This is a genomic window from Dyella sp. LX-66 (assembly GCF_018599165.1).
In the GTDB taxonomy this organism is placed as follows: Bacteria; Pseudomonadota; Gammaproteobacteria; order Xanthomonadales; family Rhodanobacteraceae; genus Dyella_D; species Dyella_D marensis.
The window spans coordinates 566,562-624,232 of record NZ_JAHFVJ010000002.1 but is presented as its reverse complement, the minus strand read 5'-3'; the positions used below and the strand labels follow the sequence as shown (position 1 = coordinate 624,232).

The 57,671-nt window shown below is 67.2% G+C and carries 48 protein-coding genes and 1 tRNA gene (2 of these 49 cut by a window edge); 17 read left to right on the top strand and 32 right to left on the bottom strand.

Translation table 11 applies throughout. The features are described 5' to 3' along the window. The 3 genes from KK141_RS06540 to KK141_RS06530 form a co-directional block, all read left to right on the top strand. On the top strand, positions 1–592 hold the 3' portion of the coding sequence (locus KK141_RS06540) for a YggN family protein (protein ID WP_214570155.1). It extends 95 nt beyond the left edge of the window; only the last 592 of its 687 coding nucleotides appear in the window; the start codon falls outside the window, past its left edge; the stop codon is at positions 590–592. Positions 593–783: 191 nt separating this feature from the next. Further along, on the top strand, positions 784–2,037 hold the full coding sequence (locus KK141_RS06535; RefSeq protein WP_214570156.1) for a serine hydrolase domain-containing protein: 1,254 nt from the start codon (positions 784–786) through the stop codon (positions 2,035–2,037). A gap of 38 nt (positions 2,038–2,075) precedes the next feature. Continuing rightward, positions 2,076–2,621, top strand: coding sequence for a DUF2884 family protein (locus tag KK141_RS06530; protein WP_214570157.1), 546 nt, complete (start codon positions 2,076–2,078; stop codon positions 2,619–2,621). Between the two features lie 132 nt (positions 2,622–2,753). Here KK141_RS06530 and KK141_RS06525 read toward each other — a convergent pair whose 3' ends face one another. Continuing rightward, positions 2,754–4,151 (bottom strand): class II fumarate hydratase, encoded by a 1,398-nt coding sequence (locus tag KK141_RS06525; protein WP_214570158.1) that lies wholly within the window; start codon positions 4,149–4,151, stop codon positions 2,754–2,756. Between the two features lie 135 nt (positions 4,152–4,286). Here KK141_RS06525 and purB point away from each other — a divergent pair, with 135 nt between their 5' ends. Further along, complete coding sequence (gene purB / locus KK141_RS06520) at positions 4,287–5,654, top strand: adenylosuccinate lyase (protein WP_214570159.1); 1,368 nt, start codon at positions 4,287–4,289, stop codon at positions 5,652–5,654. Positions 5,655–5,715: 61 nt separating this feature from the next. Here the strand turns inward: purB and gstA are convergent, their stop codons facing one another. Beyond that, positions 5,716–6,330: a glutathione transferase GstA gene (gstA, locus tag KK141_RS06515; RefSeq protein ID WP_168649604.1), complete on the bottom strand. Its 615-nt coding sequence runs from the start codon at positions 6,328–6,330 to the stop codon at positions 5,716–5,718. Positions 6,331–6,459: 129 nt separating this feature from the next. On the opposite strand from gstA, the gene KK141_RS06510 reads away from it, so the two are divergent. Further along, positions 6,460–6,825 (top strand): helix-turn-helix domain-containing protein, encoded by a 366-nt coding sequence (locus KK141_RS06510; RefSeq protein ID WP_214570160.1) that lies wholly within the window; start codon positions 6,460–6,462, stop codon positions 6,823–6,825. Between the two features lie 244 nt (positions 6,826–7,069). Here the strand turns inward: KK141_RS06510 and cysK are convergent, their stop codons facing one another. Together cysK and cysG are read right to left on the bottom strand one after the other, a co-directional pair. Then, complete coding sequence (gene cysK / locus KK141_RS06505; RefSeq protein ID WP_214570161.1) at positions 7,070–8,011, bottom strand: cysteine synthase A; 942 nt, start codon at positions 8,009–8,011, stop codon at positions 7,070–7,072. 75 nt (positions 8,012–8,086) lie between these two features. Then, the gene (gene cysG, locus KK141_RS06500) at positions 8,087–9,535 is read right to left on the bottom strand and encodes a siroheme synthase CysG (protein ID WP_214570162.1); all 1,449 of its coding nucleotides are present in this window, start codon (positions 9,533–9,535) and stop codon (positions 8,087–8,089) included. 316 nt (positions 9,536–9,851) lie between these two features. Between cysG and KK141_RS06495 the strand changes: the two genes are divergently transcribed. Then, positions 9,852–10,829, top strand: a complete 978-nt coding sequence (locus KK141_RS06495; RefSeq protein WP_214570163.1) for a LysR substrate-binding domain-containing protein — start codon at positions 9,852–9,854, stop codon at positions 10,827–10,829. 124 nt (positions 10,830–10,953) lie between these two features. Here KK141_RS06495 and KK141_RS06490 read toward each other — a convergent pair whose 3' ends face one another. Genes KK141_RS06490 through KK141_RS06475 form a run of 4 tightly spaced genes read right to left on the bottom strand, consistent with a single transcriptional unit; the run spans position 10,954 to position 16,971 of the window. Next, on the bottom strand, positions 10,954–12,711 hold the full coding sequence (locus KK141_RS06490) for a bifunctional sulfate adenylyltransferase/adenylylsulfate kinase (RefSeq protein ID WP_214570164.1): 1,758 nt from the start codon (positions 12,709–12,711) through the stop codon (positions 10,954–10,956). Between the two features lie 39 nt (positions 12,712–12,750). After that, a complete protein-coding gene (locus tag KK141_RS06485) occupies positions 12,751–13,473 on the bottom strand; it encodes a phosphoadenylyl-sulfate reductase (RefSeq protein WP_214570165.1) in 723 nt (240 codons plus the stop codon). Then, positions 13,470–15,164, bottom strand: a complete 1,695-nt coding sequence (gene cysI / locus KK141_RS06480; protein WP_214570166.1) for an assimilatory sulfite reductase (NADPH) hemoprotein subunit — start codon at positions 15,162–15,164, stop codon at positions 13,470–13,472. The genes KK141_RS06485 and cysI overlap by 4 nt, the downstream gene beginning before the upstream one ends. Before the next feature lies 1 nt (position 15,165). Further along, positions 15,166–16,971 (bottom strand): assimilatory sulfite reductase (NADPH) flavoprotein subunit, encoded by a 1,806-nt coding sequence (locus KK141_RS06475; protein ID WP_214570167.1) that lies wholly within the window; start codon positions 16,969–16,971, stop codon positions 15,166–15,168. A gap of 249 nt (positions 16,972–17,220) precedes the next feature. On the opposite strand from KK141_RS06475, the gene KK141_RS06470 reads away from it, so the two are divergent. The 8 genes from KK141_RS06470 to pilH all read left to right on the top strand — a co-directional run bounded on the left by KK141_RS06470 (position 17,221) and on the right by pilH (position 26,949). Then, entirely contained in the window at positions 17,221–18,408 is a 1,188-nt protein-coding gene (locus KK141_RS06470) for a cupin domain-containing protein (protein ID WP_214570168.1), read from the top strand. A 10-nt stretch (positions 18,409–18,418) separates the two neighbouring features. Then, positions 18,419–18,910: a hypothetical protein gene (locus KK141_RS06465; RefSeq protein WP_214570169.1), complete on the top strand. Its 492-nt coding sequence runs from the start codon at positions 18,419–18,421 to the stop codon at positions 18,908–18,910. A gap of 246 nt (positions 18,911–19,156) precedes the next feature. Then, the gene (locus KK141_RS06460; RefSeq protein WP_214570170.1) at positions 19,157–21,994 is read left to right on the top strand and encodes a 2-oxoglutarate dehydrogenase E1 component; all 2,838 of its coding nucleotides are present in this window, start codon (positions 19,157–19,159) and stop codon (positions 21,992–21,994) included. Positions 21,995–22,000: 6 nt separating this feature from the next. Beyond that, a complete protein-coding gene (gene odhB / locus KK141_RS06455) occupies positions 22,001–23,185 on the top strand; it encodes a 2-oxoglutarate dehydrogenase complex dihydrolipoyllysine-residue succinyltransferase (RefSeq protein WP_214570171.1) in 1,185 nt (394 codons plus the stop codon). Between the two features lie 129 nt (positions 23,186–23,314). Continuing rightward, the gene (gene lpdA / locus KK141_RS06450; protein WP_214570172.1) at positions 23,315–24,739 is read left to right on the top strand and encodes a dihydrolipoyl dehydrogenase; all 1,425 of its coding nucleotides are present in this window, start codon (positions 23,315–23,317) and stop codon (positions 24,737–24,739) included. A 141-nt stretch (positions 24,740–24,880) separates the two neighbouring features. Further along, positions 24,881–25,477, top strand: coding sequence for a TIGR00730 family Rossman fold protein (locus tag KK141_RS06445; RefSeq protein WP_214570173.1), 597 nt, complete (start codon positions 24,881–24,883; stop codon positions 25,475–25,477). Positions 25,478–25,500: 23 nt separating this feature from the next. Then, complete coding sequence (locus KK141_RS06440; RefSeq protein WP_214570174.1) at positions 25,501–26,499, top strand: YhdH/YhfP family quinone oxidoreductase; 999 nt, start codon at positions 25,501–25,503, stop codon at positions 26,497–26,499. Positions 26,500–26,583: 84 nt separating this feature from the next. After that, positions 26,584–26,949, top strand: a complete 366-nt coding sequence (gene pilH / locus KK141_RS06435; RefSeq protein WP_026634409.1) for a twitching motility response regulator PilH — start codon at positions 26,584–26,586, stop codon at positions 26,947–26,949. A gap of 184 nt (positions 26,950–27,133) precedes the next feature. Here pilH and KK141_RS06430 read toward each other — a convergent pair whose 3' ends face one another. Both KK141_RS06430 and KK141_RS06425 read right to left on the bottom strand, forming a co-directional pair. After that, on the bottom strand, positions 27,134–28,030 hold the full coding sequence (locus KK141_RS06430; RefSeq protein ID WP_214570175.1) for a DnaJ C-terminal domain-containing protein: 897 nt from the start codon (positions 28,028–28,030) through the stop codon (positions 27,134–27,136). Between the two features lie 110 nt (positions 28,031–28,140). Continuing rightward, positions 28,141–28,569: an Hsp20/alpha crystallin family protein gene (locus KK141_RS06425; protein WP_214570176.1), complete on the bottom strand. Its 429-nt coding sequence runs from the start codon at positions 28,567–28,569 to the stop codon at positions 28,141–28,143. A 164-nt stretch (positions 28,570–28,733) separates the two neighbouring features. Between KK141_RS06425 and KK141_RS06420 the strand changes: the two genes are divergently transcribed. From KK141_RS06420 to KK141_RS06410, 3 genes are all read left to right on the top strand, one after another. Beyond that, positions 28,734–29,219, top strand: coding sequence for a peroxiredoxin (locus tag KK141_RS06420; protein ID WP_214570177.1), 486 nt, complete (start codon positions 28,734–28,736; stop codon positions 29,217–29,219). Between the two features lie 247 nt (positions 29,220–29,466). Beyond that, entirely contained in the window at positions 29,467–30,672 is a 1,206-nt protein-coding gene (locus KK141_RS06415) for a M23 family metallopeptidase (RefSeq protein WP_214570178.1), read from the top strand. A gap of 76 nt (positions 30,673–30,748) precedes the next feature. Further along, a complete protein-coding gene (locus KK141_RS06410; RefSeq protein WP_214570179.1) occupies positions 30,749–31,051 on the top strand; it encodes a hypothetical protein in 303 nt (100 codons plus the stop codon). A gap of 1,042 nt (positions 31,052–32,093) precedes the next feature. Here KK141_RS06410 and gyrA read toward each other — a convergent pair. The 22 genes from gyrA to nuoG all read right to left on the bottom strand — a co-directional run. Further along, positions 32,094–34,715, bottom strand: a complete 2,622-nt coding sequence (gene gyrA / locus KK141_RS06405) for a DNA gyrase subunit A (protein ID WP_214570180.1) — start codon at positions 34,713–34,715, stop codon at positions 32,094–32,096. Positions 34,716–34,854: 139 nt separating this feature from the next. After that, complete coding sequence (locus KK141_RS06400) at positions 34,855–35,265, bottom strand: GtrA family protein (RefSeq protein ID WP_214570181.1); 411 nt, start codon at positions 35,263–35,265, stop codon at positions 34,855–34,857. 25 nt (positions 35,266–35,290) lie between these two features. Then, positions 35,291–36,325, bottom strand: a complete 1,035-nt coding sequence (mtnA, locus tag KK141_RS06395) for an S-methyl-5-thioribose-1-phosphate isomerase (RefSeq protein ID WP_214570182.1) — start codon at positions 36,323–36,325, stop codon at positions 35,291–35,293. Positions 36,326–36,389: 64 nt separating this feature from the next. After that, the gene (locus KK141_RS06390) at positions 36,390–36,581 is read right to left on the bottom strand and encodes a PspC domain-containing protein (RefSeq protein ID WP_026634417.1); all 192 of its coding nucleotides are present in this window, start codon (positions 36,579–36,581) and stop codon (positions 36,390–36,392) included. 22 nt (positions 36,582–36,603) lie between these two features. Then, on the bottom strand, positions 36,604–37,671 hold the full coding sequence (phaC, locus tag KK141_RS06385) for a class III poly(R)-hydroxyalkanoic acid synthase subunit PhaC (protein ID WP_214570183.1): 1,068 nt from the start codon (positions 37,669–37,671) through the stop codon (positions 36,604–36,606). Between the two features lie 11 nt (positions 37,672–37,682). After that, complete coding sequence (locus KK141_RS06380) at positions 37,683–38,804, bottom strand: poly(R)-hydroxyalkanoic acid synthase subunit PhaE (RefSeq protein ID WP_214570184.1); 1,122 nt, start codon at positions 38,802–38,804, stop codon at positions 37,683–37,685. Between the two features lie 665 nt (positions 38,805–39,469). Continuing rightward, the gene (gene pnp / locus KK141_RS06375) at positions 39,470–41,569 is read right to left on the bottom strand and encodes a polyribonucleotide nucleotidyltransferase (RefSeq protein WP_214570185.1); all 2,100 of its coding nucleotides are present in this window, start codon (positions 41,567–41,569) and stop codon (positions 39,470–39,472) included. Between the two features lie 18 nt (positions 41,570–41,587). After that, complete coding sequence (gene rpsO / locus KK141_RS06370; protein WP_167257614.1) at positions 41,588–41,857, bottom strand: 30S ribosomal protein S15; 270 nt, start codon at positions 41,855–41,857, stop codon at positions 41,588–41,590. Positions 41,858–42,019: 162 nt separating this feature from the next. Further along, on the bottom strand, positions 42,020–42,946 hold the full coding sequence (gene truB, locus KK141_RS06365) for a tRNA pseudouridine(55) synthase TruB (RefSeq protein ID WP_214570186.1): 927 nt from the start codon (positions 42,944–42,946) through the stop codon (positions 42,020–42,022). Further along, positions 42,946–43,341 carry a 30S ribosome-binding factor RbfA gene (rbfA, locus tag KK141_RS06360; RefSeq protein ID WP_167257612.1) on the bottom strand — a complete coding sequence of 132 codons (396 nt, stop codon included), beginning with the start codon at positions 43,339–43,341 and terminating at the stop codon, positions 42,946–42,948. Before rbfA ends, truB begins: the two co-directional genes overlap by 1 nt. A 147-nt stretch (positions 43,342–43,488) precedes the next feature. Continuing rightward, positions 43,489–46,344, bottom strand: coding sequence for a translation initiation factor IF-2 (gene infB, locus KK141_RS06355; protein ID WP_214570187.1), 2,856 nt, complete (start codon positions 46,342–46,344; stop codon positions 43,489–43,491). 127 nt (positions 46,345–46,471) lie between these two features. Further along, on the bottom strand, positions 46,472–47,971 hold the full coding sequence (nusA, locus tag KK141_RS06350; RefSeq protein WP_214570188.1) for a transcription termination factor NusA: 1,500 nt from the start codon (positions 47,969–47,971) through the stop codon (positions 46,472–46,474). Between the two features lie 48 nt (positions 47,972–48,019). Continuing rightward, complete coding sequence (gene rimP / locus KK141_RS06345; protein ID WP_214570189.1) at positions 48,020–48,532, bottom strand: ribosome maturation factor RimP; 513 nt, start codon at positions 48,530–48,532, stop codon at positions 48,020–48,022. Between the two features lie 420 nt (positions 48,533–48,952). After that, positions 48,953–49,029, bottom strand: a tRNA-Met gene (locus KK141_RS06340). A gap of 160 nt (positions 49,030–49,189) precedes the next feature. After that, positions 49,190–50,629: an NADH-quinone oxidoreductase subunit NuoN gene (gene nuoN / locus KK141_RS06335; RefSeq protein WP_214570435.1), complete on the bottom strand. Its 1,440-nt coding sequence runs from the start codon at positions 50,627–50,629 to the stop codon at positions 49,190–49,192. Positions 50,630–50,637: 8 nt separating this feature from the next. Further along, the gene (locus KK141_RS06330) at positions 50,638–52,146 is read right to left on the bottom strand and encodes an NADH-quinone oxidoreductase subunit M (protein WP_167257608.1); all 1,509 of its coding nucleotides are present in this window, start codon (positions 52,144–52,146) and stop codon (positions 50,638–50,640) included. Positions 52,147–52,160: 14 nt separating this feature from the next. Further along, positions 52,161–54,266, bottom strand: coding sequence for an NADH-quinone oxidoreductase subunit L (nuoL, locus tag KK141_RS06325; protein WP_214570190.1), 2,106 nt, complete (start codon positions 54,264–54,266; stop codon positions 52,161–52,163). 4 nt (positions 54,267–54,270) lie between these two features. Next, the gene (gene nuoK / locus KK141_RS06320; protein ID WP_026634431.1) at positions 54,271–54,576 is read right to left on the bottom strand and encodes an NADH-quinone oxidoreductase subunit NuoK; all 306 of its coding nucleotides are present in this window, start codon (positions 54,574–54,576) and stop codon (positions 54,271–54,273) included. Continuing rightward, entirely contained in the window at positions 54,573–55,229 is a 657-nt protein-coding gene (locus KK141_RS06315; RefSeq protein ID WP_167257635.1) for an NADH-quinone oxidoreductase subunit J, read from the bottom strand. Before KK141_RS06315 ends, nuoK begins: the two co-directional genes overlap by 4 nt. Before the next feature lie 14 nt (positions 55,230–55,243). Then, a complete protein-coding gene (gene nuoI / locus KK141_RS06310) occupies positions 55,244–55,735 on the bottom strand; it encodes an NADH-quinone oxidoreductase subunit NuoI (protein ID WP_214570191.1) in 492 nt (163 codons plus the stop codon). Positions 55,736–55,743: 8 nt separating this feature from the next. After that, the gene (nuoH, locus tag KK141_RS06305) at positions 55,744–56,772 is read right to left on the bottom strand and encodes an NADH-quinone oxidoreductase subunit NuoH (protein WP_214570192.1); all 1,029 of its coding nucleotides are present in this window, start codon (positions 56,770–56,772) and stop codon (positions 55,744–55,746) included. A 3-nt stretch (positions 56,773–56,775) separates the two neighbouring features. Beyond that, positions 56,776–57,671 carry the final stretch of an NADH-quinone oxidoreductase subunit NuoG gene (nuoG, locus tag KK141_RS06300; protein ID WP_214570193.1) on the bottom strand. The gene runs 1,429 nt beyond the window's last position, so only the last 896 of its 2,325 coding nucleotides appear in the window; its start codon lies off the right edge, out of view; it ends in the stop codon at positions 56,776–56,778.

Genomic DNA, 57,671 nt, shown 5'->3' with positions numbered 1-57,671 from the left:
CACCGGCGCGTCCAAGGGCGTGGCCGACGCGGCGAAGGAAGTGCAGCAGGCCACCTCGCCCTCGTTCATCGCCGCGCAGGTGCAGAAAGGCATCGACCAGGCCAAGCGCGAGCTGGCCACCAAGGACATCGACGTCGACAGCGTCCATATCGACGGCAACAACAGCCACCACCGCGACACCAGCGGCCTGCCCAAGGCGGTGATCACGCCGCAGGGCGACTTCGTGATCGCCGGCAAGACGGTGACCACCACGCCCGAACAGCACACCCTGGTAGCCGATTACCGCCAGCACATCATCAGCATCGCCGAGGCCGGCATGGATATCGGCGCCAGCGGCGCGAGCCTGGGCACCAGCGCGGCCAAGGAAGCGATCTTCGGCGCGCTCACCGGCAAGAGCGACAAGGAAATCGAGGACCGCATCAAGCCGCAGACCGAACAGATCAAGGCCGCCGCGATCAAGCTGTGCCTGCGCATGCCCGACCTGCTCGCCTCGCAGCAGAAACTCGCCGCGGCGCTGCCGGAGTTCCAGCCCTACGCCACCATGACGCAGAAGGACGTGGACGACTGCGGCAAGGACGACGACAAGAACTGAGCGAGGTAAAGCCCCTCTCCCACTGGGAGAGGGGTTGGGGTGAGGGTTCGGGCGGAGCGCAAGAGTGATGTGTGCCGCTCCGCCCGAACCCTCATCCGGCTGCCGCCACCTTCTCTCCCACGGGGACTACCTTCGGGTCGCCGGAGGGAGAAGGGTTCGCTCTTGGGGACTGAGTCAGTAAGGGGGATTGCATGGGTCGGTCAAGGAAGTCGTCGTTTGCTTCAGCGCTGCTGGCCACCTGCCTGCTAGCTACCACCGCTCACGCCGCCGACGCCAGCCCCACCCGCCTGCGCGGCTCCGCGCTGGACCAGGAAGTCGCCCGCCTGATGCAGGCCGCCCACGTGCCGGGCCTGGCGCTAGCGGTGATCGAGAACGGCAAGGTCGTGCATCTGAAGGCCTACGGCCAGCGCGACCTCGAACAGAAGCTGCCGCTCACCGTCGACACCGTGATGTACGCCGCCTCCATCACCAAGGCTGCGTTTACCTACGCCGAGCTGAGCCTGGTCGACCAGGGCAAGCTCGATCTGGACGCGCCGATCGACAAGCTGCTGCCCAAGCCCCTGCCCGACTACGACAAATACGCGGATCTGGCCGACGACCCGCGCTGGCGCAAGATCACCCCGCGCATGCTGCTCACCCATCGCGCCGGCTTTCCCAATTTCCGCTACTTCCCGCCGGGCGCCACCAGCTACGACCCGAACGGCAAGCTGAAGATCTATGCCGAACCCGGCAGCCGCTACGCCTATTCCGGCGAGGGCATCAACCTGATGCAGTTCGTGCTGGAACACGGCCAGGACATCGACGTCGGCACGCTGATGCAGAAGCAATTGTTCGACCGTTTCGACATGCGCCATACCGCCATGACCTGGCGCGCCGACTTCGCCGGCAACCTCGCCATCGGCTACGACGAGAACGGCAAGCCGCTGGGCCACAAGCAGCGCGGCGGCGTGCGCGCCGCCGGTTCCATGGACACCACTCCGCGCGACTACGCCCAGCTGCTGGCCGGCATGGTGCGCGCCGACGGCCTGGGCGCGAAGGCGCGGGCCGAGTGGCTGAAGCCGGTGCAGCGCATCCAGTCCGTCACCCAGTTCCCCACGCTGGACACCGACACCACGCACGACAACGACGGCATCCGCCTGTCCACCGCGCTGGGCGTCACCGTGTACCAGTCGCCGCGCGGCACCGCCTGGTTCAAGAGCGGCCACGACGACGGCACCAACAATCTCGCCTTCTGCCTGCAGGGCTCGCGCGACTGCGTGCTGATCATGAGCAACAGCTCGAATGCCGAAGGCTTGTATCTGTATCTGCTCGACGCTGCGCTCGGCCCCACCTGCTATCCGTGGTTCTGGGAAAGCGACGTGCCCTACGACCACCCCGAATGGCGCACGCCGGACGCGCGCAAGCAGCCGCACCCGCCGTGCACGCCGGTGCGCCACGCCTCATGAACGACTTCACTCATGCTTGAAGAGCTAAGGAAACCCGCATGCTTAAGCAAGGCCTGATCCCGCTGCTCGCCCTGTGCGCCCTCGCCACGGGCTGCGACAGCGGCAGCTCCATCAACACCAGCCATGGCGATATCAGGGTGCATGGCGGGCTATTGGTGCTCGCCGCGGATGGCGCTCCCAGAGCCACCATCGACGCTGCCGGCGTGCTGAATATCGACGGCAAGACCATCAGCGTCGACGACCGCCAGCGCGACCTGCTGCGCCGCTACTACACCAGCGCCACGGCGGTCCGCCAGCACGGCATCGAGACCGGTAAGGCCGGTGCGGCGATGGCCGGCGAAGCACTCAAGGGCGTGGCCGAAACCGTCGCGGGCGACAAGGACAGTGTGGACAAGCGCGTGGAAGCGCAGACGCAGAAGATCACCGACCAGGTGATGAAGATCTGCGACGACCTGGCGGACATCAAGGTCGTCCAGGACGAACTGGCCACCAGCCTGCCGGCGTTCAAGCCGTATGCGGGGATCATGGACGAGAAGTCGGTGACCGATTGCAGGAATGACGAAAAGACCGAGCGCAAGGACTGACGCGTCGACGCAACGACGTAGGTTGGGGTGAGCCATAGGCGAACCCCAACATCGCCACGTTCAAACGTATCGAGATGTTGGGGTTCGCCTATGGCTCACCCCAACCTACGCCGCACGTATTCGCAGCGGCGCTCAGCCGCCACCACCTCCACCGCCGTGGATGCCACCCTTGGTCAGCGCCATCGGATCGAGCAGCTTCTTCAGCTCTTCCTTCGGCAATCCCGTGGTTTCCAGCGCCACATCCAGAATCGGCCGCTTCTGCTTGTAAGCCTGTTTCGCCGTCGCCGCGCCCTTCTCATACCCGATCACCGGATTGAGCGCGGTCACCAGAATGGGGTTCTTGTCGAGCGCTTCCTTCACCCGCGGCGCATTCACCTTGAACCCGGCGATGGCCTTATCCGCCAGCAGCACGCTCACGTTCGCCAGCAGGCCGATCGACTGCAGCAGGTTGTGCGCGATCAGCGGCAGCATCACGTTGAGCTGGAAATTGCCGGACTGGCCGCCGATGGTGATGGCCGCGTCGTTGCCGATCACCTGCGCCGCCACCATCGCGGTGGCTTCGGGAATCACCGGATTCACCTTGCCCGGCATGATCGACGACCCCGGCTGCAGCGCCGGCAGCTCGATCTCGCCCAGGCCCGCCAGCGGGCCGGAATTCATCCAGCGCAGGTCGTTGGCGATCTTCATCAGCGCCACCGCCAAGGCCTTCAACTGGCCGGAAAGCTCGACCGCGGCATCCTGGCCCGCCATGCCTTCGAAGTAGTTGTCCGCCGCCTCGAAGCGCACGCCGGTGAGCTTCTTCAGCTCGCGCGCCACCGCGGGGCCGAACTTAGGGTCCGCATTGATGCCGGTGCCCACCGCGGTGCCGCCCTGCGGCAGGCGGCGCATGCGCTTGATGCTGTCCTCGATGCGCTCGATCGCGCTGGCGATCTGCGCGGCCCAGCCGGAGAGCTCCTGGCCGAAGGTGACCGGCATGGCGTCCATCAGATGGGTGCGGCCGGTCTTGGGCACGTTGCGCAGTTCGCGCGCGCGGCGCTCGATGGCCTTCTTCAGATGCTTGAGCGCCGGCAGCAGCTGCTCGCTGGCGGTGAGCGTGGCGCTGACGTGGATGGCGGTGGGGATCACGTCGTTGGAGCTCTGCCCGTAGTTGACGTGGTCGTTCGGGTGCACCTTGGCGCCGGCCTTGCCGGCCACGTGGGCGATCACCTCGTTGGCATTCATATTGGTGCTGGTGCCCGAGCCGGTCTGGAACACGTCGATCGGGAACTGGTCGTCGTACTGCCCGTCCGCCACCGCCAGCGCGGCCTTGCGGATGGCCGCGGCCTGGTTCTTTCGCAGATGGCCCAGCCCCAGGTTCGCCTCGGCCGCGGCCGCCTTGATCAGGCCCAGCGCGCGGATGAAGGCGCGCGGCAGGCGCAGGCCGGAGATGGGGAAATTGTCCACGGCGCGCTGGGTCTGCGCGCCGTACAGCGCATCGGCGGGGACCTTCAGCTCCCCCATGCTGTCGTGTTCGATGCGGTACTGGCTCATGCCCTGGTTTCCTTCACACTGGAATGATCGAGCCACTATAGGCCCGCCCCCGTTAGGGCGGTGCCAAGCGGCGCTGGGGGCGGGACAGGCCCGGCCCGTTGTAAAATGCCGTTTTTCCTCTGCCGGATCGCCTCGATGTCTGCCCATGCCCTGACCGCCCTGTCCCCGCTGGACGGCCGCTACGCCAGCAAGGCGCAAGCCCTGCGCCCGATCTTCAGCGAGTACGGCCTGATGCACCGGCGCGTCCACGTCGAGATCGAATGGCTGCTGGCGCTGGCCGCCGACCCCGGCATCGCCGAGCTGCCGGCCTTCTCCGCCGCGCAGATCGCCCAGCTCAAGGAGATTGCCGCCCAGTTCGGCGTCGAGGACGGCGAGCGCGTCAAGGCGATCGAAGCCACCACGAACCATGACGTGAAGGCGATCGAGTACTTCATCAAGGAGCGCATCGGCAACGACGCCGCCCTGGCCCAGGCCAAGGAGTTCGTGCACTTCGCCTGCACCAGCGAAGACATCAACAATCTTTCCTACGCCCTGATGCTGCGCGACGCCCAGCAGCAGGTGCTGCTGCCGGCCTTCGACGCGGTCATCGCCAGGCTGCGCGAACTGGCCCATGCCAATGCCGCGCTGCCGATGCTCTCGCGCACCCACGGCCAGACCGCCTCGCCCAGCACGCTCGGCAAGGAACTGGCCAACGTGGTGGCGCGCCTGGAGCGCCAGCGCGCGCAGCTGGCCGCGGTGGCCATCCCCGGCAAGATCAACGGCGCGGTGGGCAACTACAACGCGCACGCCATCGCCTATCCGGAACTGGACTGGCGCACCTTCTCGCAGCGCTTCGTGCAGGGCCTGGGGCTGGACTACAACGCCTACACCACCCAGATCGAGCCGCACGACGGCGTGGCCGAATACTGCGACGCCGTGCGCCGCGCCAACATCATCCTGATCGACCTGGCGCGCGACGTGTGGGGCTATATCTCGCTGGGCTATTTCAAGCAGGCGCTGAAGGCCGGCGAGGTGGGCTCGTCCACCATGCCGCACAAGGTCAACCCGATCGACTTCGAAAACGCCGAAGGCAATTTCGGCCTGGCCAATGCCCTGCTCGGCCACTTCGCCGAGAAACTGCCGATCAGCCGCTGGCAGCGCGACCTCACCGACTCCACCGTGCTGCGCGCCCTGGGCACCGCCTTCGGCCACACCCTGGTGGCGCTGGAATCGCTGCAGAAGGGCCTGGGCAAGCTCAACGTCAACGCCGACCGCATCGCCTCGGATCTCGACGCCGTCTGGGAAGTGCTGGCCGAAGCCGTGCAGACGGTGATGCGCCGCTACGGCCTGCCGGAGCCGTACGAGCAGCTGAAGGCGCTGACCCGCGGCCAGGGCATCACCAAGGATTCGATGCGCGCATTCATCGCCGGGCTGGACCTGCCGGCGGAAGCGAAGCAGCGTTTGATGGAGCTGACGCCGGGCGGCTATATCGGCCTGGCGGAGCCGCTCGCTCGCGAGATCTGAGCGCGTTCGTTTTCCGCACGAAGAAAAGGGGCGCGTGATCCGCGCCCCTTTTTTAATGGCCTCAGGCTGCCTTCTTCAGGCCTTCGGCTTCCAGCGCCGTCTGCACCGCGGGGCGCTCCGCCACGCGCTTCTGGAAATCCAGCAGCGCCGGGAATTCCGACAGATCCAGCGCCACGTGCTTGGCCCAGTTGGTGACGGTGAACAGATAGGCATCCGCCACGGTGAAGCGGTCGCCCACCAGCCACGGGTGCTGGGCCAGGCGCTCTTCCAGCAGGCGGTAGCGCTTGCGCAGGTATTCCTTGCGCTCCTCGCGCACCACGTCCGGCGTTTCCGGCTTGAACAGCGGCGAGTAGGTCTTGTGCAGCTCGGAATTGATGTAGCCGAGCATTTCCTGCAGGCGGTAGCGCGCGGTGGTGCCGTTGGCCGGGGCCAGGCCGCTTTCCGGCTTGAGGTCCGCCAGGTACTGCACGATGGCCGGGCCTTCGGTGAGCAGCTCGCCGTCATCCAGCGTCAGCGCCGGCACATAGCCCTTGGGGTTGATCAGCCAGTAGTCCTGGTCGCTGGCCGTGCGCTTGGCCTTGGTGTCGACCTTCACCAGCTCGACCGGAATCCCGGCTTCCAGCGCGACGATATGCGGCGACAGCGAACAGGCACCGGCGGCGTAGTAGAGCTTCATGGCGATCCTCCTTGGATGGAACGGGTGGGGTAAGACAGCCATCGTAGCCAGCCATGGTTACTGCTGGATACCACCTAACCGGGTGTAACCCCTAAAATCCGGTATCTCGCCAGTTACCGGTACCGCGCCATGGGCCTGCCCGTCCGCAAGAACAAAGTGATGCCGCCGCCGGCGTGTCCGCTCAGCGAAGTGCTGGGGCTGCTGCGCGGGGCGTGGGCGCCGAATGTGGTGTGGCTGCTGAGCGGGGAGCCGCGGAGGTTCGGGGAGTTGCGGCATGACATGCCGAAGATTTCAGCGCGGGTGTTGAGTGCGCGGTTGCGGGAGTTGGAGTCGCGTGGGTTGGTGATGCGGACGGTGCTGGATACGTCGCCGCCGTCGGCGGAGTATGCGTTGACGCCGTTGGGTAGGGAGTTGTTGCCTGCGATTGATGCGTTGGCGGATGTGGGGAAGAAGCTGATCGCCGAATGGGGCGGGCCCCACCGTAGGTTGGGGTGAGCCAGAGGCGACTGCGAAGGCAGGATGCCGTAGCGAACATCCGCGTAGCGGATGGCCCAAAGGGCGGGCTGCTGATGCAGCCCGTAACCCCAACGTTGCGGCATCGTGCGGGGTTTGTTGGGGTTCGCCTTCGGCTCACCCCAACCTACGACGCTTTCCTGACCCTTCGCTCACCGCTCCGCCCGGCCCCTCACCCCAGCCCTCTCCCCGGAGGGGAGAGGGGGTAGGTTGTCGGGGCGTGGGGTTATTCGACCTCGTCCGACCCTTCATTGACACCCTCGAACAAAAACGTCGACAGATACCGCTCGCCCGTATCCGGCAGCATCGCCAGCAGCACCGAACCTTCCGGCGCATCCTTCGCCACCTGCAGCGCCGCCGCCAGCGTGGCGCCGGAGGAAATACCCACGAAGATGCCTTCCTGCTGCGCCAGCGCGCGCGCGGTATCGCGTGCCACCACGTCGTCCACCGGCAGGATCTGCTGTGCCACCTCGCGGTTGAGCACCTTCGGCACGAAGTCCGGCGTCCAGCCCTGGATCTTGTGCGGCTGCCATTCCTTGCCGCCCAGCAGCGAGGCGCCGGCCGGTTCGCTGGCGATCACCTTCACTTCCGGACGCGCCACTTTCAGCACCTCGCCCACGCCGGTGAGCGTGCCGCCGGTGCCCCAGCCGGTGACGAAGTAATCCAGCCGGCGGCCGGCGAAATCGCGCAGGATTTCCGCGGCCGTGGTGCTGCGGTGATACGCCGGATTGGCGGGGTTCTCGAACTGGCTGGCCAGGAACCAGCCATGCTTGTCCGCCAGCTCCTTGGCCTTGCGCACCATGCCGCTGCCGCGCTCGGCCGCGGGGGTCAGCAGCACCTTGCCGCCGTACGCGCGGATCAGCTTGCGCCGCTCGATCGAGAAGGTCTCGGTCATCACCGCCACGAACGGATAGCCGCGCGCCGCGCACACCGCGGCCAGCGCCACGCCGGTATTGCCGGAGGTGGCCTCGATCACCGTCTGCCCGGGCTTGATGGTGCCGCGCGCCTCGGCGTCCAGGATGATGGCCAGGGCCAGGCGGTCTTTCACCGAACCTGCCGGATTGAACGCTTCCACCTTTACGTAAAGCTCGACGTGCTTCGGCGCCAGCCGGTGCAGTTTCACGACCGGGGTCTTGCCGATGGTGTCGAGGATGCTGTCGTAGATCATGAAAGGCTCCAGGCGAGGATGGAAAGGACGTGGGCGGGTCGGCGCATAGTGCGCCCTGCGCGGTGAAATTTTGCGTCAGGCGCGCCGGGCCAGGGGCAGTTCGGCCACCGATGGTGCATCAATTTCGGAACAGTCGCCGATCGGAGGCGCGCCGAACCAGGCGAGCTGGCCGGCCAGCGCCGCTACTTCGCCCAGGATCAGCAGGGCCGGCGAGCGCACCGCATGCGTCATGGCCAGCTGCTGCAGCTGGGCCAGCGTGCCGGTGACCACGCGCTGCCGCGGGCGCGAGCCGTTCTCCACCAAGGCGAACGGCGTGCTTGCCGCGCGGCCGTGGGAGAGCAGCTGTTCCTGCACGGTACCGAGTTCGCTCACGCCCATGTACACCGCCAGCGTCTGCCGTTCGCGCGCCAGCGCGGGCCAGTCCAGCGTGTCGTGGGAACCGCGGCAATGCGCGGTGAGGAACCGCACCGACTGCGCATGTTCGCGATGCGTCAGCGGCACGCCCGCATAAGCGGCGCAGGCCAGCGCGGCGGTGATGCCGGGCACCACTTCGTAAGGCACGCCGTGGGCGCGCAGATGTTCCAGTTCCTCGCCGCCGCGGCCGAACACGAAGGAGTCGCCACCTTTCAGGCGCACCACGCGGCGGCCTTGCTGCGCGTGTTCGAGCAGCAAGGCGTGGATGCGTTCCTGGGTGACGTGGTGGTTGCCGGCTTCCTTGCCCACTTCGATGCGCTCGGCATCACGGCGCGCCAAGGCCAGCACTTCGGCGGCGACGAGGCGGTCGTAGAGGATCACGTCGGCTTCCTGCAATGCGCGCAGGCCACGCAGCGTCAGCAGGCCCGGATCGCCAGGCCCCGCACCCACCAGCACGACGCTGCCGACGCTTTGCGTCACGGCGCCGGCGAGCGCGCGTTCCGCTTCGGCCTCCGCCTGCTCCGGTTGTGCGCGGCGCAGCAGCTGCAGCACGGGGCCGGCGAACAGCTGCTCGTAGAAGCGGCGGCGCGCGCCGAGATCCGGCAGGCGTGCGCGGATTTTCCCGCGCAGGCGCGCGGCCAGCGCCGCGAGCGGACCCAGCGCGGGATCCAGCAGGCTTTCCAGCCCTTCGCGCAGCAGCCGCGCCAGCACCGGCGCGGTGCCGCCGCTGGAAATCGCGATGGTTACCGGATCGCGGTCGATCACCGCGGGCACGTGGAAGCTGCACAGCTCGGCATCGTCCACCACATTGACGAACAGCCGGCGCTTTTCCGCCAGCGTGGCGATGCGGCGATTGAGCAGGGGTTCGCCAGTGGCCGCGATGACCAGCCAGCACTCATCCAGCCAGGCCTGTTCGAAACCGCCCAGGCGCAGCTCGATCCGGCCCGCCGCCGCCCAGGCCTGCAGGTTTTCGGTCGCCGCCAGCGCACCCACGGTCACCGCCGCGTGCGCTTCGAGCAGCGCCGCCGCCTTGCGCTCGGCCACCGCGCCCCCGCCCACCACCAGCACGCGGCGGCCGGCGAGATCGGCGAACAGCGGGTACAGCTTCATCGGCATCGCACCATCGACAAGGGAACAACGACGCTAGGTGCGGCCGCGCAGCCGGGCAAATGATTTGTCCATAGCCGCTCATGCCGCGGGGTTATGTGACAGCTCCCGTTTCCGGCATAAGACCCCGCCCGCGCATTGACGCCGTCATTAAACGGATGTATAGACGTCTAAATGACGACCGCGAACCACGCCACCGACGCCCTGCCCTCCGGCCTCCCGGCCGTCGCCTGTCCGTGCCGCCCCGCCATCATGCGATGTACCCCTGCAGCGCCCGCAAGCCAGTCCACCCGACCTGCCCGCTCCAGGATGCCCTCGCATGACCCTCACGCAACTGCGCTATCTCGTCGCCATCGCCGACGCCGGCCTCAACATCACGCTGGCCGCCGAGCGCGTGCACGCCACCCAGCCCGGACTCAGCAAGCTGCTCAAGCAGCTTGAGGACGAACTCGGCTTCCAGCTGTTCCATCGCAAGGGCCGCAGCCTCGATTCGATCACCCACGCCGGCAGCCACGTGCTGGAACGCGCGCGCACGATCCTGGCCGAGGCCACCAATATCCGCTCCATCGCCGCCAACCTGCGCAACGAGTCGCGCGGCACGCTGCGCGTAGCCACCACCCACACCCAGGCCCGCTTCGCCCTGCCCGGCGCGGTGGCCGCACTCACCCGCCAATACCCGCAAGTCAGCGTGCATCTGCTGCCGTCCACCGATGCCGACGTGATCGGCCTGCTCGAAGGCGGCCACGTGGACCTGGCCATCGTCAGCAGCTCGGGCGGCGCCCCCTCCGGCAGCGGCATCGCCCTGCCCGCGTATCGCTGGAACCGCGTGGCGATGGTGCCGCACGGGCATGCGCTGGCGAAGCTGGAACGGCCGCCGACGCTGGACGAACTGGCCGCGTATCCGCTGGTGAGCTACGACTCTTCGCTGAGGCCCGGCTCCTCGCTGGCGCGTGCGTTCCACGCGGCCAACCTGCATCCGCAGATCGCCATGACCGCGAGCGACGCGGACCTGATCAAGACCTATGTGCGGGCCGGCGTCGGCATCGGCGTGCTGGCGGAGATGGCGGTGCAGCCGGGCGACCAGGATCTGCGCGCCTTGCCGGCGGACCATCTGTTCGCGCCGTGCACGACGTGGATCGTGCTGCGGAAGGAAAGCGTGTTGCGGGAGTTTGCGCTGGAGTTTATCGGGTTGTTTGCGCCGCAGCTGGAGCGCCGGGCGGTGAGCCGTGCGCTGGCGAGCGGCGGGGCGACGCATTGGCCGGCGGTGCCGCATTGGCGGGAACGCGCGGCGGACTGAAACCGGCGTAGGGCGTAGGTTGGGGTGAGCCAAAGGCGAACCCCAACATCGTCACACTGATACGCATCGCAACGTTGGGGTTCGCCTATGGCTCACCCCAACCTACGCCGTCGTTGCAGCCGCATCAGCTAGCCAACAACCCCCGATCCCTCAACAAGCCCAGAATATGCCCCGCCAGCACCGCCGGCTCGGCGCCGCTTCCATCCACCCGCACCTCCGGCTGCTCCGGCGCCTCGTACGGATCGCTGATCCCGGTGAACTGCGCGATCTTCCCGGCGCGCGCCTGCGCATACAGCCCCTTGCGGTCGCGCGCCTCGCACACTTCCAGGGGCGTCGACACGTGGATCTCGATGAAGTCCCCATGCGCTTCGACCAGCCCGCGCGCCTCGGCGCGCGCATTCGCATACGGCGCAATCGGCGCGCACACCGCCACGCCGCCATGGCGCACGATCTCGCTCGCCACGTAAGCAATGCGCGTGACATTGGCATCGCGGTCCTCGCGCGAGAAGCCCAGGCCGCGCGACAGATGCTTGCGCACCTCGTCGCCGTCCAGCACGGTCACCGCGCGGCTGGTGTGCTCCAGCAACTGCGACACCACCGCCTGCGCGATGGTCGACTTGCCCGCGCCCGACAGCCCGGTAAAGAACAGCGCGAAACCACGCGGCGCCTGCGCCGGATGACGTTCGCGCAGGATCTTCACCACCTCGGGGAAGGTGAACCACGCGGGGATATCCGTGCCCTCGTGCAGATGCCGGCGCAGCTGCGTGCCGGAGATATCGCGCACTTCGTCGTCCGCCGCCACTTCGGTCGCCGGCACATAGGCATCGCGGTTGGCCGCATAGACCATCGCCGGGAACGCCACCACCTGGATGCCCAGTTCGTCCTGGTAGCGCTCCAGTAGATGCTGCGCATCGAACGGCCCGTAGAACGGCTGGCCGTTGGAATCCTTGCCCGGACCGGCATGATCGCGCCCCACGATGAAATGCGTGGCGCCGTAGTTCTTGCGGATGATCGCGTGCCAGATCGCCTCGCGCGGCCCGCCCATGCGCATGGCCAGCGGCAGCAGCGAGAGCTTGGCGCTGTCGGCCGGGTACTGCGGCAGCAGGGCGCGGTAGCAGCGCACGCGGGTGTAGTGGTCGACGTCGCCGGGCTTGGTGCGGCCCACCGAGGGCTGGATCAGCAGCTTGGCGCCGACCTTCTGCGCGGCGCGCAGGGTCAGCTCGCGGTGCGCGCGGTGCATCGGGTTGCGCGTCTGGAAGGCCACCACGCGGCGCCAGCCGTTCGCTTCGAACCAGGCGCGCAAGGTGCGCGGGCTGTCGCGCAGCTCGGTGAAGTCGTAGTGCACCGGCTGCTGGATGCCGCGCAGGCGGCCGCCGAGATACACCGGCCGGGTGCGTTCGAGCAGTTCGGCCACGCCGGGGTGCAGGTGATCCTGCGTGCCGAACACCTGCTGCGCTTCGTGCGCGCGGTCCGGGCGATAGATGTCCTGCAGTTCCAGCACGGCCAGCGGCACGCTCTGCGCATCGCGCAGCACGATCTCGGCCCCAGGCGCGAGCGTGGCGGCAAACTCTTCGCTCACATCCAGCGTGATCGGGATCGGCCACAGCGTGCCGTCGGCCAGCCGCAGCTCGTTCACCACGCCGAGATAATCGCGTTCGGTGAGAAAGCCTTCCAGCGGCGAGAAGGCGCCGTTGAGCAGCAGCTCCAGATCGCACAGCTGCCGCGTGTTGAGGTCCAGGGCCGGTAGCCCGGCGCTGCGCTGTTTCAGCGCCTGCGCCTCGGCATACGGCAGGTAGAGGTCCTTGAGCGTGCCGCCATGCGGCGCGATCAACGGCTCCAGTTCGGTTTCGACGGGAAGTGCAGCGAGTGCGCTCTGGCTCATGATGGCGTTCTTTTGTCAGGTATCGGGGTGGCGGAAGGGTCAGGCGAGGTCGTGCAGGCCGCACTCGCGCTTGAGGCCGAAGAAACGCGTCTCTTCGGGGTCCATGCCCGGCTCCCACGGCCGGGTCGTGTGGGTGTCGCCGATCGACACGTAGCCCTGCTCCCACAGCGGGTGGTAAGGCAGGCCGTGGCGCTGCAGGTAGCGGCCGACGTCACGGTCGCTCCAGTCGGCGATCGGGTGGAATTTCCAGCGGCCCTGGCTCAGCCGCAGAAAGGGAATGCGTTCGCGGCTGCGCGACTGGCCGCGGCGCAGGCCGGCGAACCAGCTGCCGATGCCCAGTTCCTCCAGCGCGCGCCGCATCGGCTCCACTTTGCGCAGCTCGTTGTAGCGCCCCAGCCCTTCCACGCCCTGCTCCCATAGCCGGCCATGGCGCGATTCCATCCAGGCGGTGCCCAGCGGCGAGCGGTAGACGTGCAGGTTCAAGGTGAGGCGTTCGCGCAGTTCGTCGACGAAGCGGTAGGTCTCGGGAAACAGATAGCCGGTATCGACCAGGATGATGGGCAAGTCCGGTTGATGCTGCGTCAGCAGATGCAGCGACACCGCCGCCTGCGCACCGAAGCTGGACGACAGCGCATGCGCACCCGGCGCGTGTTCCAGCGCCCAGGCGACACGCTGCCCGGCGTCGAGCGTGCCGAGCCAATGATCGAGTTCCGCCAGCGCATCCGCATCGTGCCGCGCCGCTTCCAGCGTTGCGCCGTTCATGCCGTCACCTCCAGGGGAATACGCCGGTCCGCCGGCGGCGAGACCACGCCGGTGCGCAGCAGGAAATCGCCGAAGCCTTCGTTCGCCTCGCGTTCCTGCGCATAGCGCCCGAACAGCGGATCGAGCGCGGCGAGGATGGCCGCTTCGTCCACGTTCTCGCGATACGCGCGGTTGAGCCGCTGCCCGCTGAAATCCGCGCCCAGGCGCAGGTCGTAGCGTCCGGGGCCGCGGCCGACCAGGGCGATCTCGCCCAGGTAAGGACGCGAGCAGCCGTTCGGGCAGCCGGAGACGCGCAGCACGATCGGCGCATCGGCCAGGCCATGGCCGGCCAGCAGCGCCTCGACCTTGTCCAGCAGCTCCGGCAGATAGCGCTCCGCCTCGGCCATGGCCAGGCCGCAGGTGGGCAGCGCCACGCAGGACACCGCGTGGCGGCGGATCGGGCTGATGCGCCAGTAATCGTCCAGGCCGTGCGCGGCGACGATGGCGTCGATGCGCGCGCGCTCCTGCGCCGGCACGTTGGCCACGATCACGTTCTGGTTGCAGGTAAGGCGGAAATCGCCCTGGTGCACCCGCGCCAGCTCGCGCAGGCCGGTCAGCCAGCGGCGCTCGCCGCGGTCGGCGAGGCGGCCCGATTCGATATGCAGGGTGAGATGCCAGCGGCCGTCGTGGCCTTCGATCCAGCCGTAGCGGTCGCCGTTATGTTCGAAGCGAAAGGGACGCGCGGGTTCCAGCGCGAAACCCAGGCGGCTTTCCAGCTCGGCCTTGAAGGCATCGACGCCGCGATGATCGAGCGTGTACTTCAGGCGCGCATGCTTGCGCTCCACCCGGTTGCCCCAGTCGCGCTGCACCGCGACCACGGCTTCGGCGGCGGCATACAACTGCTCCGGCGTGACGAAGCCGAGCACCGTCGCCAGCCGCGGATAGGTCGACGCATCGCCATGCGTAGCGCCCATGCCGCCGCCCACCGCGATGTTGAAACCCTTCAGCTCGCCGTCCTCGGCAATCGCGATCAGGCCGAGGTCCTGCGAGAACACATCGACGTCGTTCAATGGCGGAATCGCCAGGCCGATCTTGAATTTGCGTGGCAGATAGGTGGCGCCGTACAGCGGCTCCGCCTCCGGTTCGCCGACCAGCGCCTCGCCGTCCAGCCAGATCTCGTGATACGCACTCGTGCGCGGCGCCAGATCGTCCGACAGCTTCGCCGCCCACGCATAGGCCTCGCCGTGCGCCTTCGTCTCCACCGGGTTGGCGGTGCTCACCACGTTGCGCACCACGTCGCCGCAGGCCGCGATGGTGCTGGCCAGGCTGGCGTGGATGGCGGCGATGGTGGGCTTGAGCTTGCGCTTGATGATGCCGTGCCACTGGAAGGTCTGCCGCGTGGTGATGCGCAGCGTGCCGTTGGCGTGCTCGCGCGCCAGGCGGTCGAATTCCAGCCACTGCGCCGGCGTCACCACGCCGCCCGGCAGGCGCGCGCGCAGCATGAAGCTGTAGGCCGGCTCCAGTTTCTGGCGACGGCGTTCCTCGCGCAGGTCGCGGTCGTCCTGCTGGTAGCTGCCGTGGAACTTGAGCAGCTTGCCGTCGTTCTCGCTGATGCCGCCGGTGACGGGATCGGCCAAGCCCTCGGCGATGCCGCCGCGCAGCTGGCGACTGGCGGCCTTGACGCGTTCGAAATCGGAAAGTGCTGCGCTCATATCAGTACACGTCGCGCGCGTAGCGCCCTTGCTGCAGGAGATCGGCCAGCCAGGCGCCGGCGTCTTCGTGGGAGAGGCCGCCGTGCTCGGCGGCGATGTCGACCAGGGCCGCGTGCACGTCCTTGGCCATATGCGTGGCGTCGCCGCAGACGTACAAATGCGCGCCGCCGCTGAGCCAGGCGTACAGCTCCTTGCCGTGTTCGCGCAGGCGGTGCTGCACATAGACCTTGCCGGCACCGTCGCGCGAGAAGGCCAGGTCCAGCCGGTGCAGCGCGCCCTGCTTCAGCGCTTCCTGCCATTCCACCTGGTAGAGGAAATCGTCGGCGAAATGGCGGTTGCCGAAGAACAGCCAATTGCGGCCGCTGGCGCCGGTCTCGTGGCGCTCCTGCACGAAGCCGCGGAACGGCGCCACGCCGGTGCCGGGGCCGATCATGATCACGTCGCGCGCGTTGTCGGCCGGCAGGCGGAAGCGCTCGTTCGCTTCGATAAACACCGGCAGGCGCGCGTCTTCGGCGCTGGCGGCGAGAAAGGCCGAGGCGGCGCCCCAGTGGCGTTCGCCGAAGGCTTCGTAGTCGACCGTGGACACGGTGAGGTGCACTTCGTCGCCGACCACGGCGGAGCTGGAGGCGATCGAATACAACCGCGGCGTGAGCGGGCGCAGCGCGGCGACCAGCGCGGCGGCTTCCCACGGGGCCGGATAGCGGCGCAGCAGGTCGATCGGCTGGTGCGTGTCGAGCAGTGTGGTCAGCGCGACCGGATCTTCCAGCGCCCGCGCCAGGCCGGCATCGCCGCTGGTCCTGGCATGGGCCAGCGCGAAGCCGCGGGCGAGGCGGGTCAGCTCGCGCTCTTCGGTGAGCCAGCGCACCAGCGGCAGCGTGCGGCCGTTGTGGGCCACGTCCGCGTCGCCGTCCAGCTGCAGCAGTTCCAGCCACTGCCGGACCAGCGCCGGCGGATTGCGCGGCCACACGCCCAGCGCATCGCCGGGCCGGTAGCTCAGGCCGGAGCCTTCCAGCGAGAGCTCCACATGCAGCACTTCGCGCTCGCTGTCGCGCGACACGATGCGCTGGTTGGCCAGCACGGTGGCGGCGAACGGGTTGTCGCGATCGTGCACGGCATGCGTGGGCACGGCCTGCAGCAGCGGCGCGCGCACCGCGGCGGCCGGCGCCTTCAGCAGCTCGCGGGCGCGTTCCAGCGCGGCGGCGGTCCAGGGGGCGGCCACTTCGTCCAGGTCGACGTCGGCCTCGGCCAGCGGGTCCAGCCGCGCGGCGCCCAGTTCCTCCAGCCGCGCATCGAGCTGGCGGCCGATCGCGCAGAACTGCGGATAGCTGGAATCGCCCAGGCCCAGCACCGCATAGCGCAGCGACGGCAGCCGCGGCGCGCGGCGGCTGGCGATGAAGTCGATCAGTCCGCGCGCGTCATCCGGCGGCTCACCCTCGCCCTGGGTGCTGATCACCAGGAACAGCTGGCGCTCCTGGGCCAGTTCGCGCTGCACGTAGGCGTCGGCGCGCACCAGCCGCGCCGGCAGGCCGGCCGCTTCCAGCTTCTTGAGCAACTGCTCGGCCACACGCTTGGCATTGCCGGTCTGGCTGCCGTAGAGCACGGTGACGCGCTCCGTTGCCGCGGCCGCGGCGACGGCCTGCGCTTGGGCCTGGGCCAGCTGCGGCCCGCGCGCCGCCAGCGCCGCGCTGCGCGCCGCCACCCAGTACAGCTCGTGGGGCGCCAGGCCCTCCAGCAGGCGCTGGAGTTGCGCGGCCTTGTCGGCGGCGAGCGGCGAAGCGAGGGATTCCTGCGAAACGACGGCGTTCAAGGCTTGACCTTCTTTGGACGTCTATACGTCTATTCATCGAAGATAGCCCTGAGGGTGCTTATGCCGGAAAGGATGTGTCGACATATGCACATGCCGTTTCCATTATTTCCTCGTTAAGCCCAAACGCCCACGTAGGTTGGGGTGAGCCAGAGGCGAACCCCAACAATGCGAGGCGCCCCACCGCGTTGGGGTTCGCCTGCGGCTCACCCCAACCTACGCCGGCCCCGCCGTGCCCCGTACAATCTCCCGATGACCCAGCCCACCGTCCCCCTCGAAGTCCGCGGCAGCGCCCGCCAGCCCCTCGGCATGACCCCGGCGCAGTTCCTGCGCGACTACTGGCAGAAGCGCCCCCTGCTGATCCGCAACGCCTTCCCGGACTTCACGCCCCCGCTGCAGCCCGACGACCTGGCCGGCCTGGCGCTGGAGGAGGAAGCCCTGTCGCGCCTGATCGTCCACGACGAGCGCCGCGACCGCTGGTCGGTCAAGACCGGCCCGCTCAGCGAGGACGACTTCGCCAAGACCCCGCCTGCCAACTGGACCCTGCTGGTGCAGGACGTGGACAAATGGGACGCCGACGTGGCCGCCCTGCTGGAGTCGTTCCGCTTCCTGCCGAACTGGCGCGTGGACGACATCATGATTTCCTATGCCGAGCCGGGCGGCGGCGTCGGCGCCCACGTCGACCAGTACGACGTGTTCCTGCTGCAGGGCCTGGGCCAGCGGCACTGGGCGATCAGCGACGATCCGCAGGCGCCCACCGAGTTCCGCGACGACGTGGAACTGAAGCAGCTCAAGCACTTCGAACCCACCCACGAATGGCTGCTGGAACCGGGCGACATGCTCTACCTGCCCCCGGGCGTGCCGCACGACGGCGTGGCCTTCGGCGGCCCCTGCATGACCATCTCGGTGGGCATGCGCGCGCCTTCGCGCGCGGAGCTGGCCAGCGACCTGGCCGACTACCTGGTCGAGCGCCTGCCCGACGAACAGCGCTACCGCGACCCGGACCTGGCCCCGGCCAAACACTCGGGCGAGATCGACCGCGCCGCCCTGGCCCGCGTGCGCGAGGCCCTGCCGTTCGCCGCGCTGGACGACGCCACCCTGGTCGACTGGTTCGGCCGCTACATCACCCGCTACCGCGTGGCGCGGGCGCCGGCCGCGCCGGACAAGGCCAGCACCGAGGCCGCCCTGGCCAAGCAACTGGGCGACGGCGCCCAGCTGCTGCGCCATCCGTGGTCGCGCATGGCCTGGGCGCGGGTCAAGGGCGGCGCCACCCTGTTCGCCAACGGCCAGGCCTACCCCGCGCCGGCTGAGTTGGCCGAGCGCCTGTGCGCCGAACGCACGCTGGCGTTCGGCCGCACACCGGCCGGCGCCGAGCGCGCGCTGCTGCTGGCCCTGGTCAACGACGGCCACCTGGTGCCGCGCAAGGCGCGCCGCCGGTGAACCCGCGTCCATGACCAGCGGGCCGGAAACCCTGGCCATCGACAGCGGCGAGGCGCTGGCCGAACTGCGCCTGCAACTGCTGCGCGGCGCGCGCCGCCGCGTGGCGATCTACCAGCCCGCACTGCCAGCCGACGCTTATAACCATGCCGCCGAGCTGGACGAGCTGCGCCGTATCGCCACCTCCGGCCGCGGCGCCGAGATCCGCCTGATCCTGCACGACCCCGCCGCGGCGCTGCGCGACAGCCACCGGCTGATCGCCCTGGCCCAGCGCCTGCCCAGCACCGTGCTGGTACGCGAGCCGGTGGAGGAGTCCGACCGCTCGTATGGCTCGGCCTACCTGCTCACCGACGCCGGCGGTTATCTGTTCCTGCCGGAAGCCGCGCGCCCGCGCGGGCGCGGCGCGATGGAAGACCGCGCCAGCCAGGCGCCGCTGCAGCAGCACTTCCAGGAAGTGTGGGAGCGCGGGGCCCGCGCCACCGCGCTGCAGCCGCTCGATCTCTAGCGCCCGGCTGAACGACAACCCGCTTGTGCGTCCGGGCGGCCGCCGTGCGCGAAACCCGCGAAAACCCGTGCCTACGACGATGGTCGGTAGCCTCCCGCCTCGAAATAACGCCTTCCGACCCCACCTGGAACCCGTTTCCCGGGTTGCCGCTGTGCAGCAGCCGGGGCCATAATTAACAGGATTTTTCCCCGCCATCCGCCAGGTCGACGGATGGCCTGAGGCCTCCCTTCCCTCACCGGTGGTGACGTGAGTACAAATCTGATTCGCGAGTTCTTCGATTCGTCCCAGCTCGCCGGCGGCAACGCCGATTACGTAGAGCAGTTGTATGAGTCCTGGCTGGCCGACCCCGCGTCGGTCCCCGCCGAATGGAACCAGTATTTCGGGACCTTCAAAGGCCGCGAATCCGGTGACGTTCCGCACTCCGCGGCGATCGCCCGCATCGAAGCCGCGCAGAAGCAGCGCGCCGTCGGCGTGGCCGCCCCGGTCGACGACCAGCACGCGCGCAAGCAGGCCGCGGTGCTGCGCATCCTCACCGCCTACCGCTCGCGCGGCCACCTGGCCGCCGACCTCGATCCGCTGGGCCTGGCCGAAAAGCTGCCGGCGCCGGACCTGGGCCTGGCCTTCCACGGCCTGAGCGACGCCGACCTCGACACCGAATTCGACTGCGGCAACTTCGCCGGCGGCGGCCAGCGCATGAAGCTGCGCGAGCTGCTGGCGCGCCTGAAGAAGGTGTATGCCGGCACCATCGGCGCCGAGTTCATGCACATCAGCAACCATGAGCAGCGCAACTGGATCTATACCCGCCTGGAAAAGGCCGGCGGCAGCGCCGGGCTGGACAAGGCCGGCAAGCAGCGCGTGCTGGCGGGCCTCACCGCCGCCGAAGGCCTGGAGCGCTACCTGCACACCAAGTACGTGGGCCAGAAGCGTTTCTCGCTGGAAGGCGGCGACAGCCTGATCCCGATGGTGGACGACGTGGTGCGCACGGCCGGCGACAACGGCATCAAGGAAGTCGTGGTCGGCATGGCCCACCGCGGCCGCCTGAACATGCTGGTCAATATCCTGGGCAAGCCGCCGAAGACCCTGTTCAACGAGTTCGAAGGCAAGTTCGAGCACCCGGACGACCCGGCGCACTCCGGCGACGTGAAGTACCACATGGGCTTCTCCGCCGACGTCAAGACGCCGAGCGGCGGCGTGCACGTGGCACTGGCGTTCAATCCGTCGCACCTGGAAATCGTCAACCCGGTGGTGGCCGGCTCCGTGCATTCGCGCCAGCTGCGCCGCCGCGACAGCGAGCGCCAGCAGTCGATGGCCGTGCTGATCCACGGCGACGCCGCCCTGGCCGGCCAGGGCGTGAACATGGAACTGTTCAACATGTCGCAGGCGCGCGGCTTCCGCATCGGCGGCACGCTGCACATCGTGGTGAACAACCAGGTGGGCTTCACCACCTCCAACCCGCAGGACGCGCGCTCCACGCTGTACTGCACCGACCTGGCCAAGATGGTCAACGCGCCGGTGCTGCACGTGAACGGCGACGACCCGGAAGCGGTGATCCAGGCCACCCGCCTGGTCTACGACTTCCGCAAGCAGTTCCGCAAGGACGTGGTGATCGACCTCGTCTGCTACCGCCGCCACGGCCATAACGAGGCCGACGAGCCGGCCGCGACCCAGCCGGTGATGTACCAGATCATCCGCGCCCGCCCGACCACGCGCGACCTGTACGCGCAGGCCCTGGTCAAGGAAGGCGTGATCGCCGACGGCGACGGCCAGAAGCTGGTCGACGAGTACCGCTCGCGCCTGGAAGCCGGCAACCCGATGACCGAGCTGACCAGCGCCCTGGTCAAGGACATCGAGGTGGACTGGAACCAGTTCATCGGCGGCAAGCTGTCCACCCAGACCGACACCGGCGTGCCGAAGGCCAAGCTGGTCGAGCTGGCCAACAAGATCCTCGAAGTGCCGTCCGACACCACGCTGCAGTCGCGCGTGGCCAAGATCTACGACGACCGCCGCAAGATGGCCGCGGGCGAGCTGCCGGGCGACTGGGGCTTCGCCGAGAACCTGGCCTACGCCACCTTGGTGGAGCAGAACTACAACCTGCGCCTGGTCGGCCAGGACGTGGGCCGCGGCACCTTCTTCCACCGCCATGCGGTGCTGCACGACCAGAAGGACGGCCACACCTACATGCCGCTGGCCACGCTGCGCGACAACGCCAGCGTAGAGGTGATCGACTCGCTGCTCAGTGAGGAAGCGGTGATGGCCTTCGAATACGGCCACGCCACCACCGACCCGTACACCCTGCACATCTGGGAAGGCCAGTTCGGCGACTTCGCCAACGGCGCCCAGGTGGTGATCGACCAGTTCATCAGCTCGGGCGAGTCGAAGTGGAACCGCCTGTGCGGCCTGGCGCTGTTCCTGCCGCACGGCTACGAAGGCCAGGGCCCGGAGCATTCCTCCGCGCGCCTGGAGCGCTTCCTGCAGCTGTGCGCGCTGGACAACATGCAGGTCTGCGTGCCGACCACCCCGGCCCAGGCTTTCCACATGATCCGCCGCCAGATGGTGCGCCCGACGCGCAAGCCGCTGATCGTGATGACGCCGAAGTCGCTGCTGCGCCACAAGCTGGCGATCTCCACGCTGGACGACCTGGCCACCGGCGAATTCCAGCTGGTGATCGGCGAGCACCGCGAGCTGCCGGCCAAGAAGGTCAAGCGCGTGGTGCTGTGCTCGGGCAAGGTCTACTACGACCTGCTGGAAGACGCCGAGAAGCGCGGCCTCACCGACGTCGCCGTGGTGCGCGTCGAGCAGCTGTATCCGTTCCCGCGTCCGCAGGTCACGGCCGAACTGGAAAAGTATCCTTCCGTGAAGGAAGTGATCTGGTGCCAGGAAGAGCCCATGAACCAGGGCGCCTGGTTCCAGATCCGCCACCACCTGCAGGCCTGCGTCAACGCCAAGCAGAGCCTGTCCTACGCCGGCCGCGCCCGCTCGCCGGCGCCGGCCGCCGGCCACCTCAATACCCACGTCGCCGAACAGGCGGCACTCGTCGAGCAGGCGCTGGTCGCGCCGATCGGCACCGACCACGCTGCGGAGTAAGACAAGATGTCTATCGAAGTTAAAGTTCCTGTTCTGCCCGAGTCTGTCTCCGACGCCACCATCGCCACCTGGCACAAGAAGGTCGGCGAAGCGATCAAGCGCGACGAGAACCTGGTCGACCTCGAGACCGACAAGGTCGTGCTCGAAGTGCCGGCTCCGGTCGACGGCGTGATCAAGGAACTGAAGTTCCAGTCCGGCGACACCGTGACCAGCCAGCAGGTCATCGCAGTGATCGAGGAAGGCGCCGTGGCCGCTGCGCCGGCTGCCTCCCCCGCCCCGGCCGCCGCGGCTCCCGCCGCCGCCAAGGGCAGCGCGGACCTGTCCCCGGCCGGCCTGCGCGTGGCCACCGAGCAGAACATCGACGCGTCCAAGGTCGCCGGCACCGGCCGCGACGGCCGCGTGACCAAGGAAGACCTGGTCAACTACGGCAAGGGCGGCGCCGCTGCCGCGCCGGCCGCCGCTGCCCCGGCCGCGAAGCCGACCCCGGGCGCGCGTCCGGAAGAGCGCGTGCCGATGACGCGCATCCGCGCGCGCATCGCCGAGCGCCTGATGCAGTCGAAGAACTCGATCGCCATGCTCACCTCGTTCAACGAAGTGAACCTGGCCGAGGTGGTGAAGATGCGCAAGACGCTGGGCGAGCAGTTCGAGAAGTCGAACGGCGTGAAGCTCGGCTTCATGAGCTTCTTCGTCAAGGCCGCCGCCGAGGCGCTGAAGCGCCACCCGGTCGTCAATGCCTCGGTCGACGGCAACGACATCGTCTACCACGGCTACCAGGACATCTCGATCGCCGTGTCCACCGACAAGGGCCTGGTCACCCCGGTGCTGCGCGACGTGCAGGACAAGAGCTTCGCCGACATCGAGAAGGGCATCCTCGACTACGCCAAGAAGGCGCGCGACGGCAAGCTGGGCCTGGACGACCTGCAGGGCGGCACCTTCACCATCACCAACGGCGGCACCTTCGGCTCGCTGCTGTCGACGCCGATCGTGAACCCGCCGCAGAGCGCGATCCTGGGCATGCACACCATCAAGGACCGCGCCATCGTCGAGAACGGCCAGGTCATCGCCGCGCCGATGATGTACCTGGCGCTGAGCTACGACCACCGCATCATCGACGGCAAGGACGCGGTGCTGTTCCTGGTCGACATCAAGAACCAGCTGGAAAACCCGCAGCGCATGCTGCTGGGCCTTTGATCGGCGCCTCGGCGACCCCATAGGTAGCGAAGCTCCGGCGGCGGGCACCGGCGAAAGCCAGGCCCGCCGCCGACCTCCCCCGCTTCATCCTGGCACCGCCCGGCGGCGCCACGCAGCAAGGAACAAGCAATGAGCGACAAATTCGACGTCATCGTCATCGGCGCCGGCCCGGCCGGCTACGTGGCCGCGATCCGCGCCGCGCAGCTGGGCCTGAAGACCGCCTGCATCGACGCCTTCACCGGCAAGGACGGCAAGCAGGCGCTCGGCGGCACCTGCCTCAACGTGGGCTGCATTCCGTCCAAGGCGCTGCTGGATTCGTCCAAGCAGTTCCACAACCTCACGCACAACTTCGCCGTGCACGGCATCACCGCCGACAACGCGAAGATCGACGTGGCCACCTTCGTCGGCCGCAAGGACAAGATCGTCAAGCAGTTCACCGGCGGCATCGGCCAGCTGTTCAAGGCGAACAAGGTCACGGCGTTCTACGGCACCGGCAAGCTGCTCAAAGGCAACAACGTCGAGATCACCGCCAACGACGGCAGCAAGCAGACCATCAGCGCGACCAACGTGATCCTGGCTTCCGGCTCGGTGCCGATCGAGCTGCCGTTCGCCAAGTTCGACAACAAGTTCATCGTCGACAACGCCGGCGCGCTGGACTTCCCCGAAGTTCCGAAGCGTCTGGGCGTGATCGGCGCCGGCGTGATCGGCCTGGAACTGGGCAGCGTGTGGGGCCGCCTCGGCGCCGACGTGACCATCCTGGAAGCGCTGCCGGACTTCCTCTCGGTGGCTGATGCCGACGTGGCCAAGATCGCCGCCAAGGAATTCGCCAAGCAGGGCCTGAAGATCAAGCTGGGCGCCAAGCTGACCAAGGCCGAGGTCAAGGGCAACGAGGTTGCGCTCACCTATGAAGACAAGGACGGCGCGCACGAGCTGGTGGTGGACAAGCTGCTGGTGGCCGTGGGCCGCCGCGCCTACACCGCCGGCCTGCTGGCCGACGACACCGGCGTGAAGCTGGACGAGCGCGGCCGCATCGTGGTCGACAACCACAACCACACCGGCGTGGACGGCGTGTGGGCCATCGGCGACGCCGTGCGCGGCCCGATGCTGGCGCACAAGGGTTCCGAGGAAGGCGTGGCGGTGGCCGAGTGGATCGCCGGCAAGGCCGGCCACATCAACTACGACACCATTCCGTGGGTGATCTACACCGAGCCGGAAATCGCCTGGGCCGGCAAGACCGAGAAGGAACTGAAGGACGCGGGCATCCCCTACAAGGTGGGCACCTTCCCGTTCGCCGCCATCGGCCGCGCCGTGGCGATGAACGAGGCCATCGGCCAGGTGAAGATGCTGGCCCATGCCGAGACCGACCGCCTGCTCGGCGTGCACATGGTCGGCCCGGGCGTGTCCGAGCTGATCGCCGAGGCCGTGGTGACGATGGAGTTCAAGGGCTCCGCCGAAGACCTGGCCCGCATCGTCCACGCGCACCCGACCCTGTCGGAAGCCGTGCACGAAGCGGCGCTGTCGGTCGATAAGCGCGCGATCCACAAGGGCAACTGAGCCCGCGGCATCACCGGCGCGGCCCGTCCATGGCGACATGGGCGGGCCCGTCCGTTTTCGGGGACAGCTCCGAAAAGCCGGCGTTCTTCACATCCTCGCGACCTGCCGTCGTTCCCTAATTCCCTTTCCCCGGAGACCCTCATGCCCCAGCCCACCGCCATCTGCGTCTATTGCGGCTCGAGCCCGGGCGGCTCGCCGGAATACACCGAGCAGGCGCGCGCCTTCGGCGCCGAGATGGCCCGGCGCGGCATCGCCCTGGTCTACGGCGGCGGCAAGGTCGGCCTGATGGGCACCGTGGCCGACGCGGTGCTGGCCGGCGGCGGCAAGGTGATCGGCGTGATCCCGCGCCAGCTGGTGGAGCGCGAAGTGGCGCACGCGGGCCTGAGCGAGCTGGAAGTGGTCGAGACCATGCACCAGCGCAAGACCCGCATGTTCGAGCGCTCCGACGCCTTCGTCGCCCTGCCCGGCGGCTTCGGCACCATGGACGAGATGTTCGAGATGCTGACCTGGGCGCAGCTGGGCCTGCACAGCTTCCCTTGCGCCTTCCTCGACGTGCGCGGCTACTATCGCCAGCTGCGCGGCATGCTCGACCACATGGTGGACGAGCGCTTCGTGCGCACCGAGCAGCGCGACAGCGTGTGGTTCGGCGACAGCATGGAAAAGCTGTTCCACTGGATGGAGCACTACCAGGGCCATTACAGCCCCAAGTGGATCGACCGCAGCAGCGTCGAAGCCTGACCCATCCTTCCGGACGCCACGCCATGAGCGACATCGACTTCCGCGCCTTCCGCATCCACAACGACGGCTCCGGCTATCGCGGCGGCACCGAAACCATGAGCACCGCCGCGCTCAGCGCCGGCCAGGTGCTGGTGAAGACGGCGTGGTCCTCGGTCAACTACAAAGATGCGCTGGCCGGCACCGGCCAGGGCAAGATCCTTCGCCAGTACCCGCTCAATGGCGGCATCGATGCGGCGGGCATCGTGGTGGCGTCCACCGATCCGAAGTTCAAGGAAGGCGATGCGGTGCTGTGCACCGGCAGCGGCCTTTCGGAAATCCGCGACGGCGGCTACGGCGAATACGCGCGCTTCGACGCGCACTGGACCATCCCCCTGCCCGCCGGCCTCACATTGCGCGAAAGCATGGTGCTGGGCACCGCCGGCTTCACCGCCGCGCTGGCCCTGCTGCAGATGGAAGACAACCGCCAGACGCCGGCGCTGGGCCCGATCGCTGTCACCGGCGCCTCCGGCGGCGTGGGCATGCTGGCGATCGACATGTTCAGCCGCGCCGGCTACGACGTGCATGCGATCAGCGGCAAGGCCGACCACTTCGACTTCCTGCGCAGCCTCGGCGCCAGCGCCTGCATCGATCGCCGCGAACTGGTGTTCAGCGGCAAGCCGATGGATTCGGCGCGCTTCGGCGGCGCCCTGGACAACGTCGGCGGCGCCATGCTGGCCGGCCTGCTGCCGCTGGTGGCGCCCTACGGCAACGTGGCGATCTGCGGCAATGCGGGCGGCTTCGCCTTCGACAGCACGGTGATGCCCTTCATCATCCGCGGCGTCAATCTGCTGGGCGTGGCCTCGGCCGGCACCGCACGCGAACAGCGCGAGCGCGTATGGGAAAAGCTGGCCGGCGACTGGAAACCACGGCACCTTGAGCGGATCGCCACCCGCGAAGTCAGCCTCGATGAACTGCCGGGCGTTTTCGAGCGCATGCTGGCAGGCGACTCGTTCGGGCGCACAGTTGTGAGACTTGAAGTGTAAAGCCCAAGCTGAACCGACTTGGAAGAGCCGCTAGTGCGGCTTAGAATCCTTCGAAACACGAAACAACAAGGGGACTCCCACCTTATGGCACGTATTCTGATCGTCGACGATTCGCCGTCGCAGTTGCTGGGCATCAAGCGCATCGTCGAGAAGCTGGGGCACGAGACCCTGACTGCGGAAGACGGCGCCGCCGGCGTGGAGGTGGCCAAGCGCGAGAAGCCCGACCTCATCCTGATGGACGTGGTCATGCCCAATCTCAACGGCTTCCAGGCCACGCGCACCATCAGCAAGGATCCGGAAACGCAGCACATCCCGGTCATCCTGGTGACCACCAAGGACCAGGAAACCGACAAGGTGTGGGGCCTGCGCCAGGGTGCGAAGGCTTATGTGACCAAGCCGATCAAGGAAGAAGAGCTGGTGGAGACGCTGAAGGGCCTGCTGCCGGCCTGAACTGGCGAGGCAAAGCAGTACAGAAAAACGGCGCCCTGGAGGGCGCCGTTTTTGTTTGATCGGGAAACGCATTCGGGGTGTAGGTTGGGGTGAGCCGAAGGCGAACCCCAACATTTCTAGCCTCAACGCCGCGCATCGTTGGGGTTCGCTGCGCTCACCCCAACCTACGCCAGCTACTGCTGGCTCAACGCCGCGGATCGAATCCTTCGAACTCGTCGCGCAGCGCCTCGTAAGCCTTCTTCTGTTCGTCCGACTCCGCCGCCGGCGCGCGGATCGACAGTTCCACCAATTGGTCGCCCGGATGCGCCCCCGGCAGGCCACGCCCCTTCAGGCGCAGCTTGCGGCCCGACTGCGAACCGGCGGGGATGCGCAGGTCCACCGCGCCGGCCAGGGTCGGCACCGGCACGGTGGCGCCCAGGGCGGCTTCCCAGGGGGTGATCGGCAGCACGTGGAGCACGTTGCGGCCGTCCAGGCGGAAGCGCGCGTCGTCGCGGAACTGCACTTCCAGCAGCAGGTCGCCGCTGGGGCCGCCGCCGCGGCCGGGGTGGCCCTGGCCGGACAGGCGGATCACCTGGCCGGGCTGGATGCCGGCGGGGATCTTCACTTCCAGCACGCGCTCGTTGCCGCTGCCGTCGTGCAGAGCTACGCGCGTGCGGCCGCCGTCGAAGGCGGTCTGCAGCTCGATCTGTACCTGCGCCTGAATGTCGCCGCCGCGGCTGGCGCGGGCCTGGCTGTGCGCGCCGCCGGCCGCACGGCCGAACAGGCTTTCGAAGAAGTCGCTGAAATCGCCGCCGCCGCCGCCGAAATCGAAGTTCTGGCCCTGGCCCCAGCCCGGCGGTGGACGGAACTGCTCGCCGCCGCGGTAACCGCCGGCGCGCAGGTTGTCGTAGGCGCGGCGCTTTTCCGGATCGCGCAGCACTTCATTGGCCTCGTTGACGGCCTTGAACTTCTCCTCGGCGCCCGCTTCCTTGTTCTTGTCCGGATGGTATTTGCGGGCGAGCTTGCGAAAGGCCGCCTTGATCTCGGCCTCGCTGGCGTCCGCTTTCACACCCAGGGTGTCGTAATAGTCTTTGAATTCCACTGCCACTCCCGCCAATGGCTGCTGCAAGTCCTGACAACGCGGACGGCCCGCCACGGATCATGGTCCGTGGCGGGCCGTAGCCGCAACACGCTAGCGTCTGATGTGCGCGCTTAGTGCGTGGTTTCGATGGTGATACGGCGCGGCGCTCTCTCGGCCCGCTTGGGGATCGACACTTCCAGCACGCCGTGGCGGCCGTGCGCGGTGATGCCTTCCGCATCGGCGCTGTCCGGCAGCGCGAAACGGCGCAGAAAGGCGCCGTGCGCGCGCTCCACGCGGGTGTGGCGCTCGCCCTCGGCCGGGGTCTCCTGCTTGCGCTCGCCCTTGATGGTGAGCACGCCCTTGTCCATGCTCACTTCGATGCCGGCCGGGTCGATGCCCGGGATGTCGGCGAGAATCACAAAGCGCTTGTCGTCTTCCTTGATGTCCACGCGCGGCGCCCACTGCGCGTCGCCGGTATTGGCGTTAACGGGCTGCTCCACTTGGAACAGGCGGTCGCCCAGGTGCTGCCGGGGCCAGGAAAGCGTACGTCCCAGATACATGGTGAATCCTCGAATAGGTTTGCGGTGCCATCACCGCCTGCATCGATAGATAGGTTCGCGCTGGGCCGATTCAAGACAACATGCCAAGACGACATGCCAAGACGACAGCGGCAGCCCCGAGGCGCTAGCATCCCCGCGCTTACCCTTCTTTCAGAGCGATCCTTATGACGATCCAGCCCGGCCAGGCCCTGCCCGACCTCGAGATCAAAGCCATCGTCGACGGCCAGATCGAAACCCGCCAGACCGCCGCGCTGTTCGGCCAGCACAAGGTGGTGCTGTTCGCCGTGCCCGGCGCGTTCACCCCGACCTGCTCCAACAAGCATCTGCCCGGCTACGTGCAGCGCTTCGCGGAATTCCAGCAACGCGGCGTCGACGTGATCTGCATGGCCGTCAACGATGCCTACGTGATGCAGGCCTGGGCGCGCGACCAGAAGGTGCCGCCGGGCATGCTGATGCTGGCCGATGGCAATGGCAGTTTCACGCGCGCGCTGGGGCTGGAACTCGACGGCGCTTCGTATGGCATGGGCCTGCGTTCGCGCCGCTTCGCGCTGTATGCGGAGAACGGCGTGGTGCGGCAGCTGCAAGTGGAAGCACCGGGCGAATTTCGCGTGTCCAGTGCCGAGGCGATGCTGGCCGCAATCGACGTTTAGCAGCCTATCGGTACCGACCGGCGTTGGTTGGGGTGAGCCAAAGGCGAACCCCAACACCCGGGGGGGCCCCCCAATGTGGGGGTGGCCGGGGGGGCCCCCGCCGGCTACCCCCAACACCGTGGGGCGCCCACCATGTTGGGGTTCGCCTGCGGCTCACCCCAACCTACGCCATTGGTCATGGTGTGTGGGCACTAGCGCGCCGCTTCGTGGTCTCCCAAATTGGCCGGCATCGCTATCGGGGGAGCTCATGAAATCCGCTTCGACGTTCGGCCAGCTGCTTTCCATCGCCATCGCGCTTCTTGGCATATCGCTATCCCCCGTATTCGCGCAGCGCGCCCCCGTCGTGCAGACCTTCGACCTGCGCGTGCCGTGGCAGCCCGAGCCGGTCAAGGTCAACGGCCAATGGCAACTGCTGTACGAGCTGCACCTCGACAACTACGCCGCCGACCCGCTGCAGCCGAAGCAACTGCGCGTGCTCGATGCCGACAACGGCCACGTGCTGCGCGACTACGACGAAACCGCACTGCGCGCGCTGCTCGGCGGGCCGGGCATGTCGGGCAAGAAAGGCGATGCGACGATCGCGCCGGGTGCGCATGCTGTGGTCTATCTCAACCTGAGCTTCGACGAAGCGCCGGCGGACCTGCATCTCACCCACGAACTCAGCGCATCGCGCGACAACGGTACGGCGGTGCAGGCGCAAGGCGGCCAGCTCAGGCTGCCGCATTGGCCCGCACCGGTGGTGTTCTCGCCGCCGCTGCGCGGCGGCTACTGGGTCGCGATCTACGACAGCGCCTGGCCGCGCGGCCATCGCCGCACGCTGTACGCGGTGAACGGCGCAGTGCACGTGCCCGGACGCTTCGCCATCGACTGGATCAAGGTCGATGCGCAGGGCCGCTATACCCAGGGCGATCCCACCGACAAGAGCCACTGGCTCGGCTACGGCGAAGAAGTGCTGGCGGTGGCCGACGGCAAGATCGCCGCGGCGATGGACGGCATGCCGGAGCCGGCGAAAGTCGACCCCGGCAAACCCACGCGCGTGCCGCTGCAGGACGCCACCGGCAACTACGTGAGCCTTGACCTCGGCGGCGGGCGCTACGTGTTCTACGAGCACCTGAAGACCGGCAGCATCACGGTGAAAGCAGGCCAGGCCGTGCATCGCGGCGACGTGATCGGACGGCTCGGCTACACCGGCGAAACCACCGGCCCGCATCTGCATATGCATGTCGCCGACGCGAACGTGCCGCTGGATGCGGAGGGCCTGCCTTATGCGTTCGACCAGTTCGGTTGGATCGGCAGCTATGCCTCGATCGGCGATTTCGGCGAGCAGAAACGCTGGCTGCCGTCGGCCAGCGTCGCGGTACGCCGAGGGGAACTGCCGGCGCCGCTGTCGGTGCTGAGCTTTACGCCGCCGTATGTCTTCAAAGCAGTACCCCCGAAGACGAAATCGCCCTGATCGGTAAATACCTCAAGGAATAGTCCTAGGTGACCGGCTACATCTACGGTCACCTCCACTATTCGAACGCTTATCCATGGATCTTCGTCACACCGGCCGCGTGCGGCCTGCCTGCGGTCTCGCCATCGCCGCTCTGCTGTTGTCGCCCGCCGCCGCACAAGCCGAGCAAGGGCGGATTCAATTCACCGGAAGACTGGTCACGCCTGCGGCGCCGTTGAGCGTTGCGGGTGTGCATGTGTTGCCGGATGGGAATTCCGCTAGCGCGCGGAAGCAGCTATTGAGTGCCGCGCTGGCCAGCGGCGATATACCCGAGCTGTTGCGGTATTTCACCGGCTATGCCGGGAGTGATACGCGGTTGACTGTCACCACTTACGAATAAGTGGGGCGCCGCGGGCTTGCCGTTATCACGGTATCGCCTGGTTGTCATCGACTGGTTTTTGCGTGGCCGCGATTTGGCCGCTTATGCAGCGGGCATTTCGGTTTGCTCGTCATCCCGGCGTAGGCCGGGATCCAGTAACGGTATCGTTCGATTTTCGCGTGGCCGCGGACTGGCCGCTTATGCAGCGGGCATTTCGGACGCCTGCCGGCGCCCGAGTCACTTTTTCTTTGCTGGCCCAAAGAAAAAGTAACCCAAAAGAAATGGCCTTAGAGCAACGGCTCGCGACGCGACTAGAAGGAGCGGTGGGCGGCTGCGGTAACTTGATTAACCTGGGTCTATACGAAACGACGGTGCGTTTACGTAGCGGGTGCTTCAACGTGCCGTGGCCGAGAGGATGTTCAGTGACTGAGGCGGCTTTTGCGCTTCGCTCCTGTATGCGACGCCACCCCACTTCTCCCTCTCCCCTCCGGGGAGAGGGTCGGGGTGAGGGGTCGGGCGGAGCGAGGCGATGGATTCGCCTCAACCTGGTCTTTAAGGCTTCACCGATCTTTAGGCCTTTGCGAGTGGGGCATGGCGAACGTTTCGCTCCGCCCGGCCCCTCACCCACCCCTCTCCCCGGAGGGGAGAGGGGTGGAGTTGTGAGGTATGCAGGAACGAAGAGCCAAAGCTCGCCTCGGTCCTTGAACATCCTCTCGGCAACGGCACGTTGAAGCACGCGTTACGCAAACGCACTGTCGTTTCGTGTCGACTCTGGTTAATCCGTTGCCGCGGCCGCCATCGCTCCTTCTAGTCGCGTCGCGAGCCTTTGCTCTAAGGCCATTTCTTTTGGGTTACTTTTTCTTTGGGCCAGCAAAGAAAAAGTGACTCGCGCGCCGGCAGGCGCACGAAATGCCCGCTGCATAAGCGGCCAGTTCGCGCCACCGCGAAAACCAGGCGATACCGCCACTGGATCCCGGCCTGCGCCGGGATGACGAGCAAAAAAATCCCCCGCCGCGGTGCGGCGAGGGATCTCATCCATCAGCGCTGAGCGATCAGCCGCCGATCACTCCTCCGGCGTCGGCTCACCCGCATCGCCGGCATCGGGAGCCACGGCGTCGCCGCCGCTCCCGCCATCGGGTGCATCCGCACCCTCAACCTCATCCTCCGCATCCAGCCGCACCACGCTGACCAGCGCCTCATCGGCCGGCAGCTTGATGAGGGTGACGCCCTGGGTGTTGCGGCTGAGCTGCGAGACTTCCGCCACGCGGGTGCGCACCAGGGTGCCCTGGTTGGAGATCAGCATCAGCTCGTGCGCCTCGGTGACCTGCACCGCGGAGACCAGGCCGCCGTTGCGCTCGGAGCACTGGATGCCGATCACGCCCTGGGTACCGCGGCCCTTCTTGGGGAACTCCTCAAGCTGGGTGCGCTTGCCGTAGCCGCGTTCGGTGGCGGTGAGGATGTCGCCCAGCGGCTCGGCCACGATCAGCGACACCACTTCGGCGCCGTCGGCCAGCTTCATGCCGCGCACGCCGGTGGCGGTACGGCCCATCGAGCGCACTTCGCCCTCGTCGAAGCGCACCGTCTTGCCGTTGGAGGCGAACAGCAGCACGTCGCTGTTGCCGTTGGTGAGCGCCACGTTGACCAGGGCGTCGCCCTCGTCGAGGTTGATGGCGATCTTGCCCTTCTGCAGCTGGAAGGCGAACTCGTTGAGCGGCGTCTTCTTCACCGTGCCCTGGCGGGTGGCGAAGAACACGTAGCAGTCGTCGCTGTATTCGCGCACCGGCAGCACCGCCTGCACCTTCTCGCCGGCGGCGAGCGGCAGCAGGTTGACCATCGGCTTGCCGCGGGCGTTGGGGCCCGACTCCGGCATCTGGTACACGTTGAGCCAGTACACGCGGCCGGTGCTGGTGAAGGTGAGCAGGGTGTCGTGGGTGTTGACCACCCACAGCTGCTCGACGAAATCCTCGTCCTTCAGCGCGGAGGCCGAACGGCCCTTGCCGCCGCGGCGCTGCGCACGGTACGTGCTGGCCGGCTGGCGCTTGACGTAGCCGGTGTGCGACAGCGTGACCACGACGTCTTCCGGCGCGATCAGGTCCAGGACGTTGAGGTCCTCCTGCGAATGCTGGATCTCGGTGCGGCGCTTGTCGCCGAATTCTTCCTTGATCACTTCGAGCTCGGCGCGGATCACCGCCAGCAGGCGGGCCGGGTCTTCCAGGATCTCGATCAGGCCGCGGATGGTGGCCAGGATCTCGCGGTATTCGTCGGAGAGCTTTTCCTGCTCCAGGCCGGTCAGGCGGTGCAGGCGCATGGCCAGGATTTCCTGGGCCTGCACGTCCGAAAGCTGGTAGCCGTCGGCCTTGAGGCCGTCGCGCGGGTCGAGGTCTTCCGGACGCGAGGCATCGGCGCCGGCCGCGCCCAGCAGGGCCGAGACCATGCCCGGTTCCCACTTGCGCGCCAGCATGCGCTCGCGCGCTTCCTGCGGCGAGGCGGAGCTGCGGATCAGCTCGATCATCGCGTCGATATTGGCCAGCGCGACGGTGAGGCCTTCGAGGATGTGCGCGCGGGCGCGGGCCTTGCGCAGCTCGAAGATGGTGCGGCGGGTGACCACCTCGCGGCGGTGGCGGATGAAGGCCTCCAGGATGTCCTTGAGGTTCAGCAGGCGCGGCTGGCCGTCCAGCAGGGCCACCATGTTGATGCCGAAGGTGACCTGCAGCTGGGTCTGCTGGAACAGGTTGTTGAGCACCACGTCGGCCATCGAGTCGCGGCGGATCTCGATCACCACGCGCATGCCGTCCTTGTCGGACTCGTCGCGCAGCTCGCTGATGCCCTCGAGCTTCTTTTCCTTGACCAGCTCGGCGATCTTCTCGATCAGGCGGGCCTTGTTCACCTGGTACGGCAGCTCGCTGACGATGATCGTCTCGCGGCCGTTGGATTCGGTCTCGATCTCGGTCTTGGCGCGCACCAGGATGCGGCCGCGGCCGGTGCGGTAGGCCTCGACGATGCCGGAGGAGCCGTTGATGATGCCGGCGGTGGGGAAATCCGGGCCGGGGATGTACTGCATCAGGTCGTCGATCGACAGCGACGGCTCGTCGATCAGGCCGATGGTTGCGGCCACCACCTCGTTGAGGTTGTGCGGCGGCACGTTGGTGGCCATGCCCACCGCGATGCCGGCAGAGCCGTTGACGAGCAGGTTCGGCACGCGGGTGGGCAGCACCAGCGGCTCGCTTTCGCTCTCGTCGTAGTTGGGGCCGAAGTCGACGGTTTCCTTGTCGATGTCGGCCAGCAGCTCGTGGGTGAGGCGCGACATGCGCACCTCGGTGTAGCGCATGGCCGCGGCGTTGTCGCCATCGACCGAACCGAAGTTGCCCTGGCCGTCGACCAGCATGTAGCGCAGCGAGAACGGCTGGGCCATGCGCACGATGGCGTCGTAGACCGAGGCATCGCCGTGCGGATGGTATTTACCGATCACGTCGCCGACCACGCGGGCCGACTTCTTGTAGGGCTTGTTCCAGGCGTTGCTCAGTTCGTTCATCGCGTACAGCACGCGGCGATGCACGGGCTTGAGGCCATCGCGCACGTCCGGCAGGGCGCGGCCCACGATCACGCTCATGGCGTAGTCGAGGTAGCTCTGGCGCATCTCGTCTTCGATGTTGACGCGGATGATTTCTTTGGCGAGTTCTGCCATCAATCGGCTTCCCTGGATGAAGAAAAAGGGCCGTGGCGCGCGAGCTTCAGCCGCGCGTGCAGCGGTCCCGGATATAGCCTTTGAAGTGTAGCAGAAATACTATCGAAACGACAGTATTTTGATGAATGGAATCAATAGCTTACGCAGAGCTTTTGGAGCCTTTGAAAAGCACCCCGCGCGCTGTCGAGAAATTAACCAGCGCAGCCACCACCGAACCGGCCAGCACGGCCACCGCCGGCCAGCGGTGCAGGGCCGGAAAACTGACCAGCATCAGCGCGTAGGTGGCGTAGTTGATCAGCGCGCCGGCGGTCATCAGGCCCATCCAGCGCAGCCATTCCAGGTGCAGCGGCTGCCCGCTGGCGCGGTGGGCGAAGGTGTAGCGGCGGTTCCACCACCAGGTCGCGGTGGCCGCGAGCAGGAAGGACGGCACGCGCGCCACATAGGCATTGGCGCCGGCCAGCGAGACCAGGGCCTGCACGCCGCCGGCATCGACGATGAAGCCGATCACGCCGCCGACGAAGAACAGGCCCGCTTCGCGGCGCAGCTTCACGGGCCGGCCCCGCCTGAGCCGTGTCTCATGAACCGAACATCGCCTGCATGGCCAGCGCGTTCGGATGCTCGATCACGCCGCGCTCGGTGACGATGGCATCGATCAGCTCGGCCGGCGTCACGTCGAACACCGGGTTCCACGCTTGCGCGCCCTCGACCACGGTGCGCTGCCCGGCCACGGCCAGCAGTTCCGCCGGATCGCGCAGCTCGATCTCGATCGCCTCGCCCGAGGGCGTGGCCATGTCGACGGTGGACGACGGCGCCACCACCATGAACTTCACGCCGTGGTGGCGCGCGGCAATGGCCAGCTGGTAGGTGCCGATCTTGTTGGCGGTGTCGCCATTGGCGGCGATGCGGTCGGCGCCGACGATCACCCACTGCACCGCGCCGGAGCGCATCAGGTGCGCAGCGGCGGAATCGGCGATCAGGCGCGCGGGCACGCCGTCGCGCACCAGTTCCCACATGGTGAGGCGCGCGCCCTGCTGCCACGGCCGCGTCTCGCCGGCATAGACCTCGTCGATGCGGCCGGCGCTGACGCCGGCGCGGATCACGCCCAGCGCGGTGCCGAAACCGGCGGTGGCGAGCGAGCCGGTGTTGCAATGGGTGAGCACGCCGGAGCCCGGCGCAATCAGCGCGGCGCCGAGTTCGCCCATATGGCGGTTGGCGGCCAGATCCTCGTCCTGGATCGCCTGGGCCTCGCGCTCCAGCGCGGCGGCATCGGCACCGGCCGCGATACGCGCCTTCATGCGGTCCAGAGCCCACATCAGGTTCACCGCGGTCGGGCGCGCGGCGCGCAGCATGGCGAGGGCCTGCTCTAATGAAGCACGGTCGAGCGGCGCGTTCTGCTGCGCCGCCAGCACCACGCCCCAGGCAGCAGCGATGCCGATCGCCGGCGCGCCGCGCACGGCCAGGTCGCGAATGGCCTGGGTCACCTGCGCGGCGTCGCGGCAGTCGATCCACTCCTCCGCGCGCGGCAGCAGGCGCTGGTCGAGCAGGCGCAGATGGTCGCCCTGCCATTGCACGGCACGGATGCGGTCGTAACGGTCGTAGTCGATGCTCATGGATGTACTCGAACGAAGCGGCAGGCGCGGTGTGCGCCTGCCGGCGGCCCTGGGGTATGGCCGTTTAGACGTCCTGCGGCATCACCAGCCACAGGATCAGATAGATAAGGATACCGGAGCCGCCGGCCAGGGTCAGGACGATCCACAGCAGGCGCACGATGGTGACGTCCCACCCGAGGTATTGGGCGACGCCGCCGCACACGCCGGCGATCATCTTCTGGCTGCTGGAACGGACGAGGCGCTTGTCGGTATTCATGGTGTTCTCCTTGTGCTGGAACTCAATCCCTGGAACGCAGCCACTGGTGGATGGCCGGCGGCACTTCGCGCTGCGCGCGTCCGGAAACGTAGATGCCGATATGCCCGCCCTTGAAGGCGAGCTGGGTGTAGTCGGTGGTGCCCACGTGCTTGCCCAGCGCGCGCGAGGCGTCCGGCGGCACGAGGTGGTCCTGCTCGGCGAAGATGTTCAGCACCGGCTGGGTGACCATGCCCAGATCCACCGGCTTGTCGCCGATGGTGAGCGTGCCCTTGACCAGCTTGTTGCCCTGGTAGAAGTCCTTGATGAACTGCCGGAACGCTTCGCCGGCCTGGTCGGGCGAGTCGAAGATCCAGCGTTCCATGCGCAGGAAGTTTTCCATCTCCTTGCGGTTGTCCAGCAGCTCGACCATCGACACGTATTTCTGCTGGTTGAGCCGCACGGGCTTGAGCGTGAGGTAGACGTAGTTCATCAGCTCGGCCGGGATATTGCCCAGCGTGTCGACGAACAGGTCCACGTCCAGGTTCTGCACCCAGTGCGACAGCATGTTGTCCGGCGTGTGGTAGTCCACCGGCGTGACCATGGTCACCAGGTTCCGCACTTTCTCCGGATGCATCGCCGTGTAGCACAGCGAGAACGCGCCGCCCTGGCAGATGCCGAGCAGGTTGACCGCATCCAGGCCGTGGCGCGCGCGCACCGCGTCGACGCAGCGGTCGAGATAGCCGTTGAGGTAGTCGTCCAGGGTGAGCCAGCGGTCGGCGCCGTCCGGATAGCCCCAGTCGATGAGGTACACGTCTTCGCCCTGCTCCAGCAGGTTGCGCACCAGCGAGCGGTCGGCCTGCAGGTCGGTCATCCACACCGTGTTGACCAGGGCGTAGACGATCAGCAGCGGCGTCTTCGAGGTCGGCTTGCCATTGCCCTTCATATGCCAGACGGTGAGCTTGTCCTCGCGATAGACGGCTTCGCGCGGCGTGTTGGCGTATTCGGGTTCGTGCAGGCCGCGCAGGCTTTCCATGCCCGCGGCGAGCTTGCGCTGGAAGGCGGCGACTTCGCCGAGGAGCTTGGCCGGATCGATGCGTAGAGGGGTGAACATGCGTCAGTCCTTCACTTGCGCGTGCGTTGCGTGCCGCGCGCGGGCGCGGTCTTGGCGGTGCGGCGGACCGGAGCGGGCTTGCGCTTGTTCTCGGTTTCCGCACCCAGCGATTCGGACAGCACTTTCTTCGGCGCGTGGCTGGCTTCGGCGCGGCCGGCGAGCTTGCGCTTCAGCGCGGCGACTTCGTTGCGCAGCGCATCCAGTTCCGCGTCCGGCGCGGAAGCGCGCGTCGCCTTGCCGGCGGAGCTGGCACGCAGTTCGCGGCGCAGCTCCTGCACGCGCTTGCCCAGCGAATCGACTTCGCCGCGGGTGGGCATGCCCAGCTCGCGGCACCAGGCGTCGGTCTGGCGCTGCTGGCGCTGGCGCACCTGCATCTGCGTGTTGACCATGGCGCCGTAGGCTTCGCGGAATTCGTCCGACAGCGCGATCTGCGCATAGGCCTCTTCGGCGGCGTCGACCCACAGGTCGTACAGCGCCTTGAGCGAATCGACCTGGCGCGCCGGCTCGGTCATCTGCGTGAGCTTTTCGCGCAGGCGTTCGAAGCCGTCGGCGTTGGCGCGCAGGATCAGCGTGTTGTAGCGCGACGAAGCCTCGGCGTATTCGCGCATGGCTTCGAGCAGGGCCTGCTGCTGCATCTGGCGTTCGCGCGTATAGCCGAAGGCCGGCGTATCGCCCAGGCCCGCGCCCCAGGCGCCGCCCTGCGGCTGCGCAGCCTGCAGCCAGCTCTGCCATTGCTGGGCGAAACCGTGCGCGGCGGCGTTGTCGATGCCGGCGAAAGCCTGCGCGAACGGCTGGTTGATGCCGGCGAAAGGATTGCCCATGAAGCCCTGCCCCATGGCCGGCGCGCCCATCATCGGCTGCCCCATGAAAGCCGCCTGCCCCATGAACAGCTGGCGCAGCGCCTGCTGCCAGTCGTCCGGCCCCTGCCCCGCGATACCGCTGGTGGCGGCCGCCTGCATCCAGTCGGCATAGCTTTTCAGGCCACCCATGGCGCGCGACAGCAGGTCGTCGGAAGCCGTAGGCGCCGGCGCGAACGGCGACGCGGGCCGCTGCAGCGATTGCATCCATGCGTCCCAGGATTGCTGCGCCCATGCCTGGTACTGCTTCATCACATCGTTGGCGTGATCGCTCATGCCCGCATCCTCGTTTGCGCTCTGGGCATCGTAGCAAAAGCCACTACACGCCACTGTTGCGCAGAGAAGTCTGAGTTGCGGTAGTGCTTGTTTTTTTCTCGATCCGCCAAGGCGGACCCTGCTCCCTTACGCTCCGCCCGGCCCCTCACCCCAACCCTCTCCCCGGAGGGGAGAGGGAGATGACGGGCGGGGCGAAAATCGAGCGAAGAGCACGCGGCATAGCCGCGGCGTTCCGCTTGCGCGCTTTTGCTTCTGCTCTTGATCTAGCTCTTGATCCACCGGGTCCCCTTGGCGCCGGCGGTGAGGGCTGGACGAAAAGGCCCCCGCAGGGGGGCGGGGACACGATGTCCCCGCCTTTTTGATCAGGGCATGGATGCCCTGTCAAAAAGCCCGGCCAGCCCTCACGGACCCTCAGCAGCTGCGCTGCTGAGGGCGCCAAGCAGGGTGCCTTTTCTTCTTGGTTACTTCTTCTTTGGGCACGCAAAGAAGAAGTAACTCGGGCCGCGGCAGCGGCACGAAACACTCGCCAAAGGCGAGACACCCCAGCGTCAACGCGACAACCGAGCGCCATCGCCACTGGACCCCGGCCTACGCCGGGATGACGAGCAAAAAAAAGCCCGGCAATAAGCCGGGCCTTTCTTCGAACCGCCTGCGGACTGAGCGCCTCAGGCGCCCTCTTCCTCAGTCACAGCCTTCATGGACAGGCGGATACGCCCCTGCTTGTCCACTTCCAGCACCTTGACCTTGACGATGTCGCCTTCCTTCAGCTTGTCGGAGACCTTCTCCACGCGCTCGTTGGAGATCTGCGAAACGTGGACGAGACCGTCCTTGCCCGGCAGGATCGTGACGAATGCGCCGAAGTCCATCAGCTTGGCGACCTTGCCCTCGTAGATGCGGCCCGGCTCGACGTCGGAGACGATCTGCTCGATGCGCTTCTTCGCTTCATCGGCCGCCAGGCGGTTGACCGAAGCGATGATGACGGTGCCGTCGTCGCTGATGTCGATGGTGGTGCCGGTCTCTTCGGTGATCGAGCGGATGGTGGCGCCGCCCTTGCCGATGACTTCGCGGATCTTGTCCGGATGGATCTTGATGGTGAGCAGGCGCGGGGCGTACTCGCTCATCTCCGAACGCGGCTCGCTGATCACCTTGGCCATTTCGCCCAGGATGTGCAGGCGGCCACGCTTGGCCTGCTCCAGCGCCACCTTCATGATCTCTTCGGTGATGCCGTCGATCTTGATGTCCATCTGCAGCGCGGACACGCCGTTGGCGCTACCGGCCACCTTGAAGTCCATGTCGCCGAGGTGGTCTTCGTCGCCCAGGATGTCGGACAGCACGACGTAGTCGTTGCCTTCCTTCACCAGGCCCATGGCGATGCCCGCCACCGGAGCCTTGAGCGGCACGCCGGCGTCCATCATGGCCAGCGAGGAACCGCACACCGAGGCCATCGAGGAGGAACCGTTCGACTCGGTGATCTCGGAGACCACGCGCAGCACGTACGGGAATTCCTCGATCGAGGGCTTGACCGCCTGCACGCCGCGCTTGGCGAGGCGGCCGTGGCCGATCTCGCGGCGCTTCGGCGCGCCGAAGCGGCCGGCCTCGCCCACCGAGAACGGCGGGAAGTTGTAGTGGAACAGGAACGGATCCTTCGACTCGCCTTCCGGCGCGTCGATGATCTGCGCGTCGCGGGTGGTGCCCAGCGTGGCCACGACCAGGGCCTGCGTCTCGCCGCGGGTGAACAGCGCCGAGCCGTGGGTGCGCGGCAGCACGCCGACGCGGACGGTGATCGGGCGCACGTCGTCCAGCTGGCGGCCGTCGATGCGGACCTTGGTTTTCAGCACACTGTCGCGCATGGTGCGGTATTCGAGCTCGCCGAATTCCTTCGCCAGCTCGGCGGACGGCCAGCCGTGCTCTTCGGCCTGGGCCTTGAGCGAAGCGATCGCGTCGGCCTTGATGGCGGCGATGGCGTCGCGGCGCTGCAGCTTGTCCTTGACCTGGAAGGCCTCGTCCAGCTTGCTGCCGACGGCGCCGCGCACGGCGGCGGCCAGGGCCTCGTTACGGGCCGGCGGCTGCCAGTCCATCGACGGGCGGGCGGCCTCGGTGGCCAGTTCCGCAATGGCGCGGATCGCGGTCTGCATCTGCTGGTGGCCGAACACCACGGCGCCCAGCATGACTTCTTCGCTGAGCAGCTTGGCTTCGGATTCCACCATCAGCACGGCGTTGGTGGTGCCGGCCACGACCAGGTCCAGATCCGAGCTCTTCAGCTCGGTGGCGGTCGGGTTCAGCACGTACTGGCCGTTGGTGTAGCCGACGCGGGCGGCGGCGATCGGACCCTTGAACGGGATGCCGGCGAGGCTCAGCGCGGCGGACGCGCCCAGCATGGCCGGGATGTCGCCGTCGACTTCCGGATTGAGCGAGACCACCTGCGCGATGATCTGCACTTCGTTCTTGAACTCTTCCGGGAACAGCGGGCGCACCGGACGGTCGATGAGGCGCGAGGTCAGCGTCTCCTTCTCGGTCGGGCGGCCTTCGCGCTTGAAGAAGCCGCCCGGGATGCGGCCGGCCGAGTAGAACTTCTCGACGTAGTCCACGGTGAGCGGGAAGAAGTCCTGACCTTCCTTCGCCTTGGCGGCTGCCACCGCGGTGACCAGCACCACGGTGCCGTCCATGCTGACCATGACGGCACCGGACGCCTGGCGGGCGATTTCGCCCGTCTCCAGTGTGACCGTGTGATTACCGTACTGGAATGACTTGGTTACTTTCGCCACGTTGATGTCCTTGTCCGATTAACGGCGCAGGCCGAGGCGTTCGATGAGGCTCTGGTAGCGGGTCACGTCGCTGGCCTGGAGGTAGCTCAGCAGACGCTTGCGCTGGTTGACCAGCTTGAGCAGGCCGCGACGCGAGTGGTGGTCCTGCTTGTGGGTCTTGAAGTGGTCGGTCAGGTGGGCGATGCGGGCCGACAGCAGGGCCACCTGGACTTCCGGCGAACCGGTGTCGTTCGGCACGCGGCCGTATTCAGCAATGATCTTGCCGGTCTGTTCTGCAGTAAGGGACATGGGTCTCTCTTCCTCAAAAGCGGGTGCGAAGCTTGCGCAACGTCACCGTTGATGACGTTGCGCAAGCTTCGGATGGATGGATAAAGCTTTGGAACAAGCGGGATATTCTAGCCGGCCGATGCTCATTACAACAAGAGCATGACAAGCGCGCCGATGGCGCTCTCATGCCATTTGTGCCGCCGGCGGCAGATTGAAGCCGCGCTGGATGCGCAGCAGGCCGTCCGCGTCCAGCTCGCACAGCGCCACCGGGCGCCCGTCCGGGGCGAACGCGGCATAGGCGCCGGCCGCATGGCCGGCAAGCTGAATGCGCTGGCCACGGGTCACGGCATGGCTCTGCGCCTCGTCCAGGGCCAGCGCCGGCCAGCCGGCCAGGCCGGCGGCGACCGGCAGCAGCAGGGCGTCCATGGCGGCCTCGCCCTGCTCCGCCGCGGCTTCGAGCTGGTCCAGGCTGACCATGGCCGGCGCCCGGAACGGTTCGACCCACAGCCGGCGCAGCGCCGTGAGATGGGCGCCGCAGCCCAGCGCCTCGCCCAGGTCCACGGCGAGGCTGCGGATATAGGTGCCGGAGCCGCATTCCACTTCCAGCTCCAGCGTGCCGGCGCCATGCGCCAGCAGCTCCAGCCTGAAGATGTCCACCTCGCGCGGCGGCGCCTGTACGTCCTCGCCGCGGCGCGCCTTCACATACAGCGGCTCGCCGCCCTGCTTCAGCGCCGAGTACACCGGCGGAATCTGCACGATGCGCCCGCGCAGGCCGGCCAGGGCCGCTTCCAGCATGGCTTCGTCCAGCGGCGGCACGGGGCATTCCCGCACCACCTCGCCTTCCAGGTCGGCCGTGGTGGTGGTGGCGCCCAGGCGCACCTGGGCGCGATAGCCCTTGCGCGAACCGAGCAGGCTGCCGGCGATCTTGGTGGCCTCGCCGAAGCACAGCGGCAGCAGGCCGGTGGCCAGCGGGTCCAATGCGCCGGTGTGGCCACCCTTCTCGGCGCGCAGCCGGTGGCGGACCTTCTGCAGGGCCTGGTTGGAACTCAGGCCCAGCGGCTTGTCCAGCAGCAGCAGGCCGTGCAGGTCGCGGAAGCGGCTGCGGCGCATCAGTCCTCGCCGTCGGCCTTGGCGGCGTCGTCCTTGGCCGGGGCCAGGTCGCGCGCCTGCTCGCGCAGCAGCGCCTCGATGCGCTCGCCCTTGTCCACCGAATCGTCGTACTTGAAGCGCAGCTCCGGCACCCGGCGGATGCGCATGCTGCGCGAGAGCGAGCGGCGGAATTCCACCGCCAGCTCGTTCAGCGCCTTCACGGCTTCCTTGGATTGTTCCGGCAGCAGCGCGGTCACCCACACCGAGGCCCAATCCAGGTCGCGGGTCACTTCCACGTCCGAGACGCTCACCGAGGGCAGGCCGTGGTCGCGCACGGCGGCGTGGACCAGCAGGCCCAGTTCACGGCGCAGCTCGGCGCCGACGCGGTCGGTACGCTTGAAATCGCGCGAGGGCATATAGCCTCCTTGAGACGGCCGCCATTCGCGGCCGATGACGCGCCGCCCGGATGCCGGACAGCGCCGATACGAAAAACGCCGAAGCCCGGACAGGACTGTCCGGGCTCCGATTCCGTCGGAACAGGGAGCGTACGCCCCCTGCCCGGCTTACAGCGTGCGTGCCACTTCGATGCGCTCGAAGCACTCGATCTGGTCGCCGACCTTCACGTCGTTGTACTGCTTCACGGCGATACCGCATTCCATGCCGTTGCGCACTTCGTCGACCAGGTCCTTGAAGCGGCGCAGCGATTCCAGTTCGCCCTGGAACACCACGGTGTTGTCGCGCAGCACGCGGATCGGCTTGCTGCGCTTGACCGTGCCTTCGGTGACCATGCAACCGGCCACGGCGCCGAACTTGGAGCTGCGGAACACCTCGCGCACCTGGGCGATGCCGATGATCTCCTCGCGCACTTCCTTGCCCAGCAGGCCCGAAGCGGCCTGTTTCACCTGGTCGATCACGTCGTAGATGATCGAGAAGTAGCGCACGTCCAGGCCGGCGGTATCGATCACCTTGCGGGCCGAGGCATCGGCACGCACGTTGAAGCCGATCACCAGCGCCTTGGAAGCCGCCGCGAGGGTGGCGTCGGACTCGGTGATGCCGCCGACGCCGGCCGCGATCACGTTGACCTTCACGTTCTCGTTGCCGATCGAGCTCAGCGATTCGCGCAGCGCCTGCACCGAACCCTGCACATCGGCCTTGACCAGGATGTTGAGGGTCTGCTGCTCGGCGCCCTGGCCCATCTGGGCCATGATGTCCTCGAGGCGGTTGGCCTTGCTGACCATGCGCGTTTCGCGGCGCTTGAGCTGGCGCTCGGCGGCCACTTCGCGGGCCAGGCGCTCGTCCGCCACCACCACGAAGTCGTCGCCGGATTCCGGCACGCCGGAAAGGCCCAGCACCTGCACCGGAATCGACGGGCCGGCTTCCTGCACGGTCTTGCCGTTCTCGTCGATCAGCGCGCGCATGCGGCCGTACTCGATGCCGCAGACCACGAAGTCGCCGCGCTTGAGCGTGCCCTGCTGCACCAGCACCGTCGCCACCGGGCCGCGGCCGCGGTCGAGGCTGGATTCGATCACCACGCCCGAAGCCGGACCGTCTTCCACGGCCTTCAGCTCCATCACTTCGGCCTGGACCAGGATCGCGTCGAGCAGGTCGTCGATGCCCATGCCGGTCTTGGCCGAGATCGGCACGAACGGGGTGTCGCCGCCCCACTCTTCCGGAATGACTTCCAGGTTGCCGAGGCCCTGCTTGACGTGGTCGGGGTTGGCGTCCGACTTGTCCATCTTGTTGAGCGCCACGATCAGCGGCACCTTCGCCGCACGCGCATGCTGCACGGCTTCGGCCGTCTGCGGCATGACGCCGTCGTCGGCCGCCACCACCAGCACCACGATGTCGGTGGACTGGGCGCCGCGGGCGCGCATCGAGGTGAACGCCGCGTGGCCCGGGGTGTCGAGGAAGGTGATCACGCCCTTGGGCGTTTCCACGTGGTACGCGCCGATGTGCTGGGTGATGCCGCCGGCTTCGCCCGAGGCGACCTTGGTGCGGCGGATGTAGTCCAGCGTCGAGGTCTTGCCGTGGTCGACGTGACCCATGATGGTGACCACCGGCGGACGCGGCTTCTTCTCGCCCTCGAGCTCGGCGTTCTGGGTGTGCGCGGCCAGCGCGGCCTCGGCGTTGTTCTCGCTCGCGGCCACGGCCGTGTGGCCGAGTTCCTCGATCACCAGCACGGCGGTGTCGTGGTCGATGGTCTGGTTGATGGTGGCCATCACGCCCATCTTGAAGAGCGCCTTGACCACTTCCGAACCCTTGACCGCCATCTTCTGGGCCAGGTCGGCGACCACGTTAGCATCGCCCACCACCACTTCGCGCACCACCGGTGCGGTCGGGCGGGAGAAGCCGTGCGGACCGGAGCTGGAGGCCGACGAGCCGCCACGCACAGGTTCGTTGCGGCCCGGCCGGCCCGGCTTGCCGCGCTTGTTGCGGCGGGCGCGGTCGGCTTCGGACAGATGCAGTTCGCCAGCGGCGAAACGCTTGCCGCCCGGACCTTCGTCACGGTCGCGGCCACCCGGACGCGCCTTGTTGCGCGCGTCGGCGGCGCCAGCCGGCGCGGGAGCGGCGCCAGCCGCCGGAGGACGGCCCGCGGCCGGAGCCGACGGGCGGCCGGGAGCGGCGGCGGGAGCCGGTGCGGGGGCCGGCGCAGCCACGGGGGCGGCCACCGGCTTCTCGCGGCGGCGCGGCTCGTGAATGCGCGGCAGGATCATGCCCAGCGCCTTCGGATCGATCTTCTGCACGGACGGCGCAGCCGGCGCGGCGGCAGTCTTTTCCTGCGCCTGCACCTGCGGCTCGGGAGCGGCCTGCGGCGGCTCCTGCACCTGCACCTCTTCGCGCTCGATGGCGGCCGCAGCGGCGGCCTCGCGTGCGGCTTCGGCTTCCGCCTCGGCCTGCAGGCGGCGCTGCTCGGCTTCTTCCTGGCGGCGCAGCTCGGCTTCCTCGCGCTCGCGCACTTCGTCCTGGCGGCGGCGCTCGGCGTCGACGCGTTCGGTTTCCTCGTGCTCGCGCTGCTGCGCGGACTCCTGCAGCTTGCGCAGGGCGTCCTCGCGCTCGTGGTCGGCGCCGGCTTCTTCAGCGATGACGCTGCGCTTGACGTAGGTGCGCTTGGCGCGCACTTCCACGTTCACCGTCTTGGCGCCGCCGGCACCGCGGCCGCCGGGCGTCGAGACCTTCAGCTCGCTCACCTTGCGGCGCTTGAGCGTGATCTGGCGCGGCGAGCTGTCTTCCGCTTCCGCGGTCTCCTCGCTCTTGCCGTGCGTGCGGCGCAGGAATCCGAGCAGCTTCACCTTTTCGGTGCTGCTGATGACCTGCTCCGGATCGGAGAATTTCATGCCGGCTTCGGCAAGCTGCCCGAGCAGCCTGTCCACCGGCAAGCCAAGTACCTTGGCAAGTTGTTTGATCGTTACGTCCGACATCGTGTTCTTTCTCCGCCGTTCCCGCGCATACCCCGTGCGACCGAAGGCCGCCCGGATACCGCCATCCGTGGTGGAAGCCGTTCAAGGCTTCCCTCGGCGCGCCCATCCAGGGCGCGGCCGTCCGCGGTTAGCCGCCCCTCTCCAGCCGCTCGATCATGGGCTTGCGCGCTTCCATGATCAGCTTGGCGGCGAGGTCTTCGTCCACGCCTTCGATATCGATCAGGTCGTCGACCGCGAGGTCGGCCAGATCGTCCAGCGACACCACTTCGCGCTCGGCCAGCGCATAGGCGATCGACTCGCTCATGCCCGGCAGCGCCAGCAGCTCTTCCGAAGGCTCGTTCACGCCCTCTTCCACCGCCAGCGCCTCGGTCAGCAAGGCGTCGCGGGCGCGGGCGCGCAGTTCCTCGACGATGTCCTCGTCGAAGCCTTCCACCGCCAGCAGCTCGGCGCTGGGCACGTAGGCGATTTCCTCGACCGTGGAGAAGCCTTCCTGCACCAGGATGTTGGCGATCTCCTGGTCCACTTCGAGCTTTTCCATGAACAACTGGCGCGCGGATTCCTGTTCGGCCTCGCTCTTGGCGGCGACCTGGTCCTGCGTCATCACGTTGAGCTGCCAGCCGGTGAGCTTGCTGGCCAGGCGCACGTTCTGGCCGCCGCGGCCGATAGCCTGGGAGAGCTTCTCCTCGGCCACCGCGATGTCCATGGAGTGCTTTTCCTCGTCCATGATGATGGACTGCACTTCCGCCGGCGCCATCGCGTTGATCACGTACTGGGCCTGGTTGTCGGCCCAGGTGATGATGTCCACGCGCTCGCCGTTGAGCTCGTTGGACACCGCCTGCACGCGCGAACCGCGCATGCCGATGCAGGCGCCGATGGGATCGGTGCGGCTGTCATGGGCCACCACGGCGATCTTGGCGCGATCGCCCGGATCGCGGGCGCAGCCCTTGATCTCGACCAGGCCCTGGCCTACTTCCGGCACTTCGAGCTTGAACAGCTCGATCATGAATTCCGGCGCCGCGCGCGAGACGAACAGCTGCGGGCCGCGGATTTCCGACTTCACTTCGAACAGATAGCCGCGCACGCGGTCGCCGACGCGGTGCGATTCGCGCGGGATGGTCTTGTCGCGCGGGATGAAGGCCTCGGCGTTGCCGCCCAGGTCCAGATAGACGTTGCCGCGCTCGACGCGCTTGACGATGCCGGTGATCAGCTCGCCCACGCGGTCGGTGTAGGCGTCCACCACCTGCTGGCGCTCGGCTTCGCGCACGCGCTGCACGATCACCTGCTTGGCGGCCTGTGCGGCGATGCGGCCGAATTCGGCGTTCTCGATCTGCGTCTCGATGTACTCGCCGATCTGCGCGTCTTCGCGCTCGTCGACGGCGTCCATCAGGCGCAATTGGTGGTACGGCGATTCCATCTCGCCGTCGTCGGCGATGATTTCCCAGCGGCGGAACGTCTCGTACTCGCCGTTCTGGCGGTCGATGCTCACGCGGATGTTCGGATCCTCGTCGGGGTAGCGCTTCTTGGCGGCCGAGGCCAGCGCGGCCTCCATCGCCTGGAAGATCACCTCGCGCGGCACGCCCTTTTCATTGGCAACCGCGTCGACGACCAGCAACAGTTCTTTGCTCATTGCAGCAACTCCGTGGACGCCTTTCCGTCGCCCGCTCGCTCTGATGGATTACTTGGTCTTCTTGACCGGCTTCTTGCCGGGCTTGGGCTGCGGCACATAGCCGAGCGCTGCCCAATCCGGCACCACGCGTGCGCTTTCCACCGCGTCGTGATCGAACTCGAACACTTTCCCCTCGGCCTCCAGCGAAATGCGCTCGCCTTCCACCGCGGTGACCTTGCCGCGCAGGCGGCGGCGCCCTTCGAGCGGCGCCTTCAGCAGCACTTTCACTTCCTGGCCGCCGACCTTGCCGAACTGCGCCGCGGTGAACAGCGGGCGGTCGATGCCCGGCGAGGACACTTCCAGCAGGTAATGCCCCGGGATCGGGTCTTCCACGTCGAGCATGGCCGACAGCTCGCGGCTGGCCGCCTCGCAATCGTCGAGGGAGACTTCGCGCCCTTCCACGTCCAGGTAAACGCGCAGGGTACTCTGCCCCTGCGACGGGGAGAATTCCACGCCAAGGCAGCTCAGGCCCAGATCGGCCAGTACCTCGGTGAAGCGTTGTGCGAGTGCCTGCGTGTCCATAAAAACCGTCTATTTACTGTCGCCAGAAACGAAAAATGGGCTCCAACGGCCCATTCCCTTATCTCGCCGATGTCCCGACTCTTCCGGGGCTCTTTCCGGGCATGTGCGCGCGCAAACCGGTACGAATAGCAAGCCGGGCGTGACGACTATGCGACGCATCCTTGCGCCCAACAAAAAAGCCTCACGAGGAGGCTTTCTTGTTCAAAGAAAGATCCGGTAGCGGGGGAATCTGGATGCGCTGTGGAAGCGCTTCGTTATTCCGCTTTGTCCGCCTCAGAGTTCACGAAGCATAGTCGGATTAACGCGATTCTGCAACATTTACGCCCGCTGGCCTGAGCCTGGCGCACTAATGCGAAGCGATGTTTTTCCAGCGCGCAAAGAAATTCGGCGCCCTCTTGCGAGGACGCCGAATCGAATAATTGGTAGCGGGGGTAGGATTCGAACCTACGACCTTCGGGTTATGAGCCCGACGAGCTGCCAGACTGCTCCACCCCGCACCAGAGAAATGAAACTATAGCGGGATGGCCGAATTCTTGCAAGGGTTCTAGGCGAATTCCGTAAAACTTTTTTTGCGGAATTCTTACCAGGCCCGATACAACTCTTCTTAGTCGCACGCTTATCTACGCATCAACGCGGCGGCAGCGGCCGCCGCATCGATCAACCGGGGAACACGCTCTTGCACCAGCCCAGCAGCGGACCCCAGGCCACGCCCAGCACCAGCAAGGTGAGCGCATTGAGCGACAGCACCAGGCGCATCGCCGGATCCTGCTGCACCTTGATCTCGGTGCCTTCCACCGGCGCGTCGAAGTACATCACCTTCACCACGCGCAGGTAGTAGTACAGGCCGATGATGGCGAACACCGCGCCGACGATCGCCAGCCACAGCATGCCGGCGTGGATGGCCGACTGCAGCACCAGGAACTTGGCGAAGAAGCCGAACAGCGGCGGCACGCCGGCGAGCGAGAACATCACCAGCATCATCAGGAAAGCCATCCACGGCGAACGCTGGTTGAGGCCCTTGAGATCGTCGATCTCCTCGCACTCGAAGCCCGCGCGGGCCAGCGCCATGATCACGCCGAAGGCCGCGGTGCCCATCAGCGCGTAGCTGATCGCGTAGAACAGCGCCGATGCGTAGCCTTCCGGACCGGCATTGACCAGGCCCAGCAGCAGATAGCCCATGTGCGAGATGGTCGAATAGGCCAGCAGGCGCTTGAGGTTGGTCTGCACGATCGCGACCAGGTTGCCGATCGCCAGCGACAGCACCGCCAGCGCGGCCAGCATCTGCTGCCAATGCGCCGACAGATCGCCCAGGCCCGCTTCCAGCAGGCGGTAGGCCATGCCGAACGCGGCCAGCTTCGGCGCGGAGCCGATGAAGATGGTCACCGCGGTCGGCGCACCCTGGTAGACGTCCGGGATCCACATGTGGAACGGCGCGGCGCCCAGCTTGAAGCCGATGCCGATGATCATGAAGATCATGCCGAACAGCAGCAGGTTGGGCACGCCGGTATGCGCGGCGGCGCCATGCAGGGTGGCCAGGTCCAGCGTGGCGGTGGCGCCGTAGACCATCGACATGCCGTACAGCAGCATGCCCGAGGCCAGCGCGCCCAGCACGAAGTACTTCACCGCCGCTTCCGAGGACAGCTTCGAATCGCGGTTCAGCGCCACCAGCGCGTACGAGGACAGCGTCAGCAGCTCCAGGCCCAGGTACACCGTGATCAGGTTGCCGGCCGAGACCAGCAACATCACGCCGATCACCGCGAAGATCATCAGCGTGTAGAACTCGCCGACATAGAGCTTGCGGTCGGCCAGGTAGGAGCGCGAGTAGATGAAGACCAGCGCCACGCACAGCAGCGCGAAGGTCTTCAGGATCTCCGCCACGCCGTCGCGCACGAACATGCCGCCGAAGGCGCGCACCGGCTGTTCCGGCTGGCCGGAGATCACCAGATAGATGGCCACCAGCACCACCGCGATCGACAGCCAGTGCAGCAGGCTGCGTTGCTCGGGTTTCATGAAGGCGTCCAGCAGCAACAGCAGGCACGCCGCCGCCACCAGATACAACTCCGGCAGCATGATCAGAATGTCATTGAGATTCGGCATGGTCATTCTCAGATCTTGTGGTTGCCAAGCTGCTGCACCAGCTGCGACACGGAGCTGTCCATCAGGTGGATCAGCGGCTGCGGCCACACGCCCAGCGCGATCACCGCGGCGGCAAAGGCGATCAGCACGAAGGCTTCGCGCCCGTTGATGTCCTTCATCTCGGCCACGTGCGGGTTGGTCACCTCGCCCCACAGCACGCGCTTGACCATCCACAAGGTGTAGGCGGCGCCGATGATCAGGGTGAAGGCGGCGAACAGCGCGATCCACGGATTGGCCTGGAAGCTGGCCAGGATCACCTGGAACTCGCCGACGAAGCCGCTGGTGCCCGGCAGGCCGCTGTTGGCCATGGCGAACAGCACGTAGAAGAAGCCGAACCACGGCATCACGTTGATGACGCCGCCGTAGTCCTTGATCTGGCGGCTATGCAGACGGTCGTACAGCACGCCGATGCAGGAGAACATCGCGCCCGACACGAAGCCGTGCGAAATCATCTGCACCATCGCGCCCTGCATGCCGAGCTTGGCCGCGTCCAGGTTGCCGGCGCCGCGCACCAGCATGAAGGCGATGAAGATGCCGAGGGTGACGAAGCCCATGTGCGCCACGGACGAATACGCCACCAGCTTCTTCATATCGTCCTGCACCAGGGCGATATAGCCGATGTAGACCACCGCGATCAGGCTCAGGCCGATCACCACCCAGGCATAAGCTTCCGAAGCGTCCGGCACGATCGGCAGCGAGAAGCGCAGGAAACCGTAGCCGCCGATCTTCAGCATCACCGCGGCCAGCACCACCGAGCCGCCGGTCGGCGCCTCCACGTGGGCATCCGGCAGCCAGGTGTGCACCGGCACCATCGGCACCTTCACCGCGAAGGCGGCCAGGAAGGCGAAGAACAGCCAGGTCTGCTCGCGCATGCTCAGCGGCAGCGCCGCCAGCGTGGCCAGGTCGAACGAGCCCGCCTTCAGGTACAGGTAGATCAGGCCCACCAGCATGAAGATGGAGCCGAGGAAGGTGTAGATGAAGAACTTCAGCGTCGCGTACACGCGGCGCGGACCACCCCAGATACCGATGAGGATGAACATCGGGATCAGCATGGCTTCGAAGAACACGTAGAACAGCAGCGCGTCGGTGGCGCAGAACACGCCGATCATCAGGCCTTCGAGCACCAGCATGGCGGCCATGTACTGGTGCGGGCGGTTCTGGATGACTTCCCAGGCGCCGACGATGACCAGGATGCCGACGAAGCTGGTCAGCAGGATCAGCGCCACCGCGATGCCGTCGACCGCCAGGCCGTAATGCACGCCGAGCGAGGCGATCCACAGATAGCTTTCGCCGAGCTGCTTGCTGCTGTCGGCCGCGTTGTACTGCGTCAACAGGAACAGGCTGAGCACGAAGGTGAGCACGGCCACCAGCAGCGAGATCCAGCGTGCGGTGTTGGGACGGCCGGAGCCGGCCAGCAGCACGGGGATGGCGCCGACGATCGGGAGCCAGATCAGCAGGCTGAGCAAGTGATTGAACATGGAGCTGGGTTCCCTTATTGCCCGACCAGCCAATACCCGCCAAGCAGCAGGATCAGGCCGAGGATCATCGCGAAGGCATAGTGATAGAGGTAGCCGGACTGCAGCGCGCGCACGCCGCTGGCGATGCGCTGGACCAGCGAGGCCGAGCCGTTCACCAGCGCGCCGTCGATCACCGCGGCGTCGCCGCCCTTCCACAGCGCGCGGCCGAGCTTCACGCCGCCCTTGGCGAACAGCGCGAAGTAGACGTCGTCGACCCAGTACTTGCGGTCCAGGACGGTCCACAGCGGCTTGAGCGCGCTCTTGATCTTGTCGGCGACGGACGGGTTGAACAGATAGATGTAGGTCTGGATGGCGAAGGCCGCGGCAACCAGCACGAAGGGCCACTGCTTGAAGCCATGCAGGCCTGCCGAGAACCAGTCATGGAACTCGTGGCTCAGCTCGGCCAGCACGTTGTTGGCTTCGTTGACGTGGATCGCCCCGCCGAACCAGCCGTCGTACAGCATGGCCTTGGCGAAGATCGCGCCGATCACGATGGACGGAATCGCCAGCAGCACCAGCGGCAGGGTCACCACCCACGGCGACTCCTTCGGCGCATGGTGCAGCACGCCCGGCTCATGGTGGCCGTGGCTCTCATCGTGCGCGTTATCGTGGTGCGCGTCGTCATGGTGATTGCCGTGGTGGGCATCGCCATGGTGCGCATCGTGGTGCGCCGCGTGCTCGCCGTGGCCATGGCCATGGTCGGCCACCACGGTGAAGCGCTCCTTGCCGTGGAAGGTCAGGTACATCTGGCGGAACGTGTACAGCGCGGTGACGAAGGCGCCGATCAGCACGCAGGCATAGGCATAGCCCGCGCCCCAGCGGTGCGACTCGCCCACCGCCTCGATGATCGCGTCCTTCGAATAGAAACCCGCGAAGAACGGCACGCCGCACAGCGCCAGCGAACCGATCCACATGGTGATCCAGGTGACCGGCATGTATTTGCGCAGGCCGCCCATGTAGCGCATGTCCTGCTCATGGTGCATGGCGATGATCACCGAGCCCGCGCCCAGGAACAGCAGCGCCTTGAAGAAGGCATGGGTCATCAGGTGGAAGACCGCGCCGGAGTACGCCGAGACGCCCAGCGCCACGGTCATGTAGCCCAGCTGCGACAGCGTGGAATACGCCACCACGCGCTTGATGTCGTTCTGCATGATGCCGATCAGGCCGGTGAACAGCGCGCCGGTGGCGCCGATCACCATGATGAAGCTGAGCGCGCCTTCGGACAGCTCGAAGATCGGCGACATGCGCGCGACCATGAAGATGCCCGCGGTCACCATGGTGGCCGCGTGGATCAGCGCCGAGATCGGGGTCGGGCCTTCCATCGAATCCGGCAGCCACACGTGCAGCGGCACCTGGGCCGACTTGCCCATCGCGCCGATGAACAGCAGCACGCCGATCACGGTGGCGGCGTCCCAGGCATGGTTCTGAGTGATCTGCAGGGTCTTGCCGACCAGGCTCGGCGCGTTGGCGAACGCGGCGGAGTAGTCCAGCGTGCCCAGGAAGTACAGGATCGCGGCGATGCCCAGCAGGAAGCCGAAGTCGCCCACGCGGTTGACCAGGAAGGCCTTGAGGTTGGCGAAGATCGCGGTCGGGCGCTTGAACCAGAAGCCGATCAGCAGGTACGACACCAGGCCCACCGCTTCCCAGCCGAAGAACAGCTGCATGAAATTGTTGCTCATCACGAGCATCAACATGGAGAAGGTGAACAGCGAGATGTAGCTGAAGAAGCGCTGGTAGCCGTCGTCTTCCGCCATGTAGCCGATGGTGTAGATGTGCACCAGCAGCGACACGAAGGTGACCACCACCATCATCATGGCGGACAGCTTGTCGATCAGGAAGCCGACCGTGGCGGTGTACTTGCCGATCTCGAACCAGGTGTAGATGTTCTGGTTGTAGACCTGCGCGGCACCCGTGCACAGCTGGTACAGCACGTACATCGACAGCGCGCAGGAGATCGCCACGCCGAGGATGGTGACGCTGTGCGAGCCGGCGCGCCCGATGAACTTGCCGAGGAAGCCGGCGAGCAGGCAGCCGAGCAGCGGCGCCAGCGCGATGACCAGCAGGATGGAGGTGGAGATCATCGGCTCAGCCCTTCATGCTGTCGATTTCGGCGATGTTGATCGTGCTGCGATTGCGGAACAGCAGGACCAGGATCGCCAGGCCGATGGCGGTTTCCGCCGCGGCCACGGTGAGGATGAAGAACACGAACACCTGGCCGGCCACATCGCCGAGGAAGCGCGAGAAGGCCACGAAGTTGATGTTCACGGCCAGCAGCATCAGCTCGATCGACATCAGCAGCACGATGACGTTCTTGCGGTTGATGAACAGGCTGGCCACCGCGATGCAGAACAGCACCGCGCCAAGCACGATGAAGTGCGACAGCGTGATCATGGCTTGGTCTCCGGATTCTGGGTCTGCGCGGGCGCGTCGGTCGCGGGGCGCTCGGCCGCCATCTTCACGATGCGCACGCGGTCGGTGGCCTTCACGGCGACCTGCTGCGCGGCCGTCTGGTGGCGGGTGCCGCCGCGGTGGCGCAGGGTCAGCGCCACGGCCGCGACCACGCCCACGGTCAGGATCAGCGCGGCGATCTCGAACGGCAGCAGGAACTGGGTGTACAGCGCCTGGCCCAGCCACTGCGTATTGGACAGGCCGGCGGCGGTGGCCGGGTTGGCCCCCATCACCGCCTCGTGCATGGTGCGCACGCCGATCAGGGCGAGCATTTCCACCAGCATCACCACGGCCACCACGATGCCCACCGGCAGGTAGCGGATGAAGCCTTCGCGCAGGTGCTCCTGCTTGATGTCCAGCATCATCACCACGAACAGGAACAGCACCATCACCGCGCCGACGTAGACGACGATGAGCGCGATGGCCAGGAACTCCGCCTCGGCCAGCAGCCAGATGCAGGCGGTGCTGAAGAAGGTCAGCACCAGCGACAGCACGGCATGCACCGAGTTGCGCAAGGTGATGACGCCCAGCGCCGCCACCACGGTGACCGCCGCGAAAGCGTAGAAACAGACGAGTTGGAACACAGACGGATCGATCACGGTTGTGTCCTTTAGCGGTACGCGGCGTCTTGGGCGCGGGCGGCGGCGACTTCATGCTCGAAGCGGTCGCCGATGGCGAGCAGCTGCAGCTTGGTCACCACGTTTTCGCCACGCTTTTCGAAGTGGTATTCGTGCACGTGCGTCTCGACGATCGAGTCGACCGGGCAGCTCTCTTCGCAGAAGCCGCAGAAGATGCACTTGAACAGGTCGATGTCGTAGCGCGTGGTGCGGCGCTGGCCGTCGCTCTCGCGCGGGGCGGAGTCGATGGTGATGGCCAGCGCGGGGCACACCGCCTCGCACAGCTTGCACGCGATGCAGCGTTCCTCGCCGTTGGCGTAGCGGCGCAGCGCATGCAGGCCGCGGAAGCGGTTCGACTTGGGGATGTGCTCCATCGGGTAGCGCATCGTGTACTTGGGGCTGAACATGTAGCGCATGGTCAGGCCCATGCCCTTGAACAGCTCGATGAGCAGCAGGCTCTTGAAATAGTTGCTAATGCCGGACATGGTTTTCTTCAGCCTCCCGTGCCGATGCTGACCCAGCCGAAATACTTCATGCAGCCGGCCACGAGAACCCAGACGATGGTGATGGGAATGAACACCTTCCAGCCCAGCCGCATGATCTGGTCATAGCGGTAGCGCGGGAAGCTGGCGCGGAACCACAGGAACAGGAAGGCGAAGAAGAACGCCTTCGCGAACAGCCAGAAGAAGCTGCCCTGCCCCAGGAACGGCACCGACGAGGGGAACGGCGACAGCCAGCCGCCCATGAACAGGATCGCGGCCAGGAAGCTGACCAGGATCATGTTGGCGTATTCGGCCAGGAAGAAGATGGCGAACGCGGAACCCGAGTACTCCACGTGGAAGCCGGCAACGATTTCCGATTCGCCTTCGGCCACGTCGAACGGCGCGCGGTTCGTCTCGGCCACGCCGGAGATGAAGTAGATGACGAACACCGGCAGCAGCGGCCACATGAACCACTCGAAGATGCCCTTGCTGCCCGACTGCGCATGCACGATGTCGGTGAGGTTCAGGCTGCCGGCCAGCACCAGCACGCAGACCAGGCACAGGCCCATGGCCAGTTCGTAGGAGATGACCTGCGCGGCGGAACGCATCGCGCCCAGCAGCGCGTAGCGCGAGTTGGAGGCCCAGCCGGCCAGGATGATGCCGTACACGCCCAGCGAGGTCATCGCCAGCAGGTACAGCACGCCGGCGTTGACGTTGGCCAGCACCAGCTTGTCGTTGAACGGGATCACCGCCCATGCCGCCATTGCCGGCACCAGGGCCAGCAGCGGCGCCAGGTAGTACAGGAACTTGTTCGCGCTGCTCGGAAGGATCACTTCCTTGATCAGCAGCTTCACCACGTCGGCGAAGGCCTGCAGCAGGCCGAGGGGACCGACCTTGTTCGGCCCCATGCGCACGTGCATCCAGCCGATGACCTTGCGCTCCCAGTACACGAACATCGCCACCGCCAGGATCACCGGAACGGCGATGCACAGGATGTAGATGATCGGCCAGACGAGCTGGTTGAGGATCTGTTCGCCCATGGCTTACGCCTTGCTCAAGGTGATGGCCGCGCCGTAAGGCGGCAGCGTGGCGGTGAGTTCGTGCGCGGCTTCGATCCAGGCGGTGCCGTCCGGCACCGACTCGTCGACGGCCACCGGCAGCGCGATCTTGCCGATGCGCACCGAAGCGCCGTCGGCCAGGCCCAGGCGCTGCGCTTCGGCCGCGCTCAGGCGCACGGCCGGCTCGCGGTTCAGCGGATGCGCGCTGAGCGCGCTCGCGCGGCGCAGCACGGCGTCGGCGCGGTACATCGGCCAGGTGGCCAGACGGGTGAGGCCGTCGGCCGCGGCGCGCGGCGCCAGGCCTTCGCGGGTAGCCGGGACGCGATCGGCGATGCCGTCGCGCAGACCGGCCAGGTCGTCGAACTCGAAACCGGCCAGCTTCAGGCCGCCGCCGAGCGCGCGCAGCACCTTCCAGCCCGGGCGGGCGTCGCCGGGGGCGCGGGCGCCCTGGACCACGCTCTGCGCGAGGCCGTCGACATTGACCAGGGTGCCGTCGATTTCCGGCAGCAGCGCGATCGGCAGGATCACGTCGGCCAGGTCGCGCAGCGCCGGGGTGGCGTAGGCGGAGAACGCGACCACGCTTTCGGCGCCGGTCAGCGCCTGCAGCGCGGCGGCGCCGTCGGCGACGTCGTGCGGCAGCTCCACGCCGTACAGCACGTAGGCCTTGCGCGGCTGCGCCAGCATCGCCTGCGCGTCGAGGCCGCCATTGCCCGGCAGCACGCCGACACGGCTCAGGCCCAGCGCATTGGCACCGACCGGGATTTCGTTGTAGCCGGCGCCGGTGGCCTGGGCGATGAAGCGCGCGATCGCGCGCAGCCAGGAGGCCTGCGGATGCGTCGCGGCGGCTTCGCCGAGGATCACCACGGCCTTGCCGGCCTTGA

What these genes read in the sequence shown, in the direction of transcription:
- KK141_RS06535 (WP_214570156.1), top strand. Translation starts at nt 784, where the DNA reads ATGGGTCGGTCAAGGAAGTCGTCGTTTGCTTCAGCGCTGCTGGCCACC.
- KK141_RS06530 (WP_214570157.1), top strand. Translation starts at nt 2,076, where the DNA reads ATGCTTAAGCAAGGCCTGATCCCGCTGCTCGCCCTGTGCGCCCTCGCC.
- KK141_RS06525 (WP_214570158.1), bottom strand. Translation starts at nt 4,151, where the DNA reads ATGAGCCAGTACCGCATCGAACACGACAGCATGGGGGAGCTGAAGGTC.
- purB (WP_214570159.1), top strand. Translation starts at nt 4,287, where the DNA reads ATGTCTGCCCATGCCCTGACCGCCCTGTCCCCGCTGGACGGCCGCTAC.
- gstA (WP_168649604.1), bottom strand. Translation starts at nt 6,330, where the DNA reads ATGAAGCTCTACTACGCCGCCGGTGCCTGTTCGCTGTCGCCGCATATC.
- KK141_RS06510 (WP_214570160.1), top strand. Translation starts at nt 6,460, where the DNA reads ATGGGCCTGCCCGTCCGCAAGAACAAAGTGATGCCGCCGCCGGCGTGT.
- cysK (WP_214570161.1), bottom strand. Translation starts at nt 8,011, where the DNA reads ATGATCTACGACAGCATCCTCGACACCATCGGCAAGACCCCGGTCGTG.
- cysG (WP_214570162.1), bottom strand. Translation starts at nt 9,535, where the DNA reads ATGAAGCTGTACCCGCTGTTCGCCGATCTCGCCGGCCGCCGCGTGCTG.
- KK141_RS06495 (WP_214570163.1), top strand. Translation starts at nt 9,852, where the DNA reads ATGACCCTCACGCAACTGCGCTATCTCGTCGCCATCGCCGACGCCGGC.
- KK141_RS06490 (WP_214570164.1), bottom strand. Translation starts at nt 12,711, where the DNA reads ATGAGCCAGAGCGCACTCGCTGCACTTCCCGTCGAAACCGAACTGGAG.
- KK141_RS06485 (WP_214570165.1), bottom strand. Translation starts at nt 13,473, where the DNA reads ATGAACGGCGCAACGCTGGAAGCGGCGCGGCACGATGCGGATGCGCTG.
- cysI (WP_214570166.1), bottom strand. Translation starts at nt 15,164, where the DNA reads ATGAGCGCAGCACTTTCCGATTTCGAACGCGTCAAGGCCGCCAGTCGC.
- KK141_RS06470 (WP_214570168.1), top strand. Translation starts at nt 17,221, where the DNA reads ATGACCCAGCCCACCGTCCCCCTCGAAGTCCGCGGCAGCGCCCGCCAG.
- KK141_RS06465 (WP_214570169.1), top strand. Translation starts at nt 18,419, where the DNA reads ATGACCAGCGGGCCGGAAACCCTGGCCATCGACAGCGGCGAGGCGCTG.
- odhB (WP_214570171.1), top strand. Translation starts at nt 22,001, where the DNA reads ATGTCTATCGAAGTTAAAGTTCCTGTTCTGCCCGAGTCTGTCTCCGAC.
- lpdA (WP_214570172.1), top strand. Translation starts at nt 23,315, where the DNA reads ATGAGCGACAAATTCGACGTCATCGTCATCGGCGCCGGCCCGGCCGGC.
- KK141_RS06445 (WP_214570173.1), top strand. Translation starts at nt 24,881, where the DNA reads ATGCCCCAGCCCACCGCCATCTGCGTCTATTGCGGCTCGAGCCCGGGC.
- KK141_RS06440 (WP_214570174.1), top strand. Translation starts at nt 25,501, where the DNA reads ATGAGCGACATCGACTTCCGCGCCTTCCGCATCCACAACGACGGCTCC.
- pilH (WP_026634409.1), top strand. Translation starts at nt 26,584, where the DNA reads ATGGCACGTATTCTGATCGTCGACGATTCGCCGTCGCAGTTGCTGGGC.
- KK141_RS06425 (WP_214570176.1), bottom strand. Translation starts at nt 28,569, where the DNA reads ATGTATCTGGGACGTACGCTTTCCTGGCCCCGGCAGCACCTGGGCGAC.
- KK141_RS06420 (WP_214570177.1), top strand. Translation starts at nt 28,734, where the DNA reads ATGACGATCCAGCCCGGCCAGGCCCTGCCCGACCTCGAGATCAAAGCC.
- KK141_RS06415 (WP_214570178.1), top strand. Translation starts at nt 29,467, where the DNA reads ATGAAATCCGCTTCGACGTTCGGCCAGCTGCTTTCCATCGCCATCGCG.
- KK141_RS06410 (WP_214570179.1), top strand. Translation starts at nt 30,749, where the DNA reads ATGGATCTTCGTCACACCGGCCGCGTGCGGCCTGCCTGCGGTCTCGCC.
- gyrA (WP_214570180.1), bottom strand. Translation starts at nt 34,715, where the DNA reads ATGGCAGAACTCGCCAAAGAAATCATCCGCGTCAACATCGAAGACGAG.
- mtnA (WP_214570182.1), bottom strand. Translation starts at nt 36,325, where the DNA reads ATGAGCATCGACTACGACCGTTACGACCGCATCCGTGCCGTGCAATGG.
- KK141_RS06390 (WP_026634417.1), bottom strand. Translation starts at nt 36,581, where the DNA reads ATGAATACCGACAAGCGCCTCGTCCGTTCCAGCAGCCAGAAGATGATC.
- phaC (WP_214570183.1), bottom strand. Translation starts at nt 37,671, where the DNA reads ATGTTCACCCCTCTACGCATCGATCCGGCCAAGCTCCTCGGCGAAGTC.
- KK141_RS06380 (WP_214570184.1), bottom strand. Translation starts at nt 38,804, where the DNA reads ATGAGCGATCACGCCAACGATGTGATGAAGCAGTACCAGGCATGGGCG.
- rpsO (WP_167257614.1), bottom strand. Translation starts at nt 41,857, where the DNA reads ATGTCCCTTACTGCAGAACAGACCGGCAAGATCATTGCTGAATACGGC.
- truB (WP_214570186.1), bottom strand. Translation starts at nt 42,946, where the DNA reads ATGCGCCGCAGCCGCTTCCGCGACCTGCACGGCCTGCTGCTGCTGGAC.
- rbfA (WP_167257612.1), bottom strand. Translation starts at nt 43,341, where the DNA reads ATGCCCTCGCGCGATTTCAAGCGTACCGACCGCGTCGGCGCCGAGCTG.
- infB (WP_214570187.1), bottom strand. Translation starts at nt 46,344, where the DNA reads ATGTCGGACGTAACGATCAAACAACTTGCCAAGGTACTTGGCTTGCCG.
- nusA (WP_214570188.1), bottom strand. Translation starts at nt 47,971, where the DNA reads ATGAGCAAAGAACTGTTGCTGGTCGTCGACGCGGTTGCCAATGAAAAG.
- rimP (WP_214570189.1), bottom strand. Translation starts at nt 48,532, where the DNA reads ATGGACACGCAGGCACTCGCACAACGCTTCACCGAGGTACTGGCCGAT.
- nuoN (WP_214570435.1), bottom strand. Translation starts at nt 50,629, where the DNA reads ATGCCGAATCTCAATGACATTCTGATCATGCTGCCGGAGTTGTATCTG.
- KK141_RS06330 (WP_167257608.1), bottom strand. Translation starts at nt 52,146, where the DNA reads ATGTTCAATCACTTGCTCAGCCTGCTGATCTGGCTCCCGATCGTCGGC.
- nuoL (WP_214570190.1), bottom strand. Translation starts at nt 54,266, where the DNA reads ATGATCTCCACCTCCATCCTGCTGGTCATCGCGCTGGCGCCGCTGCTC.
- nuoK (WP_026634431.1), bottom strand. Translation starts at nt 54,576, where the DNA reads ATGATCACGCTGTCGCACTTCATCGTGCTTGGCGCGGTGCTGTTCTGC.
- nuoI (WP_214570191.1), bottom strand. Translation starts at nt 55,735, where the DNA reads ATGTCCGGCATTAGCAACTATTTCAAGAGCCTGCTGCTCATCGAGCTG.
- nuoH (WP_214570192.1), bottom strand. Translation starts at nt 56,772, where the DNA reads ATGGGCGAACAGATCCTCAACCAGCTCGTCTGGCCGATCATCTACATC.